This window comes from Rhodococcus sp. FH8 (assembly GCF_019266085.1).
Lineage (GTDB): Bacteria > Actinomycetota > Actinomycetes > Mycobacteriales > Mycobacteriaceae > Rhodococcus_F > Rhodococcus_F qingshengii.
Genome location: NZ_LPNQ01000063.1, coordinates 1,179 through 47,922 on the forward strand (window position 1 = coordinate 1,179; position 46,744 = coordinate 47,922).

General features: G+C 63.2%; 46 protein-coding genes and 1 tRNA gene. 30 read left to right on the forward strand and 17 right to left on the reverse strand.

The features are described 5' to 3' along the window. The 4 genes from ATN38_RS14040 to ATN38_RS14055 all read left to right on the forward strand — a co-directional run. The coding region (locus ATN38_RS14040) for a RidA family protein (RefSeq protein WP_218748138.1) at positions 1 to 262 on the forward strand (262 nt) is incomplete at its 5' end. After that, positions 259 to 780 (forward strand): 3-hydroxyanthranilate 3,4-dioxygenase, encoded by a 522-nt coding sequence (locus tag ATN38_RS14045; protein ID WP_003943511.1) that lies wholly within the window; start codon positions 259 to 261, stop codon positions 778 to 780. The genes ATN38_RS14040 and ATN38_RS14045, both read left to right, overlap by 4 nt. A gap of 3 nt (positions 781 to 783) precedes the next feature. Further along, positions 784 to 1,779 (forward strand): amidohydrolase family protein, encoded by a 996-nt coding sequence (locus ATN38_RS14050; RefSeq protein ID WP_042446676.1) that lies wholly within the window; start codon positions 784 to 786, stop codon positions 1,777 to 1,779. 184 nt (positions 1,780 to 1,963) lie between these two features. Next, positions 1,964 to 3,322: an MFS transporter gene (locus ATN38_RS14055; RefSeq protein WP_058227134.1), complete on the forward strand. Its 1,359-nt coding sequence runs from the start codon at positions 1,964 to 1,966 to the stop codon at positions 3,320 to 3,322. Between the two features lie 58 nt (positions 3,323 to 3,380). Here ATN38_RS14055 and ATN38_RS14060 read toward each other — a convergent pair whose 3' ends face one another. The 6 genes from ATN38_RS14060 to ATN38_RS14085 all read right to left on the reverse strand — a co-directional run bounded on the left by ATN38_RS14060 (position 3,381) and on the right by ATN38_RS14085 (position 8,114). Then, positions 3,381 to 4,307, reverse strand: a complete 927-nt coding sequence (locus ATN38_RS14060) for a LysR substrate-binding domain-containing protein (RefSeq protein WP_003943516.1) — start codon at positions 4,305 to 4,307, stop codon at positions 3,381 to 3,383. A gap of 50 nt (positions 4,308 to 4,357) precedes the next feature. Further along, positions 4,358 to 5,650 carry a carboxylesterase family protein gene (locus ATN38_RS14065; protein ID WP_058227135.1) on the reverse strand — a complete coding sequence of 431 codons (1,293 nt, stop codon included), beginning with the start codon at positions 5,648 to 5,650 and terminating at the stop codon, positions 4,358 to 4,360. Between the two features lie 85 nt (positions 5,651 to 5,735). After that, the gene (locus tag ATN38_RS14070; protein ID WP_003943459.1) at positions 5,736 to 6,296 is read right to left on the reverse strand and encodes a TetR/AcrR family transcriptional regulator; all 561 of its coding nucleotides are present in this window, start codon (positions 6,294 to 6,296) and stop codon (positions 5,736 to 5,738) included. Positions 6,297 to 6,311: 15 nt separating this feature from the next. Next, positions 6,312 to 6,782, reverse strand: coding sequence for a nuclear transport factor 2 family protein (locus ATN38_RS14075; RefSeq protein WP_007732407.1), 471 nt, complete (start codon positions 6,780 to 6,782; stop codon positions 6,312 to 6,314). 129 nt (positions 6,783 to 6,911) lie between these two features. Next, positions 6,912 to 7,586 carry a Crp/Fnr family transcriptional regulator gene (locus ATN38_RS14080; protein ID WP_003943506.1) on the reverse strand — a complete coding sequence of 225 codons (675 nt, stop codon included), beginning with the start codon at positions 7,584 to 7,586 and terminating at the stop codon, positions 6,912 to 6,914. A gap of 255 nt (positions 7,587 to 7,841) precedes the next feature. After that, complete coding sequence (locus tag ATN38_RS14085) at positions 7,842 to 8,114, reverse strand: hypothetical protein (protein ID WP_019746620.1); 273 nt, start codon at positions 8,112 to 8,114, stop codon at positions 7,842 to 7,844. Between the two features lie 80 nt (positions 8,115 to 8,194). Here ATN38_RS14085 and nth point away from each other — a divergent pair, with 80 nt between their 5' ends. Genes nth through ATN38_RS14105 form a run of 4 tightly spaced genes read left to right on the forward strand, consistent with a single transcriptional unit; the run spans position 8,195 to position 11,543 of the window. Further along, positions 8,195 to 8,980 (forward strand): endonuclease III, encoded by a 786-nt coding sequence (nth, locus tag ATN38_RS14090; RefSeq protein WP_003943471.1) that lies wholly within the window; start codon positions 8,195 to 8,197, stop codon positions 8,978 to 8,980. Between the two features lie 6 nt (positions 8,981 to 8,986). After that, positions 8,987 to 9,640, forward strand: coding sequence for a TlpA disulfide reductase family protein (locus tag ATN38_RS14095; protein ID WP_003943500.1), 654 nt, complete (start codon positions 8,987 to 8,989; stop codon positions 9,638 to 9,640). Then, entirely contained in the window at positions 9,637 to 10,356 is a 720-nt protein-coding gene (locus ATN38_RS14100; protein WP_007732411.1) for a CoA pyrophosphatase, read from the forward strand. The genes ATN38_RS14095 and ATN38_RS14100 overlap by 4 nt, the downstream gene beginning before the upstream one ends. After that, positions 10,353 to 11,543 (forward strand): MarP family serine protease, encoded by a 1,191-nt coding sequence (locus ATN38_RS14105; RefSeq protein ID WP_003946095.1) that lies wholly within the window; start codon positions 10,353 to 10,355, stop codon positions 11,541 to 11,543. The genes ATN38_RS14100 and ATN38_RS14105 overlap by 4 nt, the downstream gene beginning before the upstream one ends. Before the next feature lie 3 nt (positions 11,544 to 11,546). Here ATN38_RS14105 and ATN38_RS14110 read toward each other — a convergent pair whose 3' ends face one another. From ATN38_RS14110 to nhaA, 3 genes are read right to left on the reverse strand one after another with little or no spacing between them, the layout of a single operon-like run. After that, entirely contained in the window at positions 11,547 to 12,482 is a 936-nt protein-coding gene (locus ATN38_RS14110) for an alpha/beta fold hydrolase (protein ID WP_007732412.1), read from the reverse strand. A 15-nt stretch (positions 12,483 to 12,497) separates the two neighbouring features. Continuing rightward, positions 12,498 to 13,007 (reverse strand): phage holin family protein, encoded by a 510-nt coding sequence (locus ATN38_RS14115; RefSeq protein ID WP_007732413.1) that lies wholly within the window; start codon positions 13,005 to 13,007, stop codon positions 12,498 to 12,500. Beyond that, positions 13,004 to 14,338: a Na+/H+ antiporter NhaA gene (nhaA, locus tag ATN38_RS14120; RefSeq protein ID WP_007732414.1), complete on the reverse strand. Its 1,335-nt coding sequence runs from the start codon at positions 14,336 to 14,338 to the stop codon at positions 13,004 to 13,006. The genes ATN38_RS14115 and nhaA overlap by 4 nt, the downstream gene beginning before the upstream one ends. Positions 14,339 to 14,511: 173 nt before the next feature. On the opposite strand from nhaA, the gene ATN38_RS14125 reads away from it, so the two are divergent. Further along, positions 14,512 to 15,903 (forward strand): MFS transporter, encoded by a 1,392-nt coding sequence (locus ATN38_RS14125; protein ID WP_020968263.1) that lies wholly within the window; start codon positions 14,512 to 14,514, stop codon positions 15,901 to 15,903. Between the two features lie 55 nt (positions 15,904 to 15,958). Here the strand turns inward: ATN38_RS14125 and ATN38_RS14130 are convergent, their stop codons facing one another. The 5 genes from ATN38_RS14130 to ATN38_RS14150 form a co-directional block, all read right to left on the reverse strand. Beyond that, a complete protein-coding gene (locus ATN38_RS14130) occupies positions 15,959 to 17,644 on the reverse strand; it encodes a cytosine permease (protein WP_218681162.1) in 1,686 nt (561 codons plus the stop codon). 135 nt (positions 17,645 to 17,779) lie between these two features. Continuing rightward, on the reverse strand, positions 17,780 to 18,832 hold the full coding sequence (locus ATN38_RS14135) for an AAA family ATPase (protein WP_218748139.1): 1,053 nt from the start codon (positions 18,830 to 18,832) through the stop codon (positions 17,780 to 17,782). 10 nt (positions 18,833 to 18,842) lie between these two features. Next, on the reverse strand, positions 18,843 to 19,880 hold the full coding sequence (locus ATN38_RS14140; protein WP_003946093.1) for an aliphatic amidase: 1,038 nt from the start codon (positions 19,878 to 19,880) through the stop codon (positions 18,843 to 18,845). A 26-nt stretch (positions 19,881 to 19,906) separates the two neighbouring features. Further along, positions 19,907 to 20,527 carry an AmiS/UreI family transporter gene (locus ATN38_RS14145; protein ID WP_218748140.1) on the reverse strand — a complete coding sequence of 207 codons (621 nt, stop codon included), beginning with the start codon at positions 20,525 to 20,527 and terminating at the stop codon, positions 19,907 to 19,909. A 122-nt stretch (positions 20,528 to 20,649) separates the two neighbouring features. Continuing rightward, complete coding sequence (locus ATN38_RS14150; RefSeq protein WP_218748142.1) at positions 20,650 to 21,729, reverse strand: substrate-binding domain-containing protein; 1,080 nt, start codon at positions 21,727 to 21,729, stop codon at positions 20,650 to 20,652. A 107-nt stretch (positions 21,730 to 21,836) separates the two neighbouring features. Between ATN38_RS14150 and ATN38_RS14155 the strand changes: the two genes are divergently transcribed. Continuing rightward, positions 21,837 to 22,262: a MarR family transcriptional regulator gene (locus ATN38_RS14155; RefSeq protein ID WP_125050245.1), complete on the forward strand. Its 426-nt coding sequence runs from the start codon at positions 21,837 to 21,839 to the stop codon at positions 22,260 to 22,262. Between the two features lie 36 nt (positions 22,263 to 22,298). On the opposite strand, the gene acs is transcribed toward ATN38_RS14155, so the two are convergent. Then, complete coding sequence (gene acs, locus ATN38_RS14160; RefSeq protein WP_218748144.1) at positions 22,299 to 24,230, reverse strand: acetate--CoA ligase; 1,932 nt, start codon at positions 24,228 to 24,230, stop codon at positions 22,299 to 22,301. 364 nt (positions 24,231 to 24,594) lie between these two features. Between acs and ATN38_RS14165 the strand changes: the two genes are divergently transcribed. From ATN38_RS14165 to ATN38_RS14185, 5 genes are all read left to right on the forward strand, one after another. Further along, positions 24,595 to 26,211 (forward strand): ABC transporter substrate-binding protein, encoded by a 1,617-nt coding sequence (locus ATN38_RS14165; protein ID WP_037132624.1) that lies wholly within the window; start codon positions 24,595 to 24,597, stop codon positions 26,209 to 26,211. A 125-nt stretch (positions 26,212 to 26,336) separates the two neighbouring features. Beyond that, entirely contained in the window at positions 26,337 to 27,263 is a 927-nt protein-coding gene (locus tag ATN38_RS14170) for an ABC transporter permease (protein ID WP_218748146.1), read from the forward strand. Beyond that, on the forward strand, positions 27,256 to 28,212 hold the full coding sequence (locus tag ATN38_RS14175) for an ABC transporter permease (RefSeq protein WP_003946092.1): 957 nt from the start codon (positions 27,256 to 27,258) through the stop codon (positions 28,210 to 28,212). Before ATN38_RS14170 ends, ATN38_RS14175 begins: the two co-directional genes overlap by 8 nt. A gap of 5 nt (positions 28,213 to 28,217) precedes the next feature. Beyond that, a complete protein-coding gene (locus tag ATN38_RS14180) occupies positions 28,218 to 29,942 on the forward strand; it encodes an ABC transporter ATP-binding protein (protein WP_218748148.1) in 1,725 nt (574 codons plus the stop codon). Positions 29,943 to 29,998: 56 nt separating this feature from the next. Next, positions 29,999 to 30,748, forward strand: a complete 750-nt coding sequence (locus tag ATN38_RS14185) for a hypothetical protein (RefSeq protein ID WP_020905979.1) — start codon at positions 29,999 to 30,001, stop codon at positions 30,746 to 30,748. A 391-nt stretch (positions 30,749 to 31,139) separates the two neighbouring features. On the opposite strand, the gene ATN38_RS14190 is transcribed toward ATN38_RS14185, so the two are convergent. After that, on the reverse strand, positions 31,140 to 31,958 hold the full coding sequence (locus ATN38_RS14190) for an HAD-IB family hydrolase (protein ID WP_003946123.1): 819 nt from the start codon (positions 31,956 to 31,958) through the stop codon (positions 31,140 to 31,142). Between the two features lie 312 nt (positions 31,959 to 32,270). Here ATN38_RS14190 and ssd point away from each other — a divergent pair, with 312 nt between their 5' ends. The 7 genes from ssd (at position 32,271) to ATN38_RS14225 (ending at position 36,884) form a co-directional block, all read left to right on the forward strand. Then, positions 32,271 to 33,365: a septum site-determining protein Ssd gene (gene ssd / locus ATN38_RS14195; RefSeq protein ID WP_003946126.1), complete on the forward strand. Its 1,095-nt coding sequence runs from the start codon at positions 32,271 to 32,273 to the stop codon at positions 33,363 to 33,365. Further along, positions 33,362 to 34,543 (forward strand): TadA family conjugal transfer-associated ATPase, encoded by a 1,182-nt coding sequence (locus ATN38_RS14200; RefSeq protein ID WP_003946116.1) that lies wholly within the window; start codon positions 33,362 to 33,364, stop codon positions 34,541 to 34,543. Before ssd ends, ATN38_RS14200 begins: the two co-directional genes overlap by 4 nt. Then, positions 34,540 to 35,328, forward strand: coding sequence for a type II secretion system F family protein (locus ATN38_RS14205; RefSeq protein WP_042446714.1), 789 nt, complete (start codon positions 34,540 to 34,542; stop codon positions 35,326 to 35,328). Before ATN38_RS14200 ends, ATN38_RS14205 begins: the two co-directional genes overlap by 4 nt. Next, a complete protein-coding gene (locus ATN38_RS14210; RefSeq protein WP_037132615.1) occupies positions 35,325 to 35,909 on the forward strand; it encodes a type II secretion system F family protein in 585 nt (194 codons plus the stop codon). Before ATN38_RS14205 ends, ATN38_RS14210 begins: the two co-directional genes overlap by 4 nt. A gap of 65 nt (positions 35,910 to 35,974) precedes the next feature. Continuing rightward, on the forward strand, positions 35,975 to 36,178 hold the full coding sequence (locus tag ATN38_RS14215) for a DUF4244 domain-containing protein (RefSeq protein WP_218748150.1): 204 nt from the start codon (positions 35,975 to 35,977) through the stop codon (positions 36,176 to 36,178). Further along, on the forward strand, positions 36,178 to 36,537 hold the full coding sequence (locus tag ATN38_RS14220) for a TadE family type IV pilus minor pilin (RefSeq protein WP_007732449.1): 360 nt from the start codon (positions 36,178 to 36,180) through the stop codon (positions 36,535 to 36,537). Before ATN38_RS14215 ends, ATN38_RS14220 begins: the two co-directional genes overlap by 1 nt. Next, positions 36,534 to 36,884: an Rv3654c family TadE-like protein gene (locus tag ATN38_RS14225; protein WP_003946120.1), complete on the forward strand. Its 351-nt coding sequence runs from the start codon at positions 36,534 to 36,536 to the stop codon at positions 36,882 to 36,884. Before ATN38_RS14220 ends, ATN38_RS14225 begins: the two co-directional genes overlap by 4 nt. Here ATN38_RS14225 and ATN38_RS14230 read toward each other — a convergent pair. Beyond that, positions 36,877 to 39,165, reverse strand: coding sequence for a DEAD/DEAH box helicase (locus ATN38_RS14230; protein ID WP_030535671.1), 2,289 nt, complete (start codon positions 39,163 to 39,165; stop codon positions 36,877 to 36,879). The two genes, ATN38_RS14225 and ATN38_RS14230, sit on opposite strands and share 8 nt — an antisense overlap. Before the next feature lie 456 nt (positions 39,166 to 39,621). Between ATN38_RS14230 and ATN38_RS14235 the strand changes: the two genes are divergently transcribed. The 8 genes from ATN38_RS14235 to ATN38_RS14270 all read left to right on the forward strand — a co-directional run bounded on the left by ATN38_RS14235 (position 39,622) and on the right by ATN38_RS14270 (position 46,605). Further along, positions 39,622 to 39,825, forward strand: a complete 204-nt coding sequence (locus tag ATN38_RS14235; protein ID WP_003946117.1) for a cold-shock protein — start codon at positions 39,622 to 39,624, stop codon at positions 39,823 to 39,825. A 183-nt stretch (positions 39,826 to 40,008) separates the two neighbouring features. Next, complete coding sequence (locus tag ATN38_RS14240) at positions 40,009 to 40,593, forward strand: hypothetical protein (protein ID WP_003946106.1); 585 nt, start codon at positions 40,009 to 40,011, stop codon at positions 40,591 to 40,593. A gap of 215 nt (positions 40,594 to 40,808) precedes the next feature. Further along, on the forward strand, positions 40,809 to 43,745 hold the full coding sequence (gene topA, locus ATN38_RS14245) for a type I DNA topoisomerase (protein ID WP_218748151.1): 2,937 nt from the start codon (positions 40,809 to 40,811) through the stop codon (positions 43,743 to 43,745). A 33-nt stretch (positions 43,746 to 43,778) separates the two neighbouring features. Then, positions 43,779 to 45,008, forward strand: a complete 1,230-nt coding sequence (locus ATN38_RS14250) for a DNA polymerase III subunit delta' (protein WP_019746652.1) — start codon at positions 43,779 to 43,781, stop codon at positions 45,006 to 45,008. A 30-nt stretch (positions 45,009 to 45,038) separates the two neighbouring features. Then, a tRNA-Thr gene (locus tag ATN38_RS14255) sits at positions 45,039 to 45,111 on the forward strand. Positions 45,112 to 45,232: 121 nt separating this feature from the next. Further along, complete coding sequence (locus ATN38_RS14260) at positions 45,233 to 45,802, forward strand: RDD family protein (protein ID WP_047270004.1); 570 nt, start codon at positions 45,233 to 45,235, stop codon at positions 45,800 to 45,802. Positions 45,803 to 45,832: 30 nt separating this feature from the next. After that, positions 45,833 to 46,255, forward strand: coding sequence for a DUF2752 domain-containing protein (locus ATN38_RS14265; protein ID WP_007732476.1), 423 nt, complete (start codon positions 45,833 to 45,835; stop codon positions 46,253 to 46,255). A gap of 152 nt (positions 46,256 to 46,407) precedes the next feature. Beyond that, positions 46,408 to 46,605, forward strand: a complete 198-nt coding sequence (locus tag ATN38_RS14270) for a hypothetical protein (RefSeq protein WP_003946112.1) — start codon at positions 46,408 to 46,410, stop codon at positions 46,603 to 46,605. Positions 46,606 to 46,744: the final 139 nt, after the last annotated feature.

Sequence of the window (46,744 nt, forward strand, 5' to 3'; positions counted from 1 at the left end):
CGAGAACATCGCGGCGATTCTCGCCGAAGTGGGTGGAGAACTGAGTGATCTGGTTCAGGTCACCTCCTACCTGGTGTCGATGAACGACTTCGGCGGATACAACGAGGTGTACGCCGAACTGTTCGACGAAAACGGTCCGACGAGAACGACTGTGGCTGTTCACCAGCTGCCCCACCCTCACCTGCTCATCGAAATTTCCGGCGTGGCGTACGTGCCCGCCTCCCGACGCTCGGCGTCCGAAGATACGGAGAATGCATCATGACCACGATTCCTCCCGTCATCGACTTCAAGAAGTGGATCGACGACAACCGCCACCTCCTGCAGCCGCCCGTCAACAATCAGACGATGGCGCTCGGAGACGATTTCATCGTGCAGGTCGTCGGCGGCCCCAACCAGCGGACCGACTACCACCTCGATCCGTACGAGGAGTGGTTCTACCAGCTCGAAGGCGACATCCACGTCAATGTCATGACCGAAGACGGTCCTCAGCGCGTCGACATTCGCGAGGGTGAAACTTGGTTGCTGCCAGGAGACATTCCGCATTCGCCGCAGCGTCCCACCGCGGGCTCGATCGGCCTGGTCATCGAACGCGTCCGCAAGGAAGGCACGCTCGAGAAGTTCCAGTGGTACTGCCTCGAATGTGATCACAAGATTCACGAGGTCGAACTTCAGGTGCGCGACATCGTGGCCGACCTTCCGCCGGTGTTCGTCAAGTTCTACGAGAGCGAAGAAGCCCGCACGTGTGACAAGTGCGGCACGCTCCATCCCGGCAAGGGCTGAGCTATGAGCAACCTGATCGACATCCACACCCACTACGTGCCCAACGGGTGGCCGGATCTGACCGAAGACGCGGGGCCGCAAGCGCCGTGGCTGAAGGTCGAGTCGGAAACCGAAGCAATGATCATGATGGGCACCAAGGAGTTCCGTCGCATCCAGTCCGATGCCTGGGACGCCGAGGTGCGGCTTCGGGACATGGATGCCGACGGCGTGCAGAAGCAGGTCGTCTCACCTACTCCGGCGTTCTTCAACTACGGCCGGAGCGGTGAGCAGGCAAGTCGCATTGCACGGATCTTCAACGACCTCGCACTCGAGATCGTGGAGCCGGCGAAGGATCGTTTGATTCCCTTCTGCCAGGTGCCTCTGCAAGACACCGACGCAGCGTGCCGTGAGTTGGAGCGGTGCATCGCGAACGGGCACCGCGGTGTCGAGATCGGCAATCATGTCGGCGATCTGGACCTCGACAGCGAGGGCGTGGTGACGTTCCTGCAGCACTGCGCGTCGCTGGACGTGCCGGTATTCGTGCACCCGTGGGACATGGCCAACTCTCCGCGCCTCGATCGCTGGATGGCGCAGTGGCTCACTGCGATGCCGGCCGAAACGCACCTGTCGATACTCGCACTGATTCTCGGTGGGGTGTTCGACAAGATCGACGATCGTCTCAAGATCGGATTTGCGCACGGTGGTGGATCTTTCGCGTTCTGGTTGGGACGGATGGAAAACGCCTGGCACGGCCGCAACGACATCATCGGTACGTCGCAGTTCCCGCCTTCGCACTACCTGGGAAGGTTCTACGTGGATTCCGTCGTCTTCGACGAGCGCGCGCTGCGACTGTTGGTGGACACGGTGGGGGTGGACCGTGTGATGGTGGGTAGTGATTACCCGTACCCCTTGGGGGAGCGTCCGGTCGGTGAGGTGGTTCGCAAGAGTGAGTTCTTGGACGATACTGCGCGCCAATTGATTTCGCGGGGGAATGCCGAACGCTTCCTGGGTCTCGTCTGAGGCCCCGGCTATACCTTTTCCGGTATGGCGGACGGTGAATTCGGCATTTGTGAGTCATGTCTCGAGCGAGCACAATTCCAAACACAACGATCGACGACGCTCGTGATACCGACAATCCCGAAGACGGGGTCGGTGACTACAGACTTCATCGTCCGCCTGCCCCATCCAATCGATAGGTTCCGCGATGTCAGACAAGATATCCAACAGCACTACGAGCGACGGAAAGCCGTTGCCGGAGAAAGCGGCCCGTAGCCGCGTTGCCATGGCAACCCTGGCCGGCACAACTCTCGAATGGTACGACTTCTTCCTCTACGGCACAGCTGCCGCGTTGATCTTCAACAAACAATTCTTCCCGAGCCTGAGCCCCACGGCCGGCACGCTGGCTGCCTTCAGCACCTTCGCCGTCGGGTTCATTGCACGGCCGGTGGGTGGACTCGTGTTCGGGCACTTCGGTGACCGGATCGGGCGCAAGGCCACGCTCGTGGTCTCATTGGTGATGATGGGCGTCGGGTCCACACTCATCGGCATCATCCCGAACTACGACTCCATCGGTTTCTGGGCGCCCGTCCTCCTGGTGGCAATGCGCGTCGTTCAGGGCATCGGTCTGGGCGGTGAAGGCGCCGGCGCGACGCTCATGTCGATGGAGCACGCGCCGGCGGGGCAGAAGAATCTCTATGCAGGTTTCCCGCAGATGGGCACACCCGCCGGACTGGTTCTCGCCAACGGCATCTTCCTGACGACCAACGCCGTGATGTCGGACTCGGCATTCGCTTCGTGGGGTTGGCGAATCCCGTTCCTGCTCAGCTTCGTTCTGGTGGCGATCGGTCTGGTGATTCGCCTGCGCGTCACCGAGTCGCCGTCTTTCGCCGGGATCATGGAGAAGGGCGAAATAGTCCGCTTCCCGCTGCGTGAGTCGCTCAAGGTCGGCTTCCCCCGTTTGTCTCTCACGCTTGCCGCGTGCTTGGCGAACTCCGCCGTGGCGTACGCCTTCATGGTGTTCACCCTGTCGTACGGAACTCAACATCTGGGCTACGACAAGCAATTCCTGGTGCTCAGCGTGACCGCGGCAGCAGTCCTGTGGTTCCTTTCCATCCCGTTCTGGACAAAGATCGCCGACAAGTACGGGCGTCGGCACATGTTCATCGGCGGATCAGCTGCAATCCTGTTGTGGTGCATCGTGTTCTTCCCGCTCCTCAACACCGAGAACAAAATGGTCGCCGTCATCGCGTTCCTGGGCATGGGCCTGATCGTTCCGGTCACACATTGTGTCCAGGGCAGCATCATCGCCGATACCTTCCCGGCCAAGGTCCGCTATTCCGGCTCGTCTCTGATCCTCCAGAGCGGCGCGATTCTCGGCGGTGGACTGGCACCGATGATCGCCACGGCTCTGCTCGACGCCACCGGATCTTCGGTCGGTGTGACCTGGTATCTCGCCGGGGTGTGCACGATCAGCCTGGTCGGTGCCATCGCACTGTTCAAGATTGTCCCCGATTCGTCGCGGGGCTTGGAGCACGAGGAGATTCGCGTCTCCGAAAACGCCTGAGTCCTGGTCGATCCGACATCGGCCCGTTCCCTCTGGAGGGAACGGGCCGATCGGCGTTTCACGGTCGCATGAGCTCAGTTGCAAAGGACTCCAGCGTCGCGATCAGGGCCTGCGCGGACGGACTCGACGTGCGAGTCGCCGACGAGGTGATGCCGACGCTGTGCCCGATCGGATCGAGTGTGATGGACAGGGTGGTCAAGCGCGCGTCGTCGCGGGGGATGAGGCTCGGTAGTACCGCGATCATGTCGGTCTCGACCAGTAGCTGACGCACGGTGAGGAAAGAGGTTGCCTCGACCCGATTTTCGGGCAACGGCAAGCCGTTCCGGGCGAAGAACTCCTCGAGTTCGCGTCGGAGCACTGTCTCGACCCCAGGAAGGATCCAGGGGAAGCCGCGTAGTTCTTCGAGTTGGACGTCCTCGCGGTGAGCGAGCGGGTGATCTACGCGGGTGACGAGTTCGACGGACTCCGCGTAGAGGTTCCGTCTTGTCGCGGTGTCATCGGTAGGTGAGGTGAGCCGGCCGACGATCAGGTCGATTCGGCCCGCTTCCAGATCGGTGAGCAACTGCTCTGGCGTACCTTCGCGCACGACGACGGTGAGCAACGGGTGGTGAACCTTCAGGCGCGCGATAGCGCCGGGAAGCAGCACGTTGGATCCGGCGAGATGTGTTCCCACGATGACGGTTCCGCGATTGGCGTCGGCAAGTTCGACGACGTGTCGCCCGGCTTCGGTCAGCTGCGCGATCACGGCCCGTGCATGAGTTGTGAAGGCCTCGCCGAAAATGGTCGGGGTGATGCCGCGTGGGCCGCGGTCGAAGAGCGAGACGCCGAGAATGGACTCGATGTCGTGCAGACTGCGGGTCGCGACGGGTTGCGTGATGTGAAGTGCGGCAGCGGCGCCGACCACACTGCCCTGACGGCTCAATGCGTCGACGAGCAGGAGATGGCGGAGTTTGAGTCGCCCGTCGAGGAGCTTGGGCATGTCCATGGAGCAATCCTAGACGGGATTTCTCCGGGTGGGTAGGCGCCCGAAGTTGCTCAGGAGAAGGTGATTCCGATCGATTGGGACGAGGCGTACTTCTCCCAGGTTTCGCTGCTGTCCGGACTTCCCGTGTGCGCAAACGACGTCCAGTGCCGGCGTATCCGACGGCCCAGTGCGTCGATGCTCTGCCAGTCGCTGCTGCCCAGCATCGGTGAGCCCTGCCAGGACTGCTCGGTTCCCAACACGAAGGGTAATTCTATGCAGTGAGTTGCTCCGAAGACGTCGTCCGTCGGTGCCCAGTCGAAGCGGTACGTGTACACCGACGCGCCGGCCGCTGTGAAGGTCTCGGCCAGCTCCATTGCCGGTTCGGCAAACATGTTCTGTGTCAGTGCCTTTTCGGCGACGTGTTCGGGATCGGGTACTCCCGCTAGGTCGCGCACGAAAGCAGATCCCTCGTCTCGGGTGTATCCCACGATGACGTCAGGCGCTGTTTCGAAAGTTCGGATCACCGGTTCCAGTTCGGAGATCGGCGCGAAGGGCGGTTGCACGACATTGGGGGACCGCCGGCTGAACTCGACAGCCGTGCCGCGGAATGCGTCGAGAATGTGGGAGAGCGGCGCGGTCCGAGGATCTCCGTCGAGCAGTCGAGCAAACGTCTCCCCGTTCTCGATCGCGGCAGCCTGCGTGAAGTTGAGGTCCGGCCGTGGGGTGCTCTGCAGAATTGCTCGATGGAACAGGGTTCGAGAGTTGTTACTGCTCAACAGATTCACAATGGAATGGGCGCCGGCCGACTGCCCGAATACGGTGACCGAGTCTGGGTCGCCGCCGAATGCCTCGATGTTCTCGCGCACCCACTCGAGCGCCGCGATCTGATCGTGTACCCCGAGATTGCCTTCGCTGACGCCGTCGAGGAGGAGGTATCCGAGCACGCCGACGCGATAGTTGACCGACACCACGACGACGTCGCCCTCGGCTGACAAAGCGCCGCCGTCGTACCAGGGGAGTGAGCCGCCGCCACTGGAGTACCCGCCACCGTGAAGCCACACCATCACCGGGCGATGACCGGTCAGCGACGGGGTTGTGACGGTGACGGTGAAGCTGTCCTCGCTGTGCTCCGGTTCGGGGAGCGGTGGCCCCATGATGCGTTCGAGTCGTGAAGGTGGTTGGGGGAAGACCGTTCCAAGCGCTGTGGCGTCGAAGACGTCGGAGAACGGTTCCACCGGTCGCGGCTTCTCGAAGCGCGGTGCGCTGGCGTAGGGGATCGCACCGAAGTAGTAGGAACCGTCACGCTTTCGGCCGCGGACCTTCCCCGAAGGGGTGGATGCGATCACCGTCTCGAACGAGGGCATGGGTTCCTTTCTTCTTGTGCATGCTTTTTCGAGCATGCCAGGTGGATGCTGCGGCACAAATGCCTTTGTGGTCGTGCGGTATGCGTTACGGCGTGAGTGCCTGTACCAGTCGATCTTCGAGTCGCGTCGTCACTCGGCTGTATACGGAACCGTCGTCCAGTGCCCGGGACATCACGATCGCCCCTTGGATCCCGGCCACGGCTTCTTCGGCGAGTCCGATGGAATCTTCGGCACCGACGAGTGCCGCCTCGAGAGCCGCTGTCCATTCGTCGAAGTATGTTCGCACCCTGGCGCCGAAGCGGTTTCGCTCTTCACCGAGTGCAAATGCGCCGAACAGGCAAATGCGTTGCCCTGACCGAAAGTAGTCGCCCGCGGTAGCGAACATGCTCTGGATGCGCTGCCTCGGTGGAACCGATTCTGCTCGAAGAGGTTCGAAGACTTCGCTGCGAAACCATCCGTCGACCTCGTCGAGCACCGCCTCGGCCATCTCTTCCTTCCCGCGCGGAAAGAAGTTGTAGAGACTGCCTTTGCCCAAACCGGTGTGTTCGGTGATGACGGCCAGGCTTGCTCCGTCGAACCCGTAGGTTCGAAACACGTTCGCGAGAGCGGGAATCGTGTCCGAGCGTTCAGCTACCTGTCTGGCCATGGATTCATCCTTTCATCACAGACCCAACTCGCTCAGGCCCGGATGATCGTGCGGGCGTGGTCCGGTCGGATCCCAGAAGAACTTTCGCTCGGACTCCTCGATGGGAACGTCGTTGATGCTGGCATGACGGTGGTGCATGAGTCCGTCGGCGTCGAATTCCCAGTTCTCGTTGCCGTAGGAGCGGAACCACTGCCCGTCGTGATCGTGCCACTCGTACGCGAATCGCACTGCGATGCGGTCGTCGCTGTGTGCCCACAACTCTTTGATCAACCGGTAGTCCAGTTCGCGGGTCCACTTCTCGGTCAGAAGTTCGACGATCTCGGATCGGCCGGTCACGAACGTCGACCGATTACGCCACCAACTGTCCGGCGTGTAGGCCAGTGACACCTTGTGCGGGTCGCGTGAGTTCCATCCGTCCTCGGCGAGGCGGACCTTCTGGACGGCAGTTTCGTGAGTGAAGGGCGGAATCGGTGCTCGGACGGTCATTGCGGGGCCTCTCGATCAGATATGTACCTATCGGTACAGACTTTACCGATAGGTACAACAAGAGTCCAGTGAACGACTTCGGCCGCCCCCACCGAAGCGGGAGCGGCCGAAAGAGTCGAACAGGAAGAGCTAGCGCGCGCGACGAGCGAGGCGCTCGGAATCCGAGATCAGGACGCTCTTGCCTTCGAGGCGAAGCCATCCGCGGTGTGCGAAATCGGCGAGCGCCTTGTTGACGGTCTCGCGGGAAGCGCCGACGAGCTGGGCGATCTCTTCCTGCGTGAGGTCGTGAGTGACGCGCAGGGCGCCACCTTCCTGAGTGCCGAAGCGCTGCGCGAGCTGCAGGAGCGCCTTGGCGACACGGCCGGGAACGTCCGTGAAGATCAGGTCGGCCAGGGTGTTGTTGGTACGACGCAGACGGCGGGCGAGAACGCGCAGAAGCTGCTCGGCGATCTCGGGGCGCTGCTGGATCCATGCCTTGAGAGCGTCGCGGTCCATGCTCACGGCGCGAACCTCGGTGACGGTCGTAGCCGTCGAGGTGCGGGGGCCGGGGTCGAAGATGGACAGTTCGCCGAACATGTCGGACGGGCCCATGATCGTCAGCAGGTTCTCGCGACCGTCGGGTGAGCGTCGACCGATCTTCACCTTGCCGGACACGATGATGTACAGGCGGTCACCGGGTTCACCTTCGTTGAAGATGACATGTCCACGGGGGAAGTCGACGGGCTGCAGCTGCTTTGTCAGCGCCGCTACCGCTGAGGGCTCGACTCCTTGGAAGATGCCGGCTCTTGCCAGGACGTCGTCCACGTGCGCTCCTTGTTGGGATTTGTTCGTTTGTGGTGTCATTTTTGCGCTATCTATCTTTGTACCCGCGCTGCGCACAAACCGTCGTACACAGGCTCAGCCCTCATGAGTGAGACACTGTGTCCAATGCAATCTGTGTTCAATGCAACAGGTACGGCATCGAAGTCTACGTCCCGTTAGCTCGCGACGAGTGATTGATGCCACGTAAGAGCCGAAAATTCTTCCGGAATCCGCTGCGGTGACTACTTTGTATGGCCGTCAACTTGCCCGTTGTGTCCGGATTTCGCCCAGGCTGGCGCTCTCGGGAGCCTCCGACTGGCGGCCCTTACGCTTCCGGTGGAAGCGGGCGAACGCATGGGGAAACCCATCGCTTGCCAGGCGGGCGACGTCGTCGTGACTTGCCTGGTCGAGGAAGTCTTCTACTTCATGCTCTTGGACCGAGAGCCGACGCAATCGCCCTTCGACTCGTTCCATCGCCAGGGCAAAGAGCATAAGCAGTAGCGGAAAGAGAATTACTGCGAGTCCTTGCATAGGGGGAAGTAAACACGTCGAAGGTCTCAGAATCGACACGACGGAGTCTCCACTCATGTCGTATCCGTACAGTTGTCTGAGTGCAGACCACCCCGACAGGCAGTTCAGAGCAGCGGAAGAAACCGCGTTCGGGGGGTGCGCGGAAGGAAGAATCACACCTCGGATTGGTACGCCGGGCGCGTCGGATGAATCGTGAGCTCGCTGTGGCTTTCCCACACGTGTACTGCGAACTCGACTTCACGACTCCGTTGGAACTGGCAGTGGCGACAATCCTGTCGGCGCAATGCACCGACGTCCGCGTCAACATGGTCACGCCGGCACTCTTCGCCCGTTATCCCGACGCAAAGGCATACGCGGAAGCCGATCGGACCGAACTCGAGGAGTACATCCGCTCCACTGGCTTCTACCGGAACAAGACGACGTCGCTGATCGGACTCGGTCAGGCGCTACTCGAACGCCACGACGGGCAGGTCCCGAACAAGCTCGAAGATCTGGTGAAACTCCCAGGCATCGGACGCAAGACCGCGAACGTCGTGCTGGGCAATGCCTTCGACATTCCGGGAATCACCGTCGACACCCACTTCGGTCGGCTCGTGCGTCGGTGGAAGTGGACCGAGGAAGAAGATGCCGTCAAAGTGGAACACGCCGTCGGGGCACTGATCGAACGTAAGGAATGGACTCTGCTCTCGCATCGCGTGATCTTTCACGGCCGACGGGTCTGCCACGCGCGCAAGCCCGCGTGCGGTGTGTGTGTTCTGGCCAAGGACTGCCCGTCGTACGGTCTCGGCCCGACCGACAAAACCGAGGCCGCGGCCCTGGTGAAAGGCCCCGAGACCGATCATCTGCTCGCCCTGGCAGGGTTGTGATCGCCGATGACAAGTGCCGGAAGATGGTCTCTCGCTGCGCTCGTGGTCGTCGCGGCTCTCGTCGTGGCGATCTGGCCGCGCGGGGGAGACGACACGACGCCCACGTCGACGGGCCCGTCCTCGTCCGCGTATCAGCCGCCGACGTTCACTCCGTCGTCGGAATCGCTCGATCAACTCCGTAGCCAGGCGGCTCTGGCCTCCTGCCCGACTCCGACCGGCGAAGCGCCTGCCGGCTCGGCTCTCGCCGGAATCACCCTCGACTGCGTCTCCGACGGAGCGCCCGTCGACCTTGCCGCAGCGGTGGGCGGAAAGCCGACCCTGCTCAATCTGTGGGCGTACTGGTGCGCGCCATGCGCCGAAGAGCTTCCGTACCTTCAGGAATTCGCGGAGCGCGCCGACGGCAGCATCAACGTGCTGACCGTGCATTCGGATCCGAATCAGGAGAACGCTTTGACGCGACTCATCGACTACTCGGTGCGTTTGCCCGGCGTCCAGGACGGTGACGGCAAGGTACGGATCGCAGTGGGCGCACCGCCGGTGCTGCCGGTGTCGGTGCTCGTGCGCGCGGATGGAACAGTCGCCAAGGTCTTGCCCCAACCCTTCCGCAGTGCGGACGAGATCGCCGCCGCTGCGGCGCAATATCTGGGAGTCGTCGTATGAGTACACCGGTTCCCGAGTGGTTGCGCGCTGTCGCCAGCACCCAGCCCACCGATCCCCATCGGATCAACCCCGTCCTCGAGCGTCGCGCGCCGCGCGGCACCGTGACGCGTCCGGCCGCGGTGCTCGTGCTCTTCGGCGGACCGCGTGAGGCCGACCCTCTCGCCGTCGGCGGCTTGCCGGAGGGCGCAGACGTCCTGCTGACCCAACGGGCGTCGACGATGCGTCAGCACAGCGGACAGGTCGCATTCCCGGGCGGTGCCGCCGATCCGGGCGACGACGGCCCCGTCGGCACCGCGCTGCGTGAAGCGCAGGAGGAGACCGGGCTCGATCCGAGCGGAGTTCAGCCGCTCACCGTGCTGCCGGAGATCTTCATCCCGCCGTCGGGTTTCGACGTGACGCCGGTGCTCGGCTACTGGGAGCAGCCGACGACGGTGGGCATTCAGGACGAGGGCGAGGTCGGACGGGTGGCCCGGGTGCCGCTGCGCACGTTGCTCGACCCAGACAACCGGTTTCAGGTTCGACATCCCCTCGGGTACCAGGGCCCGGCGTTCCGCGCCGACGGCATGCTGGTCTGGGGGTTCACAGCAGGAATCCTCGCGGCGCTGTTCACGGTGTCGGGCTGGGAGATTCCGTGGAACTACGAGGACGTGAGAGACCTGGACACAGCGCTGTCCGAGTTCGGTGAAGGTGTCGAGGATTCGGCGGTGCCGCGATGACAGGTTCTCGTTGGGTGGACATCGCGATCGTTCTGGTCGCCCTCATCGCGGCCACGTCCGGATGGCGTCAGGGAGCGGTGGCGTCGGCGCTGGCGTTCGTCGGCGTGATCCTCGGTGCCGTCGCCGGGATTCTGTTGGCGCCGCACCTGCTCGTGCACGTCACCGAAGGCAAGCTGCGCATCCTCGCGGGCATCTCGCTGATCGTCGTGTTGGTCATCATCGGCGAGGTCGCCGGCATGGTGCTCGGACGCGCGGCGCGCAGCGGAATGCACAGTCCGACGGCGCGATCCGTCGACAGCGTCATCGGTGCGGGTCTACAGGCGGTGGCTGTCGTGGTCGCGGCGTGGTTGCTCGCGATTCCGCTCACTTCCTCGTCGCAGCCGAACATTGCCGCCGCTGTTCGTGGTTCGGACGTTCTCGCCAGCGTGGACGAAGTGGCGCCGCAGTGGCTGCGCCGCATCCCGACCGAGTTCTCGGCGCTGCTCGACACCTCCGGCCTGCCGGACGTCATCGGCCCGTTCGGGCGCACGCCCATCACCGAGGTCGAAGCACCCGACGCGAGCGTTCTCGCCAGTCCGTTGGCGGCGCAGTTGCGTCCGAGTGTTCTCCGCATCAACGGCGTCGCACCGAGTTGCCAGCGCGCGCTCGAGGGATCCGGATTCATCGTCGCCCCCGAACGCGTCATGACCAACGCCCACGTGGTTGCCGGAACCGAGAGCATCACCGTGGACACCATGGAGGGCGCACTGCCCGCGCAGGTGGTGCTCTTCGACTCCGCCGTGGACATCGCGATTCTGGCGGTTCCCGGATTGGACGCGCCGGTGCTGCCGTTCGCTCCGGAGCAGGCTCGGACCGGTGACAACGCGTTGGTGCTCGGTTACCCCGGCGGTGGTCCGTACACGGCCAGCGCAGCCCGCGTTCGTGAGGTCCTGAACCTGAACGGGCCGGACATCTACAAGGCCGGAACCACCCAGCGTGAGGTCTACACCGTGCGCGGATCCATCCGGCAGGGCAACTCGGGTGGACCGATGGTCGATGATCAGGGGCGGGTCCTCGGCGTCGTGTTCGGTGCTGCCGTCGACGACAGTGACACCGGATTCGTCCTCACCGCGCAGGAAGTCTCGCGCCAGTTGAACGCGGCTGCCTCGGCATCGACGCCCGTACCGACGGGCGCGTGCATCCTGTAGCGGTCACTTCTCCGTAAGGAGGAAGTCCCCGAGTTCGCGATTGACGCGCTCGGGGGCTTCCTGATGCGCGTAATGACCGACTCCGGCAATGGTGCGCAGTTTCTCGCCGGGAGCCCAGTGCTTGTCGCGACGCACGGTACGGGTGAGCACGTACGGGTCGAGTTCGCCGTGAATCTGGACGATCGGAATGCGAAGAACCTGATCCATCAAACGCATGAAACGTCGGCCCTCGGGGCGGAGCTGGCTGCGGAAGGCCCAACGCTGGTACTCCAAGGTGGAATGCGCGACGCCCGGGATCCGGATCGCGGACCGCATCTTGCTCATGACGTCTGCGAATTCGGGTTGCTGCGGCCAGGTGGGGCCCGACCGCGAGCGAACCAGACGCTCCACTTCGGCGCCGTTGTCGGCCGTCAACCGACGTTCCGGGCGTAGCGGTACCTGATAGGCCAGGAACGAGGGCAAAAGCGCGCGGCGCTGATAGGGGTCGCGGACGACTGCTTTCTTGAGCGCCATCGGGTGTGGAGACGAGATCAGCGCGATCGACCGCACCAGGCGTGGATGCAGGAGCGCGGTCGCCCAGCACACCAACCCGCCGTCGGCATGACCGATCAGCGTGGCCTTGCCGTAACCCATCGCACGAATGAGGCCGGCTACGTCACCGGCGAGCGTCCAACCGTCGTAGCCGCGAGGGGGCTTGTCGGAATCGCCGTACCCACGAAGATCCATGGCGACGACGCGGAATCCCTGCTCCGACAGTGCCGTCAACTGATGGCGCCAGGACCACCAGAAATCGGCGAATCCGTGCAACAGGACCACCAACGGAGCATCCGGCTCCGCGTCGCCTACCTCGACGACGTGAAACCGGATGCCGTTGGCGTGAATGTCCCGGTGAATCCAGGGGCCGTCGAACCTGACGGTGGATGGATCTGGGGCTGCCACTTTCGATCAGACTCGCTACCGGCGCGCGTTGAAATCGACCGACGGCTTTGCGTCGTCATGGCTGCCGGGGATGACGTTCTTGGCCTGCTTGAGCGATTCGATCGTCTTCTCCGGAGCCCTCAGCTTGCGCACGCGCAGATAACCGAGCAGCGCCAGAATCGCGGTGGTCACCACCATGATCAGGAAGACGATGAGGAACGCCAGCCAGCGCGGCACCCAGGTGTCGAGCATCTCGGCCAGGAAGAAAAAGAAGAAGAACGAGCTGAACAGCAGAACCGTGAAGGCCAGGATGAAAAAGACGCTGCCCTGCAGACCCTTCTTGACCTCGCCCGTCACCTCGGCCTTGGCAAGTTCGACCTCGGCGCGCACGAGGGTGGAGACCTGTGCGGTCGCGTCCTTGACGAGGGCCCCGATGGTGGCCTCGCCCGGCGTGCGGGCGTCCACATCGGTGAGAGGGATGGAAGAGACCGTGTTCGGTACTCCATCTCCGGTGAAGCGCTGGCTCTCTCCGTTGGTCAAGCTCACTTGTCGACCTCTCCAGGTAGTTCTCTCGCGTCCGTGGCAATGGCGGTGGAAGCGTCGTCTCGAGCCGCATGAACTCGTCCACGTCGCCACAGCAGCGCTGATCCGATCAGCGATGCCACCAACGATGTCACGAGAACTGCGGCCTTCGCTATCTCGGCCTCGCTACCATCGCCGACCCCGTCCAATGCGAGGTCTGCTACAAGCAGGCTAACGGTGAACCCGATGCCACCGAGAACTGAGAGGGCAAACATGTCTCTCAATTCCAGTGTCTTGGGTTTGGTTGCTATCCCCAATTTGATCGCGAGCAGGGAAATTCCGAAGATTCCGACGGTTTTGCCGACCAGAAGACCGACGACGACCGATTGCCCGACTGGGTCGGTGAAAATGTCGCCGAGTACCGCCGCGTTGATCGGAACACCGGAGGCGAACAGTGCGAAGACGGGGACACAGAAGCCTGCAGAGTAGGGCTGAATGCGGTGCTCGAGACGGCTACCGGGCGCGTACTCCTCGTCCGGATCGCGCCTCACCCGGGTGAGTAAGCCGAGCGCGACGCCCGCGAGTGTGGCGTGTATCCCCGCTTCGTGCATCGCGTACCAGGTCAGTAGTGCCAGCGGGACGTAGAGGAACGGCGTCGTGATGCGTTTGTGTTGGGCGTAGGCGTAGGCAGCCAGGGCTGCGGCCGCGGTCAGCAGCCACAACATCGCGAGGGAACCGGTGAACAGTACGGCGATGAGGATGATCGCGAGCAGATCGTCGACGACGGCCAGGCTGAGCAGGAAAACTCGGGCGCTCGCCGGGATCTTCGAGCCGGTCAGCGCGAGCACGCCGAGGGCAAAAGCGATGTCCGTCGCGACGGGAATGGCCCAGCCCTTGTCCATGCCGGGCGTGCCGAAACCGATGGACGCCGCGATGATCGCGGGGACCAGGACGCCGCCGCACGCCGCGATGATCGGGAGCATCGCGGCTTTGCGGTCCGCGAGTTCGCCGACCACCAGTTCACGTTTGAGTTCGAGGCCGGCAACGAAGAAGAAGACGGCAAGCAGTCCGTCCTGCGCCCACGTGCCCAAGCTGAGGTCGAGATGGAGTGCGGACGGACCGATCTGGAAGTCACGTAGTGCGATGTAGCTCTCACCGAAAGGAGAGTTCACCCAGATCAGAGCGAGGGCGGCAGCGATCAGGAGGATCGATCCGCCCACCGTTTCGGTGCGGAGATAGCGGGACAGTTCGGAACGCAGGGTGGAGATCACGCGTGGGGACGACCTTTGTTCGTGCAACCGAATTCGGATGCAACAGACATGAACGTGATCGACGTTGTGACGCATCGAATGCACGTGCCGACCAGACTTCCCGGCTCACCTTTACGGAATTTTATCGCGGATTGCCCGCTGAGCCGAATTCGCGAACCGAATTTGCGTCGGAAAACCCCGCGGGTGTTCAATTCCTACTGATTGGGACACTATCCCACCAATTGGACATCTTTCGTATAACGGCGCAGGAGCATGTTTTGAGCACGTCAGTCAGTGAGAATCCACCCAAGCCGGAGGGCGGCGACGCAGATACCGTCGCCGGAGTGCCGCGCAGCCGAATCGTGGTCGCCAGCATGGTGGGTACGTCCATCGAGTTCTACGACTTCTACATCTATGCAACAGCGGCAGTATCGGTGTTCCCGCACCTGTTCTTCCCGAAGGGCAACGACACCACCGCGCTTCTCGCGTCGTTGGCGACGTTCGGACTCGCGTTCGTCGCCCGTCCCCTCGGTTCGATTCTCTTCGGGCACTTCGGTGACCGCGTCGGACGCAAGGCAACTCTGGTCGGCTCGTTGCTGACGATGGGCATCGCGACCTTCCTCATCGGACTACTGCCGACCTATCACCAGATCGGACTGCTGGCCCCGGCGTTGTTGGCGCTCATGCGTTTCTGCCAGGGTCTCGGGCTCGGCGGCGAATGGTCGGGTGCGGCGCTGCTCGCGACCGAGACAGCCAAGGAAGGCAAGCGGGCCTGGGCGGCGATGTGGCCGCAACTCGGTGCGCCCATCGGCTTCTTCATGGCCAACGGACTGTTCCTGATCATCACGCTGTTCATGAACCACGACAATTCCAGCCCGGACCTCGAGGGTGCCTTCCTGAGTTGGGGATGGCGAATTCCGTTCCTGCTCAGCGCAATCATGGTGATGATCGGCCTGTACGTCCGGCTCAAGCTCGAGGAAACCCCGGTGTTCGCGCGTGCAGTCGAGCGCGGCGAGAAGGTCAAGACCCCGGTGGCCGAGGTGTTCAAGACCAGTTGGCGTCAGCTGATCATCGGTACGTTCGTGATGCTCGCGACGTACACGCTCTTCTACATCATGACCACCTGGGTTCTCAGCCACGGAACCGGCAAGACGGCGGCCGACGGCGGAACCGGCGCAGGCTTCAAGTACACCGATTTCCTTGTCCTGCAGCTCATCGCAGTCGTTTTCTTCGCTGCTGCCGTGCCGGTCTCGGGTTGGCTCGCCGACCGCTACGGGCGTCGTATCACACTGCTGATCATCACCGGCCTGATCATGGTGTTCGGCTTGACCTTCGGCGTGTTCCTCGAACCGGACGGAATGAACGACGGTCGTATGTTGGCGTTCCTCATCGTGGGCATGCTGCTCATGGGCCTGACCTTCGGACCGATGAGTGCCGTTCTCCCGGAACTCTTCCCGACCAACGTCCGCTACACGGGCTCGGGAATCGCGTACAACACGGCCAGTATTCTGGGCGCAGCGGTGGCGCCGTTCATCGCCGTCTACCTCGCGAAGAACTACGGCGTCGGTTGGGTCGGCATCTATCTTCTCGTAGCGGCGACGCTGACTTTTGTCGCGCTGCTGGTCATGCGTGAGACGAAGGGTGAGTCGCTCGACGATGTAGGGGCATAACCCTGCTGTGCGCCTTTATTAACCCCCGGCGGTTAATAAAGGCGCACAGCAGTTGTCAGGGAAGCTGAGCAGGCAGGACGTGCTCACCGGTCTTGTCGGTGCTCAAGGCCAGGGAGCTGATGTACTGCTTCTCGCCGTTCGGGCCGGGAACGTTCGACGCGAGCATGTCGGGACGCTCGAATTCGATTCCGCTGACGCAGCACAGAAGCGTTTCACCGGAAGGGTTCCCGTACTCGTCGAACATTGGCAGATCGATGCCGTCGTCGGTGCGTCGTAGGTAGTACTTTCCCTTGGTGGCGACGGCCAGGACCGGCGGCATCACCAGCGCGATGACGATTGCGACGATCGGGGAGAACGGCTTGATCGCCGAACCGAAAGCACCGAAGAACGCCAGGATCGAAATGCCCGCGGCCAGCAGCATCGACACGAAGCCGACGGGGTTGACGTCGTAGAGCATCCCGCGTCGGAACTCGGGGACTTTCGGGGAGAGCTTCAACCAGTACTTGTTGATCGCGATGTCCGAGGCGACGACCACGACCCAGGCGATACCGCAGTTGGCGTAGAAGCCCAGGATCGTGTTGAGGAAGTCGAACATGTTGGCTTCCATCAAGATCAGTGCGATCGCCAGGTTGACCAGAACGAAGACCATGCGTCCGGGGTAGGTCTTGGTGACGCGGGTGTACGAGTTGGTCCAGGCCAGTGAGCCGGAGTACGCGTTGGTGACGTTGATCTTGATCTGGCTGATGACCACGAGGATCACGGCCAGCGTCATGGCCAGCCAGTGCGGCATCATGTCCTGGTAGATCTCGAGGAACTGGTGCACGGGCTGGTTGGCGATCGAAGATCCGTCGACGACGTTCGCGATGATGTACACAGCGAGGAACAGTCCGACGATCTGCTTGAACGCGCCGAAGATGACCCAGCCGGGCCCCGCGAGAATTACTGCAGCCCACCAACGACGGGTGTTCTCCGGCGTCTTGGGCGGCATGAAGCGTAGGTAGTCGATCTGCTCGGCGATCTGTGCGATCAGCGACAAGCAGACACCCGCGGCCAGCATCACCGATCCGAAGTTGACGCCCTTGCCGTTTGCGCCGTCCTCACCGCCGAAGGCGAAGAACGCGCTCACCGAATCAGGGTGCTTGAACAGCAGATACAGGAACGGCAGCACCATCATGACGAGCCACAAGGGCGTCGTCCACACCTGGAGCTTTGCCAGGGCCTTCATGCCGTAAATGACCAGTGGGATGACCATCAGTGTCGAAACCGCGTACCCGATCGAGAGTGGGATTCCGAGCCCCAGTTTCAAACCCTGGGCCATGATGGAACCTTCGAGCGCGAAGAAGATGAAGGTGAACGTCGCGAAGATGACGTTGGTGACCACCGAGCCGTAGTAGCCGAAACCGCTTCCGCGAGTGATCAAATCGAGGTCGATATTGTATCGCGCGGCATAGTAGGCGAGTGGGAAGCCGGTCGCCATGATGACGACGGCAAACACGGCGATGCCCAGAAGTGCGTTACCGGTGCCGTACGAGATGCCGATGTTGGCGCCGATCGAGAAGTCTGCGAGATACGCGATTCCGCCGAGCGCGGAGGTCGCGACGACGCCGGTTCCCCATTTGCGGTAGCTGCGTGGCGCAAATCGGAGGGTGTAGTCCTCCAGCGTCTCCTTCAGTGCGGCGTTCTCACCGAGATCTGCCCTGTCCGGTGCGCCGGCGGACACCTGCTCGTTCACTGCTGTCATGACGTCACTTCCCCTGGGTGCCTGTGCATGTGCACTTTGTGGTGCAGGCACCCAACCTAGGGAGGTGGCGTTACGCGGACATGTTTGAAATGTGTCGCCCACGTTGCGGATTCGATCCGCAACGTGAGCGAGCACTCATGGGACTTTCTTTACCTGTATCTGATCACCAACTGCCCGCGCCTGCAAGGCGAGTGGTTGCGTCCCGACCGGCCGAAGGTCGAGAACGGCGGCGGCCACCGGGTCGGCCAAGACGTTCCGGATGGTCCGGCGCAGGCCACGTGCTCCGTACACCGGGTCGAACCCGCGCCGTTGCAACAGGGCGACGGCGCTGTCCTCCACCTCGACGTCGATGCCTCTCCTGGCCAACCGAGTCGTGATCAGTTCGATCTCGAGACGGGTCACTTGTTCCGCGGTCTGTTCGTCGAACTCGTCGAGGATCACGGTTTCGTCGATGCGGTTGAAGAATTCGGGGTCGAAGAACTTCTCCAACGCGCGTTGCACCAGATGATGACCATGGCGCGGTCGATCGATCCGGACGCGATCGGCGAGCTGCCGCAGGTGAGATCGCCGACGTTCTGCCATCGCAGCAGAGCCGAGATTCGAGGTCAGGAACACGTAGCTGTTGCGGAACGAGATCTTCTGCTGACCGTTCGCCAACCGGAGTTCGCCGTTGTCGAGGACCTGCAGGAGCGCACGCAGCACGGTGGGGTCGGCCTTCTCCACTTCGTCGAACAGGACGATTCCGGGGGTGTACGGATCGCCCTCGACGGTGTTCTTGTCGAACAGCGTGAAGGACTCCTTGCTACCGGCATATCCAGGTGGAGCCCCGGAGAACGACGCCGCATAATGCTCTTGCGCAAGAGCATTCATGTCGATGCGGCACAGATCATCGGGTCCTGACCGTAGTTCTGCGGCCACGCGCCGCACCAATTCCGTCTTGCCGACGCCGGTCGGGCCAACGAGAAGGATGTTTGCGAGCGGACGCGTCGGATCCGTGGCACCGACATGCGCGATCGAAATCGCACGAACCACTGCGTCGACGGCGGCCTGTTGTCCGACGATCTTGGAACTCAGGGCTTTCGAGAGCTTGCGAGCGTCGAAGGCCCCGACCGGTACGGGTTCGGTTCGTTCCTCGGCCGGTGGTGCTGCACTGTTCCGGTCATGGAGCATGTCGGTGATATAAGGCACAGTGAGATCCTTACGCTTCGATTGTCTTCTCGACCGGCAGGTTTCCGACGCGACAATCCGCTACACCCACTGTGTCTCGGGTGATGGCCTCGACGCGTTCCTGAGCCTTCTGGGCGTCGGTGACCCACAGCTTGTAGAACTCGAACGGGCAGTCCGCGACGCCCTTGTCTCCGTCACCTGCTGCGTGGACACCGGAGTAGCCGCGATGGAGGAGTTTGAAGATGTGGTTCTGGGACTGATCGTTCTCGCGTGCGTCGCGAATGGCTGAGACGGAAAGCTGCGCGTACTGGATTCCGTATTCTTCTTCGCCGGTTTCACCCAGCGTCCGGCCGTCGAATCCGATGATCGCGGAGTGTCCGAAGTAGGAGTAGACGCCGTCGAATCCGGCCGCATTGGCAACTGCCACATAACAATTGTTGGCCCAGGCCATTGCCTTGGACATCATCACCTGCTGGTCCTTGGCGGGGTACATGTATCCCTGGCAACGGACGATCAGTTCTGCACCCTTCATCGCGCAGTCGCGCCAGATCTCCGGGTAGTTGCCGTCGTCGCAGATGATGAGCGAGATCTTCAGCCCCTTCGGGCCTTCGGTGACATACGTCGTGTCTCCCGGGTACCACCCTTCGATGGGGCACCAGGGCAGGATCTTTCGGTACCTCTGAACGATCTCGCCCTTGTTGTCGATGAGGATCAACGTGTTGTACGGGGGCTTGTTCGGGTGGTCTTCGTGCTGTTCGCCGGTGATGGAGAAGATTCCCCACGTGTCGGCTTCGCGGCACGCTGCGGAGAAGATCGCGGTCTCGTCGCCCGGGATGGTGGCTGCTGTCGCGTACATCTCCTCTTCGTTGTACATGATTCCCTGCGTGGAGTATTCGGGGAAGACCACCAGATCCATTCCGGGGAGGCCGGTCTTCATGCCGATCATCATGTCGGCGATCTTGCGCGCGTTCTCGAGGACGCCGGCGCGATCGTGCAGGCGGGGCATCTTGTAGTTGACCACTGCTACGCCGACCGTGTCGTTGCTCGAGGAGATGTCACCGTGTCGCATTGTCTTTCACTCCTTGGTTGTGTCGATCAGTTGAAGACTGGACGGGATTGGGGTACTGCGGTTTTGGGTGCAGCGAGGATCTTGGCCAGGCCCAGGAGAACCAGAAGCGCTCCGGCCCAACCGGCCGCGACGGCGGGTGTGGTGTGGAAGTTGTCGGTCAGGATCAGAAATGCGGGGACCGTGCACGTGGGCTGGCTCAGAAGGACCGCTGCCCAGCCGGTGAAGCGACTGAGATTCTCGCGGCCGAGCCCGAGTACCAGGAAGAACAGCGTCCACAGCGCTGCCCATGCGAGCCAGATGACCCCGAAGACGGGGTCGTTGCTCACTGTGAAAGAGAGGAAGGAGTACACGAGCGCGGAGCACGCGACGAACAGCGAGAACCACCCGATTCCTTCCGGCTCGAAGCCGGCGAGATTGCTGATGCCCACGTAGAGATAGGTGAATCCGAACAGGTAGAGCCCTGAGGCCGCCAGGACGGCACTCGAATCTCCCTGAGCCTGAATCAACATGACGGTGGGGACGACGCATTGAAGTGCGCCGACGAAGAGGTTGAGGACCGAGGCGGATCGAACGGGAACTGTGCCGAGCAGCATCAGTCCGTTGACGAAGAGGACGGCTCCCACGTAAAGCAAACCAACACTGCCCATCGGGCACCTCCGGTTACTTCGGGACGGTTACTTCGGGACGGGTTACTTTCAAATGAAATGATTCCAAATGAAACTAAGTGATGCGCGCCACAGAAGTCAAGAGGGAGATCTCAGGGAAAACCTCAGAGCGTTGCGATGATCGAGAAGTCGAGTCCGTCGGCGACGGCGAGCTGAATCTTCTGCCGTGCAACACGATCACGAAACTCGACGGTTCCGCGAGGCCCGTCGTACGCGGCACCCTCGACGACGGCGTCCAGGTCACGCGGATGTGTGCTGTCGGCGCGTCGAACCAGGGCCGAAAGGGTATGTATCCCTTCGTAACACGATTCGGCGGCATTGTTCAGCGCCGGAGCGTGCGCGCCGTGCAGTGCAACGTAGCGCCCGAGAAGATCCATGGAGTTGCCGTCGACCATCGAACGGAAGTACGCGGCGGAGGCAAACAGGTTGCGGGTTGCCCTCGGCCCGCTCGCGAGCAGCATGTTCTCTTCCATCAACGGGCTGAACCGGATCATCGACTCGTCGAGGCCGCGGCGGGCGAAGGCGCGGTTGAAATCGACGGCGTCCTGGCCGACGAGGAGCATGATCACGCCGTCGCAACCGGAGTTCGAGACGGTCTCGACCAACTGCTTCATGTTTCCGCGCCCGAGGTCGACAAACGAACCGCCGACCAGGGTGAGGTCGAGTTCGGTGGCGAATTGCCTCACGGCCCCGAGCGAGCTGTGAGGCCAGATGTAGTCGTCGCCGACGACGAACCACTTGCGCGCTCCGACGTTGTCGCGCAGCCACTTCAGTGCCGGCGCGATCTGCTGTCGTGGTGTTTCGCCTGAACAGTAGATGCCGGATCTGACCTCGCCGCCCTCGTAGAGCGAGGTGTACGAGTACGGAATACGGCCTGCGACCACCGGTGCAAGAGCGTGGCGGACAGAGGAGATGTGCCAACCGCTGACGGCGTCGATGTCGCCGGCGTCGAGTAGCTGTTGCACGCGGGCTGCGACGACGCCCGGCGAAGCGCCGCCGTCGATCACTTCGATCTGGACTTCGCGTCCCAGTACGCCACCGGATTTGTTGAGGTCGCGGGCGGCCAATTCGCTGATTGCTTCGCAGGAGGGGCCGAACAGTCCGGCCGGTCCCTGGAGGGGAACCACCATGCCCAGGCGCCACACGGCGCTGCGCGCGCGTTCGAGCGCGCCGGTAGCGCTCATGCGTCGCCGCCGGAATCGGAAGTCAGCGGCCTGGCCTGGGTTACTATCATTTCATTTGAAAGTATTGCCCGAGAAGTGTGAAGTACGCAACAGCGGGGGAGCGATCAGTGGGAAAAAGTGACTCCGGAATTCTTGATGCGTCGCTGACGACCGCGCTGGTCCGAGCGGCTCGAATGGCCGCGGCAGCAGCGGAGAAGGCGCTGGCGGCTGAGAATCTCACTCTCGATCACTGGATGACGCTCGAAGCCCTGGCGTCGACCGAGGGGCTGACGATGGCTGAGCTGCGCGATCGGACGGGAACACCGGCTCCGACGCTGACGCGAGTTGCGGACAAGTTGGTCTCGCTTGCGCTGATCTACCGCGAGGTCGGTGAGGACGATCGCCGGAAGGTACGCGTGTTTCTCTCCTCGCGCGGAAAGTCCTTGCACAAGCGGGTTGCCGCAGACATTCGCGTGGCCGAGGAGTCCTGGCTGACACCGAAAGAGGAAGTGAAGTTGCGAGAGGGGCTCCGCCCCTGTGCGCCTTTCCGGTAGTGGGGACTACCAAAAAGGCGCACGGGGCCGAAGGCCCTACTTGCCGCGGATGGCGTCGAATACCTTGGGGTCGACCAGGGTCGAGGTGTCTCCGAGGTCGCGGCCTTCGGCGACGTCGCGCAGGAGGCGGCGCATGATCTTGCCGGACCGGGTCTTCGGCAGTTCCGGCACGATCGTGATCTGACGCGGTTTGGCGATGGGGCTGATGTCGGTGGAGACCTGAGCCTTGAGTTCGGCGATGAGGACGTCGCCGGTGTTCTCGACGCCTTCACGGAGGATGACGAACGCGACGATGCCCTGTCCGGTGGTCTCGTCGGCGGCACCGACGACGGCGGCTTCGGCGACTCCGTGATGGTTCACCAGTGCTGATTCCACTTCGGAGGTGGAGATGCGGTGACCGGAGACGTTCATGACGTCGTCGACGCGGCCGAGGACCCAGAGTGCGCCGTCGTCGTCGTACTTGGCGCCGTCACCGGCGAAGTACCAGCCTTCTTCGGCGTAGCGGGACCAGTAGGTGTCGCGGTAGCGGTCCATGTCGCCCCAGATGCCGCGGAGCATCGCCGGCCACGGCTCGTCGAGGACGAGGTAGCCGTTGCCGCCGGGGCCGAGGGGCTTGGCGTCGTCGTCGACGATCTTGGCGGAGATACCGGGCAGCGGTGCCATCGCGGATCCGGGCTTGGTGGCGGTGATACCGGGCAGCGGGGAAATCATGATCGCGCCGGTCTCGGTCTGCCACCAGGTGTCGACGATGGGGGCCTTGTTGCCGCCGATGACGTCGCGGAACCAGCGCCACGCTTCGGGGTTGATGGGCTCGCCCACAGATCCGAGCAAACGGATCGAAGACAAGTCGTGGGCGTCGGGGATTTCCCGGCCCCACTTCATGAACGTCCGCACGAGGGTGGGGGCGGTGTAGTAGATGGAGACGCCGTACTTCTCGATGATGTCGAAGTGGCGGTGCTCGTTCGGGGAGTTGGGGGTGCCTTCGTAGACGACCTGGGTGACGCCGTTCGAGAGGGGTCCGTAGACGATGTAGGAGTGTCCGGTGACCCAGCCGATGTCGGCGGTGCACCAGTAGACGTCTTGTCCCGCTTTGTGATCGAAGACGTTGTGGTGGGTGTACGAGGCCTGGGTGAGGTAGCCGCCGGAGGTGTGGATGATGCCCTTGGGCTTTCCGGTGGTGCCGGAAGTGTAGAGAATGAACAGGGGATGTTCGGCGTCGAAGGCCTGCGCCTCGTGCTCGGGTGAGGCCTGTGCGACGGTTTCGTGCCACCACAGGTCGCGGCCGTCGGTCCACTCGACGTCGATGCCGGTCCGGTTGACCACCAACACGTTCTGGACGGATTCGGCGCCGGCGACGGATTCGTCGACCGCTGTTTTGATGGGTGCTGCGGCGCCGCGTCGCCACTGGCCGTCGACGGTGACGACGAGTTTGGCTTGGGCGTCGTCGATGCGTGACCGTAGGGCGGTGGCGGAGAATCCGGCAAAGACGACCGAGTGGGTCAGGCCGAGGCGGGCGCAGGCGAGCATGGTGACGATCGCTTCGGGGATCATCGGCATGTAGATCGCTACGCGGTCACCGGCGACGAGGCCGAGGTCGGTGAAAGTATTTGCGGCGCGGCTGACTTCGGCGAGGAGGTCGTTGTAGGTCAGGTCGCGGGAATCGCCTGGTTCGCCTTCGAAGTGAATGGCGACGCGGTCGCCGTTGCCGGCGAGGACGTGGCGGTCGACGCAGTTGTAGGCGACGTTGAGTTTTCCGCCGACGAACCACTTGGCGACGGGGGCGTCGGTCCAGTCGAGGACGTCGGTCCATTTCTCGTGCCAGTGAAGGCGCTCAGCCTGATTCGCCCAGAAAGCGAGGCGGTCGGTATCTGCGGCAGCCTGCAACTCCGGTCCCGCATTGGCGGCCGCAGCGAACTCTGCGCTCGGCGGATATGCCTGGGGGACGTCTGTTTCGGCTGCGCTTGTCATGGCTGACGGCCTTCTTTCCACTTTGATCGACACTTTTCTGACTCCGTGTGAGGGTAGTCACAAGCTCGCGTAAACGCACCGTTGCATCACGTTGCAACCCGTTGTCCTGCGACGATCGGTCGAATTGATGCGACGGGTGGTCGCTTCCGCCGACGAGTGAATGGGCGCGGACAGATTTCCCTCGGAATTGCGGACAATGGGTGCGATGCGCGCCCCGCGTCGGATGTGTCTATTGTCAAACCATTATTCGACCACAACTCGAAGTCACGTTCACTTTCAGTTGTAGGCGACACGACGCCGGCAGTTACGGCTGTCGGCAGGCCGCGAGCATGCTCGGGGTCACTTAGATGTGGAAGGAATTCCTTTGCGTATCTCACGCATAGCGACCGGCGCGGTCGCGCTCGGAATGACGGCAGTGCTGATCACGGCATGTTCGTCCGGCGATTCGTCGGGCGGATCGTCCAGCGGTGTCGTCAACGCCTGGGCGGGCGAGCCCCAGAACCCGTTGATTCCCACGAACACGAGTGAGAACCAGGGCGGCCGCGTCCTCGACTCCCTGTTCGCCGGTCTCGTTTCGTACACCGCCGACGGTGGCACGGAGAACGAGGTTGCCGAGTCCATCGAGAGCACCGACGGTCAGAACTTCACCGTCAAGCTCAAGGACGGTTGGACCTTCACGGACGGCACCCCCGTCACCGCGAAGTCGTTCGTCGACGCGTGGAACTTCGGAGCCCTCTCCACCAACGCCCAGATCCAGGCATCGTTCTTCGATCCGATCAAGGGCTACGACGAAGTTGCCGCCGAGGTTCCGACGGCTCAGACGATGTCGGGTCTGAAGGTTGTGGACGACTCCACCTTCACCATCGAACTCAAGCAGCCCGAGTCGGCGTTCCCCGATCGCCTCGGTTTCACGGCGTACTACCCGCTGCCCGAGGTCGCGTTCAAGGACATGACCGCATTCGGCGAGAACCCGGTCGGCAACGGCCCGTACAAGCTCGACGGCGCCGGCGCGTGGCAGCACAACGTCCGCATCGACACGGTCGTGAACCCGGACTACAACGGCAACCGCAAGCCGAAGAACGCCGGCGTCGACTTCATCATGTACAACAGCCTCGACACGGCGTACACGGATCTCCTCGCCAACAACGTCGACGTTCTCGACCAGGTCCCGCCGAGCGCGGTCACGACCTTCGAGTCGGATCTTGCCGGTCGCACGGTCAACCAGCCGTCGGCAACCATCGAGACGTTCACGATCCCGGGGCGCCTGGCGCACTTCAGTGGTGAAGAGGGCATGCTCCGCCGTCAGGCGATCTCGATGGCGATCAACCGCGATCAGATCACGCAGCAGATCTTCAACAAGACCAGGACGCCTGCACTCGACTTCACCAGCCCCGCAATCGAGGGTTGGAACGACTCGCTGACCGGTAACGGCAACCTGAAGTTCGACCCCGAGGCAGCCAAGGCCGCTTGGGCCAAGGCCGACGCCATCGCTCCGTGGTCCGGCAGCTTCGAGATCGGATACAACTCCGACGGCGGACACCAGGAATGGGTCGACGCCACGGCGAACAGCATCCGCAACACGCTCGGCATCGACGCAAAGGGCAAGCAGTACGCCACCTTTGCGCAGATCCGCACTGAAGCCACCGACCGCACCATCCAGAGCGCGTTCCGCTCCGGCTGGCAGGGTGACTACCCGCAGCAGTACGGCTTCCTGGCGCAGAACTACCAGACCGGCGGCAGCTCCAACGACGGTGAGTACTCCAACCCCGAGTTCGACCGCCTCCTGCGCGAATCGGCCGGCCAGACGGACAAGGCGAAGGCTCAGGAACTGCTCGATCAGGCTCAGGAAGTGCTGCTCAAGGACCTGCCTGCAATTCCGACGTGGTACCGCAACGCAGCCAGTGGATGGTCGGAGAACGTTTCCAACGTGACCATCAGCTGGAACGGCATTCCGGTCTACGAAGACATCGAAAAGAACTGACGCGTAGAACGATCCGCATCTGAAACGTGAGTTCGGGGCGGCAGGCGCCCTGCCTGCCGTCCCGAACTCGTGTTCACACCGGACTGTCCGCTGACGTACACGATCATCGACAAGGAGGTGATCCGATGCTCTGGTACATCGGTCGCCGAGTGCTTCAAATGATCCCGGTTTTTCTCGGGGCCACTCTTCTGATCTACGCCATGGTCTTCCTGCTTCCCGGTGATCCGCTTGCCGCGTTGGCGGGCGACAAGGCGCTCAGTCCGGCTGTGGCAGCACAGCTTCGGGAGCGCTACCACCTCGATCTCCCCTTCTATCAGCAGTACCTGCTGTACCTGAAGGGCATCTTCACGCTGGACTTCGGCACGTCGTTCTCCGGACGACCTGTCAGTGAAGTTCTGGCACAGGCATTTCCGATCACGATGAAACTTGCCTTCATGGCACTGATCGTCGAGACCGTCTTCGGTGTCGGCTTCGGCCTCATCGCCGGCCTGCGTAAGGGCGGATTCTTCGACAGCACCGTCCTGCTGTTCAGCCTCGTTCTCATCGCCATCCCGATCTTCGTGATCGGCTTCCTGGCTCAGTTCTTCATCGGCGTCAAATGGGGCATCGTCCCGCCGACGGTCGGTGGCAACACCAGCTTCAAGAATCTCCTGCTCCCCGCCCTGGTTCTGGGTTCGGTCTCGTTCGCGTACGTCCTGCGACTGACCCGAACGTCCGTGGCGGAGAACCTGAGTGCCGACTACGTGCGCACTGCCACCGCCAAGGGACTTTCCCGTGGACGAGTGGTTCGCGTGCACGTGTTGCGCAACTCGCTGATCCCCGTGGTCACGTTCCTGGGCGCCGACCTCGCAACGTTGATGGGCGGCGCCATCGTCACCGAGGGCATCTTCAACATCAACGGCGTCGGCGGCACGATCTACCAGGCCGTGACCAGAGGTGAAGCGCCGACGGTGGTTTCATTCGTCACCATTCTCATCGTGATCTACCTGATCGCAAATCTGCTCGTCGACCTCTTGTACGCCGCGCTCGATCCGAGGATCCGCTATGTCTGAGACCGTGAAGACCGGACGCGCCGTCCGGCAAAGTCATTTCGTGGCACCGCCCGAAGTTGCGGCACCGGGGGAGACGGACGCCGTCAAACTCGATCAGGCGCCGACGAGTATGTGGACCGACGCGTGGCGCGATCTGCGCAAGCGCCCCCTGTTCATCATCTCGACGATCATCATCCTCGCGGTCATCGTCATCGCAGCGTTTCCGGGCTTGTTCACGAGTACCGATCCGCGGTTCTGCGACCTCACCTACAGCATGCAGGGACCGACCTCCGGCCACTGGTTCGGTTTCGACCGCCAGGGCTGTGACGTGTACTCGCGCACCATCTACGGTGCTCGCGCATCCGTACTCGTGGGCGTCGGCGTCACGGCGTCGGTGCTGGTGATCGGAGTGATCTTCGGTGCACTGTCCGGGTTCTACGGCGGCTGGACCGATTCGATTCTCTCCCGCGTCGCCGACATCTTCTTCGGTATCCCGCTGATCCTCGCTGCCATCGTTCTGATGCAGCTGTTCACCGATCGCACCATCTGGACCGTCGTCGGCGTCCTGGCACTCTTCGGTTGGCCGCAGATGGCACGAATTGCTCGAGGCGCGGTGATCTCGGCGAAGAACAACGACTACGTCATGGCTTCGGAAGCGTTGGGTGTCTCGAAGCTCAAGACACTGATCCGCCACGTCATCCCGAACTCGTTGGCGCCCATCATCGTGGTGGCCACCATCTCGCTCGGCACGTACATCGTCGCCGAGGCGACGCTGTCCTTCCTCGGTATCGGACTTCCGTCCACCGAGGTTTCGTGGGGCGGCGACATCAGCAACGCTCAGGTGACGCTGCGTCAGGGATCGACCATTCTGTTCTACCCGGCAACGGCTTTGGCGATCACCGTCCTCGGATTCATCATGATGGGTGACGCTCTGCGCGACGCCCTCGATCCCAAGTCGCGGAAGCGGTGAGCACGATGACCACCAAGGAAACTCTCACCTCGGAGGAAACTCCGTTGCTCGAGATTCGTGATCTCGAGGTGTCGTTCCAGTCCAATTCCGGTCCGGTTCCGGCAGTTCGAGGCGTCAGCCTGACCGTGTATCCGGGTCAGACGGTCGCCATCGTGGGCGAATCGGGCTCCGGTAAATCCACCACCGCGCACTCGATCATCAATCTGCTTCCCGGCACCGGCAAGGTGACGGCAGGCGAGATCATCTTCGACGGCAAGGACATCTCGAAACTTTCGGAGAAGGACTTCGTCCACATCCGGGGCAGCCAGATCGGTTTGGTTCCGCAGGACCCGATGTCGAATCTGAATCCCGTGTGGAAAGTGGGCTTCCAGATCGAGGAAGCTCTGGCCGCCAACGGAATTGCCAAGGGCAAGGCAGCCAAGGTTAGGGCCGCCGAACTGCTCGAGGAGGCCGGCCTCGCCGAAGCCGAGAGTCGGTTGGGACAGTACCCGCACGAGTTCTCGGGCGGTATGCGTCAGCGCGCACTCATCGCGATCGGGTTGTCCGCTCGTCCGAAACTCCTGATCGCGGACGAGCCGACGTCGGCGCTCGACGTCACCGTCCAGCGTCAGATCCTCGACCACCTCGACGGTCTGACTACGGAACTCGGCACCGCCGTTCTTCTCATCACTCACGATCTGGGCCTGGCCGCCGAGCGCGCCGAGCATCTGATCGTGATGAGCAAGGGTCGTATCGTCGAATCCGGTCCGGCACTGGAGATTCTGAAGCGTCCACAGCATCCGTACACGCAGAAGCTGGTCGCTGCTGCGCCGTCGTTGGCGTCGAAGCGACTCAGCTCGTCGGTGGTGCGCGCCGAGATTCGAGAACTGGCGGAAGAGGTCGCCGAAGCAGTCAAGGCCGAGGAAACTGCGGCAGAGTCCTTCGGCAAGGCGACCGACGACGTTCTTGTCGTCGATCATCTGACCAAGGTGTTCAAGCTGCGCAAGGGTTTCCGCAAGACCACCGACTTCACAGCCGTGAACGACGTGTCCTTCAAGGTCCGCCGCGGAACCACGACGGCGATCGTCGGTGAATCGGGTTCCGGTAAGTCGACGGTCGCACAGATGGTCCTCGGTCTGCTCGAGCCCACTGCAGGCAACGTGGTCTTCGACGGTCAGGACGTGTCGAAGCTCGGTGCGAAGGAAACATTTGCGTTCCGTCGACGAGTGCAGCCGATCTTCCAGAACCCCTACGGCACACTCGACCCGATGTACTCGATCTACCGCACGATCGAGGAGCCGCTGCGTACCCACAAGGTCGGGACCAAAGCCGAGCGTGAGGCTCGCGTCCGCGAACTTCTCGACAAGGTGGGTCTACCGCAGTCGGTCATGCGTCGGTTCCCGAACGAACTCTCCGGTGGACAACGTCAGCGCGTCGCCATCGCGCGAGCACTGGCCTTGCAACCGGAGGTCGTGATCTGCGACGAGGCGGTCTCCGCTCTCGACGTGCTCGTGCAGGATCAGATCTTGACCCTGCTCAACGACCTGCAGGCAGAGTTCGGGTTGACGTACCTCTTCATCACGCACGACCTGGCCGTGGTTCGTCAGATCGCGGACAACGTGTTGGTGATGTCGCGTGGCTCGATCGTCGAATCGGCACCGATCGACGACGTGTTCGGTAATCCGCAACAGGACTACACCCGCAAGTTGCTCGACGCGATTCCCGGTGGGTCCATCAAGCTGGGAAGCTGACGCAACAGGTAGGTAGGCAAGTCCGCAGAGGGGCTGCAAGGGTACCGTCGTTGATCGTGACGGACCCCTTGCAGCCCCTCGTCGATCTTCCAGGCGTACGCGCCGCCGCCGATCATGCGCGCGACGCTCTGGGTGAGGTTCATCGGCACAAGACCAACCGTCGCGGTTGGCCCACGACTGCCGCCGAAGCCGCGGTTCGCGCTGCGCGAGCCTCCGCATCGCTCGCCGGAGGCACCACCGAATTGCCGGCCGAGGGCATGGCCGGTGACCCGATTCTCGCGGGTGCTCTGCGCGTGGCTCAGGCTCTCGACGGCGACAGCCTTCCGCTCATGGAGTCGACGTGGAAGCGCGCCCCACTTCAGGCTTTGGCCCGGCTGCACCTGTTGGCCGCGGCGGATCTCGTCGAGGACGCAGATCAACTGGGGCGGCCACGGTCGGATCGCGGAGTGGGGGAGCGGTTGGACGCTCTCGCCCAACTCGTTACAGGCGGAACCAGTGCACCGGCACCTGTTCTGGCGGCCGTCGTACACGGAGAACTCTTGGCGCTGAGCCCGTTCGGCACCGCTGACGGCATCGTCGCCCGCGCGGCCTCGCGTCTGGTTGCGGTCTCGTCGGGGCTGGATCCGCACAATCTCGGGGTCCCCGAGGTCAGTTGGCTTCGGCGGCCACAGGCGTACACGGACGGCGCGGCGGGGTTTGCTTCGGGAAATCCGGCGGGCGTCGGCAGCTGGGTGATTCTGTGCTGCGGTGCTCTCGAAGCCGGTGCGCGAGAGGCGACTTCGATTGCCGACGCCGCTACCGGATAGTCCGGCAAATTGCCCCTGCCGGAACATAACGAACGGGCGGCGCTGCCGATAAATCGACTTCGCCGCCCGTCAGCACGGACTACTCGTTACCAAGCGTGCTCGGTGGGTTGTGTGGGTGGCCTCGGCGAGGGATCGCACTTTCTGAGGTCGTCCCCGCAACCGGTGCGGGGTCCTCGCTCAAATTGAACGAATCTCGCAGGCCCACAACGCTTCTGCCCTTATAGTGGCTTGTGCTCCGCGTGGGTGCCCTAGTGCCCGTGCTAGGAATTTCGGTTGGGGAAACGGTCCTTCTCTTCCGAGCCGTTCCTGGCCTTCCGTTCTTCCGTAACTCCTTTGTACCCTGTGTCCGGGCTCACAGCAAGTACCAATTTTTGTTTGTGGGCCTTGGATTTCAGCGTTTCCGGCGCAGTAGCCCGAAGGTCATGGCGCCGGCCACCAGAGCTGCGATTCCCACCGCAGCGGTAGTAGCCACCGTGGTCGTGGACTGGGCCGACAATCTGGCACGAAGTGAGACCGGATTCGAGAAAGTCAGTATGGGCCAACCGTTTACGGCCGCTTCCTTGCGCAACGCTCGATCGGGGTTGACTGCGGTCGGATGTCCGACAGCCTCGAGCATGGGTAAATCCGTCACCGAGTCGGAGTAGGCGTAACTGGCGGCGAGGTCGTAACCGTACTCCGCGGCGAGTTTTTCCATGGCTTCGACCTTGCCGGGGCCGTAGCAGTAGAAGTCCACCTCGCCGGTGTAGTGGCCGTCTTCCTCCCTCATCGACGTCGCGACGGAATGGGTGGCGCCGAGGGCGCGGGCGATCGGTGCGACGATCTCTTCACCCGAAGCAGACACGACGATGACGTCGTGTCCACGCAGCTTGTGATCTGCGATCAGATCGGCCGCCTCGGCGAAGACGAGTGGATCGACGATGTCGTGCAGAGTCTCCGCGACGACGGCCTTCACCTGTTCCACGTCCCAGCCCGCACACATCGCCGTCAGATGCTCGCGCATGCGCTCCATCTGATCGTGATCGGCGCCGGACAGTAGAAACAGGAATTGCGCATAGCTGCTCTTGAGAACCGAGCGTCGATTGATCAGACCCTGTGCGAAGAATGGCTTGCTGAACGCCAGGGTGCTCGACTTCGCGATGATCGTTTTGTCCAAATCGAAGAAAGCGGCTGTCCGCCCGGTATTCAGTCCGTTCGCAGGCTTGTCGGTCACAGGATTGAGGATAGTCCGACAGGCGGTTCGTGTGCTCTTCGGCAAGCGTCCTCTTTCGGCGAAAAACAGCAGTTCAGTGCAGCTCAGGCTTGCATTTCTCGCCGATGGCGGGTGTAAGATCGTTGCTGTTCGATTCGTTCGAACTAGTTCAGCCCGACCCCCCGGGGCTGAACTCAGACGGCCCCCGCCTCCTCCCCCCATTGGCGGGGGTCGTCCTCTGTCTCAGCCCTGTTTCTCCCCAACTTCCCAGTTGTCCACAGGGTTGTTCGGCCCACTGTTTTCGGTGCCGGTGCTCGTTCAGGCTCTGCAGTCATGAACACGACGATCAGCTCTCAGGAAACCGGGGCTCCCATTCTGGTTCTCGTCGACGACGCGAAAATCCTCGCGAGCGTGCGACGCGTCGCTGCCGCGGTGGACCGCCGGCTGGACGAGGCCGAACATCCCGTGTCCCGGCAACAGTGGAACCGGGCCTCGGCGGTGGTACTGGACGCGTCGGCGGCGCGAGATGCTCTGGCTCGTTCCCCCAAGCGAACGCGAGTGTTCCTCGTATGCGACGGCACACCGACCGTCGACGATTGGAAGAGCGCCACCGCGATCGGAGCCGACAGCGTTCTGTCCTTGCCCGAGGAAGAGAACGCGCTGGTCGCAGTTCTGGCCGACCACGTAGACGTCAGTGGTGACGGCACCGTCGTGAGCGTGGTGGGTGGTTGTGGTGGCGGCGGAGCCTCGGCAACTGCTGCGGCAGTCGCGTTGACGTCGGCAGCACGTCACGTCCCGACGCTGTTGGTGGACGTCGACGCACTCGGTTCCGGCGCCGACGTGCTGTTGGGTATCGAGACTGCTCCCGGATTACGTTGGGGTGCACTGACCGTCGAGGGCGGGCGGTTGTCCCCGGATGCGCTGCGCGATGCACTGCCGGCGAAGGGAAAGTTTCTGAGGGTTCTGGCGAGCAGTCGCCGGGAGATCGACGGTCCGACAGTGACCGCCGTTCGCGCCGTGCTGGACGCAGGTCGCAGTTCCGGCGGACTCGTGGTCTGCGACGTGCCACGTCATCCCAGCGAGGTAGGTCAGGCCGTGTTGGAGATGTCGGATTCGGTGCTCGTGGTGGTTCCGGCCACCGTGGCCGCATGCGTCGCGGCCGAGAAGGTCGGAGCCTGGGTGGTGCGACACAACTCCAACGTCGGTCTCGTCGTGCGTGGGCCGGCACCGGGAGGCCTACGCGGCGCCGATGTGGCAGACATGCTCGGCCTGCCCCTGACGGCCGTGATGCGCGGCCACCGATCGCTGGCGCCGATGCTCGAGCGTGGTGGCCTCGAATTGACCCGCGGTTGTCCGTTGAGTGTGGCGGCAACAGCGGTACTCGACGCCGTCGAATCCGGCGCACGCCCGCGCAGGGCTGCGGCATGAGTGCGTTGGTCACGGCCGAACTGCTCGACCGAGTTCGCGAGCGATTGACGGCGTCGTCGGTCGCCGAGCCGACGGCGGCCACCGTTGCCGATGCCGTGCGAGCCGAGTCCTCCGGCGTTCTGGCGGACACGGATCTGTTGGAGGTCGTCAGGGTGCTCCAGACGGAACTGACAGGCGCGGGGCCGCTCGAACCTCTACTGCACGAACCCGGGGTCGCCGACGTACTGGTGACCGCGCCGGATCAGGTCTGGGTGGACCGCGGGGTCGGCCTCGAAAGGTCGGGGGTCCGGTTCACCGACGAGGCAGCCGTGCGTCGACTGGCGCAGCGGTTGGCACTGTCGGCAGGTCGACGCCTCGACGACGCCCAACCGTGGGTCGACGGCCGCCTGCGGGGCGTCGGCGACGGGCACTTCGGGGTACGACTTCATGCCGTACTCGCACCCGTGGCCCAGGGTGGAACCTGCGTGTCACTGCGAGTGTTGCGGCCCGCGACCCAGGGTCTCGACGCGCTGTCCGCCCACGGCGCCGTGGAACCGGACGCGCGGGAGCTCCTCAATCGCATCATTTCTTGTCGCTTGGCTTTTCTGGTGATCGGCGGGACCGGTGCGGGAAAGACCACGTTGTTGTCCGCCATGCTCGGCGCGGTCGACCCGCGCGAGCGAATCGTCTGTGTCGAGGACGCGGCCGAACTGGCGCCGCCGCATCCACACGTCGTCCGCCTCGTCGCCAGAGCTCCCAACGTCGAGGGCGTCGGAGAGGTGACGGTGCGCGATCTGGTTCGGCAGGCACTACGAATGCGTCCCGATCGCATCGTCGTCGGTGAGGTCCGCGGCGCAGAGGTGACTGATCTGCTCACGGCGATGAACACCGGCCACGACGGCGGCGCCGGCACCGTTCACGCCAATTCGCCCGAAGAGGTGCCGGCCAGACTCGAGGCGTTGGCGGCGCTCGGCGGTATGGATCGCCACGCGTTGCACAGTCAACTTGCCGCGGCAGTTCAAGTGATCCTGCACGTGCACAGATTGGCTGACGGATCGAGGCGTCTCGAACAGATCGGTGTCATCGACCGCGGTGCGGACGGGTATGTACGAATCATGCAGGCGTGGCCGGACGGCGGTTCGGGTCGTGAGCGGCTCGAGCGGATGTTCCGGCTTCGCAATCGAGAGGTCGGGACGTGACGGTTTCCCTCTTGGCCTTCGCGTTGGCGGTCTCGATTGCGCCGGTGCGGGATTCACGTGCTCGGCTCGCCACGTACACCCCGAGCGTCCGCAAGTCCTCCCGGCAGATTCCGTGGCAGTTCGTCGCCGCATTTCTCGCGATTTCGGCCGCGTGGATCCTCGGAGGTCTTCCGGCAGGGTGTGCGGCTGTCGTCCTCGCCGGGACCCTGATCCTCCGTGGCCGACGCGCGAATGCAGCCGAAACCCGGGATCTCTCACAGAAGATGCTGCTCTCCGGTCTGGAGGTGCTGATCGCCGAGCTGAGCGTCGGCGCGCATCCTGCAGCGGCCAGTTCTGTTGCAGGCGAGGAATGTACCGGAGAAGTGAGTGCCGTATTCCGTTCCGCTGGGGCCAGGGCGCGTCTCGGTGGTTCTGCCGCAGCGGCCTTCGCGGTACCGGATTCGTGCATCGAGCGTGAGTTCTCCCGCATCGGATCCGTCTGGCGGGTCGCCGACCAACACGGGCTGGCACTGGCGGAACTACTCGGCGCCGTCCGGACGGACATGTTGGGGCGTAGACGCTTTCGTCAGCGTACCGAGGCCGGGTTGGCGGGCGCTCGGGCGACCGCTGCGGTGTTGGCCTTTCTCCCGCTGTTGGGGATCGGTCTCGGGCAATTGATGGGGGCTTCGCCGCTGCGCGTGCTGTTCGGAGGTGGGCTCGGCGGCGTGCTCCTGGTGATCGGAACCGCCTGTGTCTCAGCTGGTCTGCTCTGGACCGACCGGATAACTGCGAAGGTCACGTCGTGAGTTGGGCATCCGTGGCGATGATGGCGTTGGCGTTCGCGATCATTCCCGCTCGGCGCGGTGCTTCGGCCAGGGCGGCAGTAATTCTCTTCGCGGACACAACAACAGAAAATTCGGTCTCAGTCCCGGACAAGCCGGATCCACTCGCAGTTGCCGCAAGTCTCGACCTTCTCGGGGCCTGCCTACGAGCGGGGCTTCCCGTCTCCGCCGCGATCACAGCGATGGCGTCGACGGCACCGAAACCGATGGCCGACTCGCTTCGTCGCGTCGCCGACCTTCTGGCGCTCGGTGCCGATCCGGACGCCGCGTGGAGCGAAGCCGCTCTCGATCCCGATACCGAGGCGCTCGCCAGAATGGCTCGGCGTTCTGCCCGTTCGGGTTCGTCGCTGTCCTCGTCCATGGCCGAACTCGCCGAGCGCAGTCGAGGTGACGCCGAGGATCTTGCTGCCGCCGCAGCCGAACGCGCGGGAGTGCTGATCAGCGGTCCACTCGGGCTGTGTTTCCTGCCGGCGTTCATCGCCTTGGGCATCGTCCCGGTGGTGATCGGGCTTGCCACGACTGTGCTCGGTAACGGCCTGCTGTGAGCCGGATCCGAGTGAAAGCTCCTGCGGCAGAAGTGCTGCCACAGGTTTCGATTGAAGGGGGAGAAATGATTTCGAAGACGTTGAGGATGGTGTCGGCCAGATTTGCGCTGTTGGTAACGGAGGACGACGGTATGTCTACCGCGGAGTACGCGATCGGCACAATTGCGGCCGCCGCATTCGGTGCCGTCCTGTACACGGTTGTCACCGGCGACTCCATTGTCTCGGCGCTGACAGGCATCATCGACAAGGCTCTCAAGACAGCTGTGTGATGTTGTCCACGAGAGGTATTCGGCAAGCCGACGACGGCGCCGTGACGGTGGAGGCCGCGATTGCTCTGGCTTCGATCGTCACGGTGGTCGTGCTGTGTGTCGGTGGAGTCCTGGCGGTGTCGATGCAGGTTCGGTGTGTCGACGCCGCTCGTGAGGCCGCGCGGTTGGTGGCACGTGGTGATCGTGAGTCTGCGGTCACCACGGCCCGCCGGATCGCACCCGAAGATGCGTCGATCTCGGTGGAGATCGTCGACGGCTTTGCGGTGGCCGTTGTCAGCGCCGAGAGTGCGTTGCTGCCGTTGGTCGACATTTCTTCCGAGGCGGTGGCAGCAGTGGAGTCGGGAGTGGAGGAGGGGTGAACCTACGTGACGACGAAGGTGTTGCCACGGTTCTGGCGTGCTGCGTTCTGGCGGCGATCGTGATGGTGACCGGCGGGATGCTGCATGTCGGTTCCGCAGTGGTGGCTCGGCACACGGCTCAGTCGGCCGCTGATCTTTCGGCTCTCGGCGGTGCGGGCGCCTTGGACGGCGGCGACGAGTCGGCGTGTGAGATGTCCGCGGTGATCGCGGAGCGGATGCGCACGGTGCTCGAGGAGTGCGACGTCCAGGGGTGGGATGTAGTCGTCGAGATACGCGCACCGGTGTTGTTGTCGGGCTTCGGGATCGGGGATGCGCAGGCTTACGCTCGTGCAGGTCCGGTCAGCTGATCGTGTCGATCACGGCGGTCAGAACCTTGACCGCGCCGTCTTTGTCGAGTGGGTCGTTTCCGTTGCCGCACTTGGGTGAATAGACGCAGGACGGGCAACCGTGAGCGCACTCGCAGGACAGTATGGCGTCGCGCGTCGCGGTGAGCCATCGGGACAGTTCGCTGTGCCCTCGGTCGGCGAACCCGGCGCCGCCGGCATGACCGTCGTAGACGAAGACAGTCGGGAGTCCGGTGTCGGCGTGCATGGCCGTCGATACTCCGCCGATGTCTCCGCGGTCGCAGATTGCCACCAGCGGCAGCAGGCCGATCGCGGCATGTTCGGCGGCATGCAGTGATCCGGGGAACCGTTCGGGCGGCACCCCGATGGATTCGAGTAGTTCCGGCGTGACCGTGTACATCACTGCCCTGGTGGGCAAAGTGTGTGCGGGCATGTCGAGTTCGATCGAGTCGAGGACTTCACCCGAAGTCAACCGTCGTAGGTACCCGACGACTTGATGTGTCACCTCGACCTGGACGAGAGCGACGGCGATGTCGCCGTAGTTCTTGTGCTCGAGTTGTTCGGTGATCGTGATTTCGGTGGTCTCGCGGGCCGAGGTGGTCCAGTCCGGATTCTCGGTGTGCACCAATGCGAGTCCGACGTCGAGGTCCAATTCGTCGACGACGTAGGTCTCGCCTTGATGGATGTGCACGGCACCGGGATGAACTGTGGCGGGAGCGCGGCCCGCGTCAACAGTACCCAGCATCCGGCCGGATTCACCGTCGACAATGGCCACCTGAGTTCCGATACCGCCGCGAATGTCCAAAGAGCCGTGGGGGTTCGAATCGGCGGTGACGAACCATCCGTGCTTTCGGCGCCGGATCTTGCCTTCCTCCGACAGCCTGGTCAGAACCTCGAGAGCCCCGAAAGCGTCGACCTCGGCATCGGAAAGTGGGAGTTCCATTGCAGCGCAGAGAAGTTGTGGTCCCAGGACGTACGGATTTCCGGGATCTGTCACCGTCGCCTCGACGGGTTTGTCGAGTACCGCTGACGGATGGTGAACGAGGTAGGTGTCGAGTGGATCGTCGCGGGCGATCAACACGACGAGTGAACCCTCGCCGCGTCGCCCGGAGCGACCGGCCTGCTGCCAGAACGAGGCAACGGTCCCCGGGAAGCCTGCCACGACAACGGCGTCGAGGCCTGCGATGTCGACGCCGAGCTCCAGCGCGTTGGTGGTGGCTGCGCCAAGCAGTGTGCCGTCGGCGAGCGCAGCTTCCAGTTCGCGTCGGTCCTCGGCCAGATATCCGGCGCGATACGACGCGACTCGCTCGGCGAGGTCCGGGTCCACCTCGGCGAGTAGACGTTTGGTGGCCATCGCGGTCAGTTCGGCACCGCGGCGGGAGCGGACGAAGGTGAGAGTGCGGGCGCCTTCGATCATGAGGTCGGCCATGATCCGCGCTGCTTCCGCGCCCGCGGGACGTCGTACCGGGCTACCGTTTTCGCCGGTCAATGCCTCGAGTAGCGGCGGCTCCCACAGTGCGACGGTGCGTGGGCCGTGCGGCGATCCGTCTTCCGTGACCTCGGTGCAGTGTGCGCCGATGAGCCGCGAGGCCGCTGCGCCGGGATCTGCCGTGGTCGCGCTGGCCAGGATGAAGGTAGGTTCGGCGCCGTAGCGCGCTGCAATCCTGCGAAGTCGCCGGATCACGAGCGCGACGTTGGATCCGAAGACTCCCCTGTAGGAGTGGCATTCGTCGATGATCACGTATTTCAGGTTGCGGAAGAAGTGCGCCCATCGCTGATGGGTGCGGAGCAGCGAAATGTGGATCATGTCGGGGTTGGTGAAGAGCCAGCGTGAGTTCTCGCGTGCCCAGGTGCGGAGTTCCTGCGAGGTGTCGCCGTCGTACGCACTGGCGTTCGTGCTGCGAAGTTCGACGTCGAAGTCGGTGAGGGACAGCACTGCTCGCAGTTGATCCGAGCCCAGCGCTTTGGTGGGGGAGAGGTACAGGGCAGTTGCGAGCGGATCGGTCGCCATGGCCGTCAGCACCGGGAGTTGGTATGCCAGTGACTTACCCGACGCCGTACCGGTGGCCACGACCACGTGTTTTCCCTCGTGAGCAAGGTCGGCGGCCTCACTCTGGTGGATCCACGGGGACCGCACGCTGTGCTCGGCGAGCGCGCGTACGACGCTGGGGTGCACCCACTCCGGCCATTCGGTGAACTCGGCTACGCGAGCAGGCAACTGCGCGGTGAACATCAGTGGTTTTTCGCTTCCACTGACCCCGGCGACGACGCGATCGAGCAGCATCTGCCCGTAGGTGTCGCCAGGCTTCCCTCCCGGGGCGGGGATCGGGGAAGGTGCGTTCACGTGACTCTCCGGGCTCGGCGTTGGGGTGTGGCGGCAATCGGAAACTGTCGCTACCTGCAGTTTTGATGATACGCAACGGCCGGCGGTCTTGGTGGAACCGGGTGGTCGGCGCGCAAGCGGGAAGCCGCGATCGTGGGCCGTTTTTCTCGTAGCGAACTTTTAACGTTTTTAGTTCCCTTTTCGACTGTTGTGCACGCGGAGAACATGGTTGACTGACAATCGGTCGCAGCTTCTGTGTTCGTAGGCTTGAGAAAGTGCACGCTCGCAGGATCGTTGTTGCGGGCGCGGTGCTCTGCCTTTCCTGAGGGGGAAATAAAGACGTACAGCGGTCGGAACCGGCCCGGTGGACTGTAAGGGCTGTTCACCGAATCCGGTGTTAGAAAGAGAAGGAAAAGCATGGCACAGGGCACTGTGAAGTGGTTCAACGCTGAAAAGGGCTTCGGCTTCATCGCTCCCGAAGACGGTTCCGCAGACGTCTTCGTTCACTACTCCGAAATTCAGGGCAACGGCTTCCGTACCCTCGAGGAGAACCAGCGTGTGGAGTTCGAGGTCGGCCAGGGCACCAAGGGTCCCCAGGCTACCGGCGTTCGCGCGGTCTGATTTTTCCGCTCACTCGCTGAGCGATTAGTTCGGACAGTATTTGTCCCCCATCGCATCCGTGCGGTGGGGGACAAATCTTTTCGGGCTGAGCCAGTCTTTCTCTGTCCGAGGTAATGCACGCAGCTGTTCGACCACGGCCGGTCGTCTATGCCGTCAGTACCTTCGTGGCTTACGTTTCACTCTGTGAGCCAACTGTCCTTTTTCTCTGCCGAGTCGATTCCACCTGCCGTGACGGACCTCGCCGGAATGCTGGCCGGACCGGGTCAGGTCGTGACCTCGGAGGACCGTGCCCGGATCTCGATCGTCGTGGATCGGGACTGGAGAGCGCAGGCCGTTGCCGAGTTGATCGCGCAGTGCGGACTCGGGGCCGAGGTGACGCGTAGTGAAGAAGGCAGCCCATTGGTCCGCACGCAGTCGACGCCCGCACTCCTTCCGCTGTCCGTGCAGTGGACCAAGGGAGCTGTGAAGGCGGTGCCGGTCGGTTGGGTACCGAACTCCCGCCAACTCCGGGTGTGGGCCGTCGCGGCCGGCAGGCTCGAAGAAGGCGGCGAGCGATTCGTTTTCGGCCTCGACCCCCATGCCAAGGAGACGCACGCACCGCTGGCTCAGGCCTTGATGCGGGTTGGTATCGCGCCGACTCAACTGGGTAACCGGACACCGGGCCCGGGGCTCCGTGTGTCGGGAAAGAAGAGACTGACAAAGCTCGTCGAATACCTCGGTGAGGCGCCGAAACACGTCGACACTTCGGTCGCCTGGCCGCACGTCTGACAGTGCTCTTGCCTCGCGTCCGACGGTGCTCATGCCGCGTGTCCGACGGTGCTCATGCCGCGTGTCCGACGGAGCCCATACTGTACTGATCTGCACGAATGTCTTGCGGGTATGTCACTCTGTAAAGAGAGACACGGGGTATAACTTGCTCCACACGTCTAGTTCTGAAGATCTGCCGACGGCAGTGAACGTCCAAAGGAAGGCTCGGGCAGCAGGTGGCTAAAGCGGACAACGGCAGCGGTCAGGGAGCGTCCGGTAACCCTCGTCGCCTCGTGATCGTCGAGTCACCGACCAAGGCGCGCAAAATCGCTCCCTACCTCGGTAAGGACTACGTCGTAGAGGCATCGGTCGGTCACATTCGCGACCTGCCACGAGGCGCAGCAGACGTTCCGGCCAAGTACAAGGGCGAGTCATGGGCCCGTCTCGGCGTCAACGTCGATCACGACTTCGAGCCGCTCTATGTCGTGAGCCCGGAAAAGAAGGGCAAGGTCGCCGAACTCAAGTCTCTGTTGAAGGACGCCGACGAGCTCTTCCTCGCAACTGACCCCGACCGCGAGGGCGAGGCAATCGCCTGGCATCTCCTCGAGACTCTCAAGCCCAAGATTCCGGTTCGTCGAATGGTCTTCCACGAGATCACCGAGCCGGCAATCCGTGCTGCCGCCGAAGACACCCGCGAACTCGACACCGACCTCGTCGATGCTCAGGAAACCCGCCGCATCCTCGACCGTCTCTACGGTTACGAGGTCAGCCCGGTTCTCTGGAAGAAGGTCATGCCGAAGCTCTCGGCCGGCCGCGTCCAGTCGGTGGCCACTCGCGTCATCGTCCAGCGTGAACGCGAGCGCATGGCGTTCAAGTCGGCGTCGTACTGGGACATTTCCGCGACGCTCGACGCCGGTGCAGAGGCCAGCCCGCGTAGTTTCGGTGCTCGCCTGGTCTCCGTCGACGGTTCGCGTGTCGCCTCCGGTCGCGATTTCGGAGCTGACGGAAAGCTCAAGGGCAGCGCGGTCACCGTGCTCGACGAGGCGTACGCGCGTCGTCTCGCGGAAGCGTTGCAGGGCGTCGACCTCACGGTTTCCTCCGCCGAGGACAAGCCGTACACGCGCAAGCCTTACCCGCCGTTCATGACGTCGACGCTCCAGCAGGAAGCCGGACGCAAACTTCGTTTCACGTCCGAGCGCGCCATGCGTATCGCGCAGCGTCTGTACGAAAACGGCTACATCACCTACATGCGTACCGACTCGACGACGCTCTCGGAGTCGGCGATCGCAGCCGCTCGTGCGCAGGCCACCGAGTTGTACGGTCCGGAGTACGTCCATCCGACGCCGCGTCAGTACACCCGCAAGGTCAAGAACGCGCAGGAAGCCCACGAGGCGATCCGCCCCGCCGGCGACGTGTTCCAGACCCCGGGTCAGCTGCACTCCAAGCTCGATTCCGACGAGTTCAAGCTGTACGAACTCATCTGGCAGCGGACCGTCGCCTCGCAGATGGCCGACGCCCGCGGTACGACGCTGACGCTCCGCATCTCCGGCACGGCAGGCACCGGCGAGGACTGCACGTTCTCCGCTTCGGGTCGCACCATCGTGTTCGCCGGCTTCCTCAAGGCTTACGTCGAGAGCGTCGACGAAGAGGCCGGCGGTCAGTCCGACGACGCCGAATCCAGGCTTCCGGTGCTGGTCAAGGGTCAGGGAGTCACGGCCACCAAGCTCGATCCGGACGGACACAGCACCAACCCACCCGCTCGCTACACAGAAGCCAGCCTGATCAAGACGCTCGAAGAACTCGGCATCGGCCGTCCTTCGACCTACTCGTCGATCATCAAGACCATTCTCGATCGCGGATACGTCTACAAGCGTGGCAGCGCGCTGGTTCCGTCCTGGGTGGCGTTTGCCGTCATCGGGCTGCTCGAGGTGCACTTCGGCCGGCTGGTCGACTTCGATTTCACGGCAGGAATGGAAGACGATCTCGACGCGATCGCCGGCGGCCGTGAGCAGCGTGGCAACTGGCTGAGCAGCTTCTACTTCGGTGGCGAGACAGGCGCTGAAGGTTCGGTCGCCCGCGAGGGCGGGCTGAAGAAGATGGTCGGAGTCAACCTGGAGGAGATCGACGCTCGCGAGGTCAACTCCATCCGACTGTTCGACGACGCCGAGGGTCGCGAGGTTCACGTGCGCGTCGGCCGGTTCGGCCCGTATCTCGAGCGCATGGTTCAGAACCCGGACGATCCCGAAGGCGATCTGATCTCGCAGCGGGCAAATCTCCCCGATGACCTGCCACCGGACGAGCTCACTCCCGAGTACGCCGAGAAGTTGTTCTCGACGCCTCAAGAGGGCCGCAAGCTGGGCGTCGACCCGCTGACGGGCCACGAGATCGTCGCGAAGGAAGGCCGCTTCGGTCCCTACGTGACCGAGATCCTGCCCGAACCGCCGGCCGAGCCGGAACCGGACATCGTTCCCGTCACCGCTCCCGAGCCGGAAGAAATCAGCTCGGGCAGCACCAAGACTGCGGTGAAGAAGGCCGCGGCCAAGAAGGCGCCTGCGAAGAAGGCTGCCAAGAAGGTCGCAGGCCCCAAGCCGCGGACCGGATCGCTGCTCAAGTCCATGGATTTGGCGACGATCACCTTGGAAGATGCGCTGCGTCTGCTGTCGCTTCCGCGCGTCGTGGGTGTCGACCCCGAATCGAAGGAAGAGATCACCGCGCAGAACGGCCGTTACGGTCCGTACCTGAAGAAGGGCACGGACTCACGCTCGCTCGCCAACGAAGAGCAGATGTTCACCGTCACGCTCGACGAGGCGCTCAAGATCTACGCCGAGCCGAAGCGTCGTGGGCGTCAGGCGTCGGCAACGCCTCCGCTGCGTGAGTTGGGCGTCGATCCGGTCAGCGAGAAGCCGATGGTGATCAAGGACGGCCGTTTCGGTCCGTACGTCACCGACGGCGAGACCAACGCCAGCCTTCGTAAGGACGACGACGTCGAATCCATTTCCGATGCTCGTGCATCGGAGTTGCTGGCTGATCGTCGTGCGCGCGGCCCGGTCAAGAAGAAGGCAGCAGCCAAGAAGGCTCCGGCCAAGAAGGCCGCTGCCAAGAAAACAGCCGCAAAGAAGGCCCCGGCAAAGAAGGCCGCCGCCAAGAAGGCTCCGGCGAAGAAGGACTCGTAAGGCTTCGTCGGTGCCGACGGTTAGGGTTTTTGCATGAGTACTGAAGTGGCCGAACGAGGTGTGTTCGGTCGGCTGGTGGGTCAGCACGACGTCGAGCAGAGCCTGCGTGATGCTGCACTGTCGGCTCGTGGCGATTCCAGCGGCTCGGAGATGACCCACGCGTGGCTCTTCACCGGGCCACCCGGCTCTGGTCGTTCGGTGGCTGCTCTCTGCTTCGCCGCTGCCCTGCAATGCACCTCCGACGGTGCACCAGGGTGCGGTGAGTGTCATGCGTGTACGACGACGATGGGTGGAACCCATGGTGACGTACGACGGATCATCCCCGACGGCCTGAGCATCAGCGTCAAAGGCATGCGCGAGATAGTCAACATCGCTTCGCGTCGACCGACGACGGGGCGGTGGCAGGTGATCGTGGTCGAGGATGCTGATCGTTTGACCGAAGGCGCAGCCAACGCCCTCCTGAAGGTTGTCGAGGAGCCGCCGGACCGCACGGTCATCCTGCTCTGCGCGCCGACGACCGATCCGGAAGACATGTCTGTCACCCTCCGATCGCGGTGTAGGCACATGCCGTTGGTGACGCCGTCCGTCGAATCGATCGCCCAGGTACTGATCGACCGCGACGGGCTGGATCCGGAACGGGCGAGAATCGCCGCATCGATCAGCGGCGGACATGTCGGCCGGGCTCGGCGTCTCGCCACCGACGAGAGCGCGCGCGACGAGCGTCAGCGTTCGCTTCGACTTGCCGCAGACGCGATCGGGGCTTCGACGGCGTACAAGGCCGCAGAGAACTTGGTGAAGTCGATCGAGGCTGACACCAAGGCGTTCTATGCCGAACTCAAGGAACAGGAACTCGAGGAACTCAAGGTTTCCTTGGGTGGTGGTGGAACCGGCAAGGGAACAGCCGGGACTCTGCGCGGATCGGCTGGTCTGATCAAGGACCTCGAAGCGCGTCAGAAATCGCGCGACACCCGGGCCCGCCGCGATCTTCTCGACCGGACGCTGATCGACCTGGCCGGCATGTACCGGGACGCGCTTTCCTATTCGCTGGGGTCGACGTCGACGGCGACCCATCCCGACATGGCTCGGCAGGCCGCCGAGTTGGCTGCGCGAACGTCCCCGGAGGGGTTGCTCAAGTGCATCGAAGCGGTGCTCGAATGCCGCGAGGCCGTCGACTTCAACGTCAAGTTGCAGTGGGCGCTCGATGCGATGGTTGCCTCCATCGGAGCCGCTTTCCGACCCCCGTTTTCGCGATCCGGGGGTTGACCAGATAGACTCGCCACCGCCGAAAGGCACGCTGCCTTAGCTCAGTCGGTAGAGCATTTCACTCGTAATGAAAAGGTCGAGAGTTCGATTCTCTCAGGCAGCTCAGCCAAGAGCCCCACACCCGGAAATCCGGATGTGGGGCTCTTGTCGTTAGTTCCCAATTCTTGCGTATGTGCGGTTTATCCTGAGTTCGGCGAACACGTGCCTGAACAGGGGAGACCTCGATGTCGGATCAGAACTGGGGACCAGGCCAACCATCGCAGAATCAGCCGCCGTACGGGCAGATGCCGCCGATGCCGCCGCAGGGTTATCAGCCGCCGACGCCCGCCTATCCGTACGCAAGCTGGATCTCGCGGGTGTTCGCGTCAATCCTCGACGGCTTTGTCGTTCCGCTCCCGGGCGTCATCCTCGCGATCATCGGGGCGGTGATCGCGTTCTCCGGATCCGAAGTGACCACATACGACGACGGCAGCGTGAGCGCTGAAGGCGGCAATCCGGTCGGCGTGATCGTCATGGTCGTCGGCATACTGGCGATCTTCTTGATCGAGGTATGGAACCTCGTCTTCAGACAAGGGAACACCGGACAGACGCTCGGCAAGAAGTGGCTGGGAATTTCGGTGATTCGGGAGTCCGACGGTGTACCGCTCGGCCCGGTGATGGCGCTGCTTCGTTGGATCATGATGGCGATCCTGGGTGGGGCATGCTTCCTCAACTATCTCTGGCCGCTCTGGGACTCGAAGCACCAGTGCTGGCACGACATGGTGGTCCGGTCGGTAGTCGTTCGCGCCCGCTAGTCGCGGCCGGGGTCTCTTACAGTGGGTGCCATGGAGTTGGAAGCGGTCACAAGTCGACGACGCTCGCTGGCCGCACCCGTCGGTGTTGCTGCAGTGGCCGTGACGGCCGCCGCGGTACTCCACTTCCGTGATCCCCACAGCGCGGGTAGCTACGGCGTTTGTCCGATGTACGCGTTGACGGGATTGTGGTGCCCGGCGTGTGGTGGCCTTCGTGCGGTCAATGACCTGACTAATCTGGATATTGGCGCCGCAGTGTCCAGCAATGCCTTGATCGTGCCGTTTATCGCGGTGTTGGTGATCGCGTGGATCGGTTGGACAGTGCGCCGTTGGAAAGGCACGCGGGATCGCATGATCGTGCTTCGGCCGACTGTGACGATCGTGGTGCTCGGAGTTCTCGTTGCATTTACGGTTGTTCGAAACACCCCGTGGGGGAGCTGGCTCGCGCCGGCGTGACGGTAAGAGGTCGACATGGCACTGCAGGTTTTTTCGCTCATCGTTCTGCTCGGCGCGCTGATCATCCTGATTCCGACGGCACGACGTGTCTTCGGCAAGAAGGACGACGAGTAGGCCTCGACAACTGGGCCCGCGCGGCACATGCTGGCGGTATGGCTGATTCGTTGAAAGCCCGCGTCAAGGAAAAGTTGCTGAGGCAACTCGCCGAGGACGGTCGGCACCCGATTCAGGAAGCTGAGGGTGACGATCCGCGGTTGGTGTCGATCAACGACGATCTCGAAGCGTTGGAGCAGGCCGAGGAAGGCGATCCGATCGTCGAAGAACTGGCCGAGAGGTACTGGGTTCCGTGATGTTTACCGACCGCAGTGCTCTGACCTGGCGATTTGGTGTTGTGTTGATCTTCGCGTAACTTTGTCCAGGTCAGAGCGACACGGACACCGACTCCCACCTGCGAGGGTGAGTGACACGAGGTTGTACGAAGTGCCTGGC

Bases quoted from the DNA above. Each gene is read 5' to 3' on its own strand.
- ATN38_RS14150 (WP_218748142.1), bottom strand. From the start codon at position 21,729: ATGAGCGCTACCGGCGCGCTCGAACGCGCGCGCAGCGCCGTGTGGCGC.
- ATN38_RS14130 (WP_218681162.1), bottom strand. From the start codon at position 17,644: ATGACAGCAGTGAACGAGCAGGTGTCCGCCGGCGCACCGGACAGGGCA.
- ATN38_RS14060 (WP_003943516.1), bottom strand. From the start codon at position 4,307: ATGGACATGCCCAAGCTCCTCGACGGGCGACTCAAACTCCGCCATCTC.
- ATN38_RS14200 (WP_003946116.1), top strand. From the start codon at position 33,362: ATGAGTGCGTTGGTCACGGCCGAACTGCTCGACCGAGTTCGCGAGCGA.
- ATN38_RS14215 (WP_218748150.1), top strand. From the start codon at position 35,975: ATGATTTCGAAGACGTTGAGGATGGTGTCGGCCAGATTTGCGCTGTTG.
- ssd (WP_003946126.1), top strand. From the start codon at position 32,271: ATGAACACGACGATCAGCTCTCAGGAAACCGGGGCTCCCATTCTGGTT.
- ATN38_RS14235 (WP_003946117.1), top strand. From the start codon at position 39,622: ATGGCACAGGGCACTGTGAAGTGGTTCAACGCTGAAAAGGGCTTCGGC.
- ATN38_RS14220 (WP_007732449.1), top strand. From the start codon at position 36,178: ATGTTGTCCACGAGAGGTATTCGGCAAGCCGACGACGGCGCCGTGACG.
- ATN38_RS14250 (WP_019746652.1), top strand. From the start codon at position 43,779: ATGAGTACTGAAGTGGCCGAACGAGGTGTGTTCGGTCGGCTGGTGGGT.
- ATN38_RS14180 (WP_218748148.1), top strand. From the start codon at position 28,218: ATGACCACCAAGGAAACTCTCACCTCGGAGGAAACTCCGTTGCTCGAG.
- ATN38_RS14175 (WP_003946092.1), top strand. From the start codon at position 27,256: ATGTCTGAGACCGTGAAGACCGGACGCGCCGTCCGGCAAAGTCATTTC.
- ATN38_RS14100 (WP_007732411.1), top strand. From the start codon at position 9,637: ATGAGTACACCGGTTCCCGAGTGGTTGCGCGCTGTCGCCAGCACCCAG.
- ATN38_RS14070 (WP_003943459.1), bottom strand. From the start codon at position 6,296: ATGGCCAGACAGGTAGCTGAACGCTCGGACACGATTCCCGCTCTCGCG.
- ATN38_RS14085 (WP_019746620.1), bottom strand. From the start codon at position 8,114: ATGCAAGGACTCGCAGTAATTCTCTTTCCGCTACTGCTTATGCTCTTT.
- ATN38_RS14230 (WP_030535671.1), bottom strand. From the start codon at position 39,165: ATGCTGCTCGATCGCGTCGTCGCCGGGGTCAGTGGAAGCGAAAAACCA.
- ATN38_RS14170 (WP_218748146.1), top strand. From the start codon at position 26,337: ATGCTCTGGTACATCGGTCGCCGAGTGCTTCAAATGATCCCGGTTTTT.
- acs (WP_218748144.1), bottom strand. From the start codon at position 24,230: ATGACAAGCGCAGCCGAAACAGACGTCCCCCAGGCATATCCGCCGAGC.
- ATN38_RS14075 (WP_007732407.1), bottom strand. From the start codon at position 6,782: ATGACCGTCCGAGCACCGATTCCGCCCTTCACTCACGAAACTGCCGTC.
- ATN38_RS14095 (WP_003943500.1), top strand. From the start codon at position 8,987: ATGACAAGTGCCGGAAGATGGTCTCTCGCTGCGCTCGTGGTCGTCGCG.
- ATN38_RS14055 (WP_058227134.1), top strand. From the start codon at position 1,964: ATGTCAGACAAGATATCCAACAGCACTACGAGCGACGGAAAGCCGTTG.
- ATN38_RS14050 (WP_042446676.1), top strand. From the start codon at position 784: ATGAGCAACCTGATCGACATCCACACCCACTACGTGCCCAACGGGTGG.
- ATN38_RS14140 (WP_003946093.1), bottom strand. From the start codon at position 19,880: ATGCGACACGGTGACATCTCCTCGAGCAACGACACGGTCGGCGTAGCA.
- ATN38_RS14145 (WP_218748140.1), bottom strand. From the start codon at position 20,527: ATGGGCAGTGTTGGTTTGCTTTACGTGGGAGCCGTCCTCTTCGTCAAC.
- ATN38_RS14260 (WP_047270004.1), top strand. From the start codon at position 45,233: ATGTCGGATCAGAACTGGGGACCAGGCCAACCATCGCAGAATCAGCCG.
- ATN38_RS14065 (WP_058227135.1), bottom strand. From the start codon at position 5,650: ATGCCCTCGTTCGAGACGGTGATCGCATCCACCCCTTCGGGGAAGGTC.
- ATN38_RS14105 (WP_003946095.1), top strand. From the start codon at position 10,353: ATGACAGGTTCTCGTTGGGTGGACATCGCGATCGTTCTGGTCGCCCTC.
- ATN38_RS14265 (WP_007732476.1), top strand. From the start codon at position 45,833: ATGGAGTTGGAAGCGGTCACAAGTCGACGACGCTCGCTGGCCGCACCC.
- ATN38_RS14270 (WP_003946112.1), top strand. From the start codon at position 46,408: ATGGCTGATTCGTTGAAAGCCCGCGTCAAGGAAAAGTTGCTGAGGCAA.
- ATN38_RS14045 (WP_003943511.1), top strand. From the start codon at position 259: ATGACCACGATTCCTCCCGTCATCGACTTCAAGAAGTGGATCGACGAC.